The sequence below is a fragment of the Myxococcus sp. AM011 genome (genome assembly GCF_013372595.1).
Taxonomy (GTDB): Bacteria; Myxococcota; Myxococcia; order Myxococcales; family Myxococcaceae; genus Myxococcus; species Myxococcus eversor.
The window spans coordinates 1-57671 of the sequence record NZ_JABXEM010000009.1 but is presented as its reverse complement, the minus strand read 5'-3'; the positions used below and the strand labels follow the sequence as shown (position 1 = coordinate 57671).

Genomic DNA, 57671 nt, shown 5'->3' with positions numbered 1-57671 from the left:
CCGTGACCGCCGGTGGGGTGGCCGAGCCTCGCGAGGGCTCGCGTCCCGAGGAGACGCTCCCTCCGTAGGCGCTCACCTCGTTGCGCTCGCGCGGAGCCGGCGTGGGCGGCGGCGTGGGCACCGCGTCGGGAACGGTGTCGAGGGACAGGGGCGTACCGCCAGGGGCTTCGATTCGGGACATGGGGTGCTCTCCGGAAGGAACCGCCGGCCCCACTGCATCCGACACACCAACCCCACGCTCCGAGACACGAGGACTCGCGCTCCCTCACGGAGCATCGCGAGTCCGGGACGTGGAATCTCCCGAGGTGGACGTGCCTTGCTCGCTCCATCGCCTGGTCTTTCGTCGTTCCGCGTGCGGCCTCACGGGTGCGACCGACCCGCTGCACGGACTCCTGTTCCCTCCGCGGAATGAAGGCTCGCGGCTTCGCTTCGGGACAGGCCTGACAGGGCGATGACATGCCCGGAGGTTGAGCCGGTATGGTCTATCTTTTCTTCGCCTCACACTGGACGCTGAGCGTGCTCTTCCAGAGCCTGTTCCAGCACCGCTACGCCGCGCATCGCATGTACACGATGCGGCCTCGCACCGAGCGAGCCCTTCACCTGTGCACCGCGCTGGTGCAGGGCTCCAGCTACCTGGACCCGCGCGCCTACGCCATCCTGCACCGCGAGCACCACGCGTACGCCGACACCGAGAAGGACCCGCACTCGCCCGCGCACCAGAAGAATCCGGCGCGAATGATGCTCAACACGGCACGGCGCTACGAGGGACTGCTCGCACGGCGCATCCAGCCGGAAGCACGCTTCCTCGGGGGCTATCCGCAGTGGCCCGCGCTGGAGAAGTTCTTCAACAGCTGGCCTTCGCGCGTCACCTTCGGCGCGCTCTACACGCTGTTCTATCGGCGCTTCGCCACGCGCCCGTGGCACTGGGCGCTCCTGCCCGCGCACTTCGTGATGGGGCCGGTGCACGGCGCCATCGTCAACTGGTTCGGCCACCGCGCCGGCTATCGCAACTTCGCGACCCGGGACGCGTCACGCAACACGCTGCCCATGGACGTGGTCTGCATGGGCGAGCTGTTCCAGAACAACCATCACGCCCGGCCCGCGAGCCCCGACTTCGCCGCGCGACGCTTCGAGCTGGACCCCACGTGGCAGGTGATGCGGCTCTTGTCCCGACTGAAGCTCATCCGGCTCGCTCGCGAGCCCGTGGAAGAAGCGCACGTGACGCCCCTGGCCCCTCGGGCACGGCTCACTGAGTCGAGCCTCGCAGTCGGGACTTGAGCTCATCGGCCGCGTCCGTGTCTCGCAGCACGACGAGCGTCTGCACGTAGTACGCGAGCGCCCACAGGTTCTCCTCGGGGATGGCGCCCTTCCACGTGGGCATCGCCGCGCCTCCCACGCCCGAGGAGATGACTCGGTAGAGGTCCTCGCGCTGGCGCTCGGCTGTGTACGGGGTGCCGTCCACCGTCTCGCCCACCGGCCACACCGTGCGCAGTGGTTGGAAGAGGAAGTCCGGGGGCAGAACCTTCTCCGTCTTCGTGGGCTCGCCCTTCGCGTCCACCGCCACGGGGTGGTCCGACTCGCGGGCCAGGGCCGTGTACGGGTCCATCTTGGACAGGTCCACGTCGCGGCCGAGTGCCTTCTTCAGCAGCGCGGCCAGCTCCGCGCGCGGCAGGTACGCGACGTGGCAACTCGAGCACCCGGCGTTCCCCGCGCCCGAGACGTGGTAGGCGACACGGCCTCGCTCGATGGCCTCCGCGTCGCGCCCGCGCCACGGGTCGGGTGACAGGGCCAGGGGCTTGCCGGGGACTTCTTCCTTCCAGCGCGGGCTGAAGGTCTTCACGTACTGGAGCACCGCCTCCAGGTCCGCGTCGGGAACGTCCCACGCGAACATCGGCGTGCCGTGCAGGCCTCGACGCAGCGTGCGCTTCAAGGCCTCATCCGGGGGCAGCTCGCCGACGGCGACGCCTCCGAACTTGAAGAGGCCCTGACGGAAGCTGCGCGGCACGGGCCGCATCCCACGACCCGCGGGGCCCTGGCCGTCGCCCTGCTCGCCGTGACAGGACGCGCAGTAGTACGTGTACACCGAGTGCCCGCGCGTCAGCGTCTCCGCTGGGATGACACGGCCGTCCGCGAGCTTCAGGGGCTCGAAGGTGGGGGCGCTCTTCGAGCGACAGCCCGCGAACACGAGAGGCAACAGCACCATCAGTGCCCGCGTGGTGCTGACACGAGAGGTTCCGCGAGGATTCGTCATGGGAGGTACACCGCCACGAAGAGGAGCACCCACATCGCCGTCACGAAGTGCCAGCCGAGCACGTGACGTCGCAGTGAGGCTCGCACGTCCGCGCCGCGCGCGTGGCGCCAGCAGACGAGGAAGAGACCGAAAATCACCCCGAGCACATGCAGCGCATGCAGCACCGTGAGCCCGTGGAACGCCGAGGCTGAAACGCCGCCTTCGGGGATGCGCACGTGCTCGGTCCACCAGGCCTGGTGCGTCCACGTCGCCTGGAGCGCGAGGAAGCCCAGCCCCAGGACCAGGGCACATCGCGCGGGCCATGGTGACTCGCGCCGCTGAAGGCCGAGGTGGAGCACGGCGCTCCCCACGACGAGCAGGAGCCCGGTGAGGCCCAGGCCCAACAGGGACACGGGGAGCGGGGGCCACGGCTCGCGCATCCGATACCAGCCCACCGCGAAGACGAGCGAGGCGAAGAACATCGACCACGCGGCGAGCCCCAGCACCGTGCCGAGCCACAGCGTGCCCTCGACAGCGGACGACGTGCTCGCTCCGTGTGGAGAGGGCTCCGCGCTGGCGTCGCTCACGAAAGGCAGCGGCTTCATGCCGAGGGCGCGAGACATCGAGAGCGGATTGGAGTCGGTGCGCGTCTGCGACTCGTCCTCCACCGGGTTGCGCTCCACGCTCATGTGGCACACCTCGGGCCGCGCGCAGTGCTCGACATGCGTCCGTGCTCGCTCATGTCACGCTCCCCACGGTGGACACGGGGCCCTCGGATGCGGGCATCGCTTCGTCACCCGCGCCCTGTCGGGCCTCCCCTGGCAGCACCTCCGCCTGTCCAATCCAGTCGCGCCCCAGTCGCTCCAACACCTCCGGCTGTGACAGTGCATGCGGCCCGCGCAGCACCACGGGGATTTGCGTGAAGTTGCCTTCGCCGGGCGGGCTCGCCGCGCACGTCCACTCGAGCGTGCCCACCTGCCATGGGTTCGCTTCCGCGGCGCGCCCTCGCCGCAACGTCCACACCAGGTTCACCACGAACACCACTTGCGCGGCGCCCAGCAGGAACGCGCACACCGTCGTCCACTGGTTCAGCGGCAACAGGTGCTTCAGGTACGTGTACTGGTATGGGTCATACAGTCGCCGCAATTGCCCCGCGTAGCCCGCCGCGAGCTGTCCGCCGAACACGCCGAGGAACAGCACCGCGCTCGACAGCACGTGCACCTTCGCGAGTCCCTCGTGCAGCGCGCGCCCGAACATCTTCGGGAACCAGAAGTAGAGGCCCGCGAAGACACCGAGGAAGCTGGCGGCTCCCATCGTCAGGTGGAAGTGCCCCACCACCCACAGCGTCCCGTGCAGCGGCACGTCCGTGGCCACCGCGCCCAGCGCCAGGCCCGTGATTCCGCCCAGCCCGAAGACCACCATCGTCGCCAGCGCCGCGAGCATCGGCGACGTCAGCCGCACGCTGCCTCGCCACAGCGTCATCAGCCAGTTGAGGAACATCACCTCCGCGGGCAGGGAGATGAGCAGCGTCAGCACCATGAACGTGCGCCCGAGCAACGGCGACATGCCACTGGTGAAGAGGTGGTGCGCATAGACGAGCCCGCTCAGCGCGGACACCGTCCCCATGGCCCCCGCCGTCAGCCGATAGCCATGCGCGGGCTTGCGGCTGAAGAACGCCACCAGGTCCCCCACCATGCCCCACGCGGGCAGGATGAGGATGTAGACCTCCGGATGGCCGAAGAGCCAGAAGAGGTGCTGGTACACCACCGGGTCCCCACCACCGCCCACCGCCGCCGCGCCCGCGATGAAGAACTGAGTGCCCAGCAACCGGTCCATCAACAGCAACGCCGTTGCGGCGGCCAGCACCGGCACGAAGAGCACGTTCAACACCGAGGCGAAGAACAGGCCCCACACCGTCAGCGGCAGCCGTCCCCACGTCATCCCCGGGGCTCGACACCTCGCCACCGTGACAACGAAGTTCAGGCCATAGGTGAAGGCCGACGTGCCAGCGCACAGCACCGCCACCGTCACCAGCGTCTGTCCCAACCCGGGCGTGAAGGCCGACGTCGACAGCGGTGGATACGCCGTCCATCCCGCGCTCGCCGGCCCGAGCCGCACCGCGAACGAGGCCAGCACCAGCACGCCCCCCAGCGCGTACACCCAGTAGCCCAGCGCCGAGAGTCGCGGGAAGGCGAGCCCTCGCGCCCCGATGGCCAGCGGCAGCACGAAGTGCCCCAGTGCGCCGAAGAGCAGCGGCGTCACCGCGAAGAAAATCATGACCAGGCCGTGCATGGTGAAGACGGCCGTGTACGTGGGCGGAGTCAACGCGCCTCGGGACTCGGGCAGCGCCCAGGCGAGCCCTGGCACCGGCTGCCCCGGCCACGCCCACTGCCAGCGGATGGCCAGCGCGAGCAGCCCTCCCAGCAACAGGAAGCCCAGGCCGCTCCACAGGTAGCGCCGCGCCACGTCCTTGTGGTCGAGCGAGAGCAGGCTCACGGTGCCTTCCACTCCCAGCCCCAGTGGGCCGCGCTGTCATCCACGTCGTAGGCCTGCACGGCCTGCCGTCCTGCTTCGCGCAGCCACGCCGCATACGATTCCGCGGACAGGGCGCGCAGCTCGCCGCGCATCCGGTAGTGGCTGGTGCCGCAATGTTGATAGCAGGCCACTTCCCAGGTGCCCTCGCGCGCGGCTCGGAACCAGGTCTGATTCACGCGCCCCGGAATCGCATCCAGCTTCACTCGGAAGTTCGGCAGCGAGAAGCCGTGCACCACGTCCGTGGAGACCAACTGCACCCAGACGGGCACCCCCGCAGGCACGCGCAGGTCGTTCCACGTCACCACGTCGTCGGATGTATTGAAGCGGTTGTCTTCGCCCGCGTAGCGCGCCTCCCAGGACCACTGATGCGCGTTGATTTCGATGCGCACCGTGCGCGGGTCCGTCGCGGGGACCTGGAGGTTCCACAGCACATCCCGGAGGTAGCCCTCCGAGCCCACCAGCAGCGCTCCGTCCACCACGAGGAACGTGCTCAATGCGAGGCCGAACACCCACGCGCGCGAGCGCTTCGTGCCACCGTCAGACGCCGCTCGCTTCGCGTTCCGGAAGCGCCACACCGCGACCACCATCCACCCGAGCGCGAGCGCGGCCATCCCCGCCTCGAAGCGGTGACTCCAGCCCAGCAGCGCGTCGATGCGGTGCCCGTCGACACTCGCGTCCTCGGGGAGCGCCAGCGTCCTCGCGCTCGTGGCCGAGGGTGCGGTCGATGATGGCTGGGATTTTCCCTCGACGGACATGCTCACGCGCCATCCTCCCGAGAGGCCTCCCGGCCCGCGCGCCGCACCGCCCACAGCCCCACGCCCACCACCAGGAAAGGCGTGAGCATCAACCCGACAACCAGGAGCGCCGAGCGCACCGCCGACTCGGGCTCGCGCAGGGAGCACGTCGCACAGGCGAGCGCGTCCAGCGGCAGGAACACCATGAGGAGCCCGGCGAGAGGCATGCCCCCGAGCATCTTCCTTTCGGGAACGAGGGACATGGTTCGCTGTCCCTCGATGAAACGCACGTCGCGAGTCACCCTCGTGACGACCGCGCCTTCATCGAGTGGCAGGCGCTCGTCCATTCCTCGCTCTGGAAAGCCGAGTCCGCCTCCATCGGGAGACATGCACCAGCGAATCCCTCGCCCCGGAAGGCGGGACGCGGCTCGTCGACCCGCTATGGAGCGCTCGCCAGTCATCACCGCCTTCCCGGCTAGCACGCGGCCCTGGAGGCCTCAAGCCACGGGCCCCTCCCCGCTCTCTCAGGCCCGCCTGCCCTCGGGGCGACCTGATGCCCGCTACACCTCGCGAGTAGGCAGGTTGACCCTGGGCCGTCCGACGCGCTTGTGCCCTCCCGGGCCTTTCGTTAGGTCCGGGCCATGTCCGCCGACTCCCCTCTCGCGCTCCCCCCGGCTCGTCTCACGCAACGCCCTGGCTTCTGGGCTGGCATCGCCGTCGTCGCGCTGGGCCTCGCCGCGGTCGCAGCCGGCAACCTGAAGCGCGCGGGCAGCGAGCCCCTGCCCCAGCTCGGCGCCCTGCCGGACTTCACCTTCACCCGACATGACGGTCAGCCCTTCGGCAGCGCCCAGCTCCGAGGCCACCCCTTCATCGCCAACTTCATCTTCACCCGCTGCCCCACCGTGTGCCCGGCCTTCACCCGGAAGATGGCCCACGTGCAGACCAGCACCGACTCGTTCGGGACGAACCTCCAGCTCGTCTCCTTCTCCGTCGACCCGAAGTACGACACGCCCGCTCGCCTCACCGAGTACGGCCAGCTCCACGGCGCCAACTTCGCGCGCTGGAGCTTCCTCACCGGCGACTACGACGTGCTCAAGGACACCATCGTCCAGGGCTTCAAGGTCAGCATGGGCCGCGAGCCCGGCTCCGCCGAGGACGACCTGCTCTCCATCTTCCATGGCACCCACTTCGTCCTCGTGGACTCGCAGGGACAGATTCGCGGGTACTACGACAGCGCGGACAGCGACTCGACCGACCGGCTCCTGCGCGACGTGAAGCGGCTGGCCAGCGAAGAGGGCTGACCCGACCTGCCCTCCCCTGAATCCGGGCCGTGATGATCCATCCGGCCTGGCGCACCTTCTTGGGGAGGTGCTTCGTGGCATCGCGACACCGCTTCCCAACGGAGTGATCCACCACCTTGGGAGCTGAGAAAAGCAGCCCCAAATCCACACACTGAGTGCGGACCCAGTCTCAGGTCCTGAGGATCAGGACGGGTACCGGACCACCCAGGTCGGGTTTCTGACCGCCCCGAGCGGGGGCCTGCTTCGCCATGACCGGAGGCGCCGCTGGGTTGCTCCTCCTACGGAAGCCGGGCCTCGGGCATCGCGACAGTCCTCGCCTGAGTCGCGCTGCCCCCCGCTCTCACGGCACCCCAACGCCCGAGGGCCAGCCCCGCTCCTGCGGAAGACCGGCCCTCGGTGCCCATCCAACCCTGCCCCTCAAAGCCGAAGGGCCGACCCCGCTCTCGCGGAAGGCCGGCCCTCGATGCTCATCCACTCCCCTGCCCCTCAAAGCCGAAGGGCCAGCCCCGCTCCCACGGCAGGCCGGCCCTCGGTGCCCATCCAATCCTGCCCCTCGAGCCGATGGGCCAGCCCTGCTTCCACGGAAGGCCAGCCCCAAGTGCTCATCCACTCCCCTGCCCCGCAAAGCCGAAGGGCCGACCCCGCTCTCGCGGAAGGCCGGCCCTCGGGGGTGCGTCATCGCGCCAGGGGCGCGAGCCGCTTACTCGATGAAGGAAGCGTGACGCTGGGCGAAGATGTTCTGCAGGTTCTGCTGGCCCAGGAAGTTGTCCGCGAACGCGTCGACCTTGTCGGCGCCCTTGCGAACCGTCTCGGCGACCTTGACCACGTCCTCGATCTTCGAGGTGGCCTTCGCCAGCGCGCCGATGCCGCCGATGGGGCCCTCGCCGACCAGCGACGTGACGCCCTGCTTCATCAGGTTCTCCACCACCGGGGCCAGGAACTTGCCCAGGAAGGGGATCTTCTTGATCTGCTCGCTGATCTTGTCGGTGATGGGCGAAATCACCTCTTCAGCCGGCTTCTTCAGGAAGTCGAGGACCTTGCCACCGATGTTCGCCACACCGCCGGCGAGCTTGCTGACCGTCTCCGCCGCCTTGCCGAGCAGCTCCAGGGGCTTCTGAATCAACTTGAGGGGGTTGAAGCTGCCGAACAGGCCCATGGCGATACCTCGGGGTGACGAAAGGGGAGTGGAAGAAGGAAGTTTTTGCCGAAGCGAAGACTCAGAGTGATTCTCGGCGGAGCGGCTGATTTGTTTCCGCCAGAATTTCCGTCGGATTTTCTCCGACATTCCGCCCCGGGGTACGAACTCAGGCCCGGCCGCCACCGCGCTTGATTTGATCCAACATCGCCTGCCGCGCGGCCGCGTCCTGGGGACCCGCCGGAGCCGCCGGCTGCTGGGCCGCGGGAGTGGCCGGGTCCGGCGTCGTCAGCGCGGGCTTCCCGCCAGCCGCCTTCTGCTCGAACTTGGAGTTGTCGAAGTCGGGCGCGGAGCCGGGCAGCTCCCCCTTCATCCCTCGGATGATGATGTCGGCGGCCTCGTCGGACGTCACCGGGGTGATGCCGTTCTTCTTCAGCTCCTCGTCCGGGACGATGTTCAGCTCGGGCTGCAGGTCCTTGTCCTGGGCGTACTTCAGGACCAGCTCCACGTAGTCCTCGAGCTTCATGTTCACGGCCGCGGCGATCTTCTTGGTGTCCGAGTCGTTCAGAAGCTCGGCGCGGACCACCTCGATGGGCCGCTTGAGCCCGCGCTTTGGCTTACCAGCAGCGTTTTCCTGAGACATGTGATGCTCCACGAAGAAAGGACGTGGGCGAAACTGTAGCCCAGTTTTCCTCGTTCACACATTCTCGCCCCCAGGCGCCCCTTGGAGCCCCGCGAGCGCGCGCTGATACGTCTCCAAATCCGCCTCCGAGAAGAGGACCACTGTCACCTTCTCAAGGTGTGGCAGTCGCCCCAGCGCCGCCTGGATTTCCCGGAGGGCCATGGGCGCGGCCTTCTCAATCGGGAAGCCGTAGATGCCGGTGGAGATGGAGGGGAAGGCCACCGAGCGCAGCCCCAGCTCCGACACCCGGGCGAACACACTCTTGTAGCACCGGGCCAGCGTGGCCTCTTCGCCCTGGGTGCCGCCGCGCCAGACGGGGCCCACGGTGTGGATGACGTGACGGGCGGGCAGCCGGTAGCCGCGCGTCACCTTCGCCTGGCCGGTGGGGCAGCCATGCAGGAGCCGGCACTCGGCCACCAGCTCCGGGCCCGCAGCGCGGTGGATGGCGCCGTCCACGCCTCCGCCGCCCAACAGCGAGCTGTTCGCCGCGTTGACGATGGCGTCCGCGTCGACTCGGGTGATGTCTCCTCGGATGAGCTCCAGCGACATGGGGTCTCCTCGCGTCTTCGAGTGGGCCGGGCGCCGACGGGCCCTCGCTCCTCGACTGACGGCGCGAGGGGACAGTGCCCCTCGCGCGAAGAGCGCGCACTCGCAGACTTCAGCGAGGCGACAGGTTGCGGGCCGCCGGCTTGCGCGAGCTGGAGACGGACTTGCGCGCCTTGGGCAGCGTTCGAGTCACCGAGCCGGGGCGACGGGCCTCGGCGGCCTCGCGCTCCGACTCCGCGACGGCCTTGGCGGCGGCGGCCTTCAGCGCGAGCTGCTCCGCCTGGAGCGACCAGCGCCGGCGAAGGAGTTCCCGCAGGCCCTCCTTCTGGAGGTCCACCTGCGCCTGATGCAGCCGGTAGTGCAGGTCCTCCCGCAGCGTGCCGCGCGAGAGCGCCGCGTCCGCCGCGCCCGATACGCCCACCACCACCTTGGGACGCTCCTCCTGCATCTGGAGGCAGCGCAGGATGAGCCCCTGCGCCTCGCGCCCGAGCTTGGCGGCGTCGGGGATGAACAACACGCCGTTGCGCTGGCGAAGCGCCGCGGCCAGGTCCGTGGCCTGTTTCACCTCCACCAGCTCCACGTCGAAGTTGCGCGCGGCCTCCTGGGCCCAGCTGCGGCGCTCCTCCTCCGTGCCGCCATGGATGATGAGCGAGGCACGATTGCAGACGAGCTCTTCTTCTCGGTAACCACTGAGCGTCACCGGCAAACCCCCTGCTGTGATGCGTGGTGCCGGGATTCTAGCGCCCCATCGGGTCCCTCGTTCAACGGGCCGGGTGTCCTGGCAGGTGGGGACAGAATCGACCCACCTGAAAATCCTTTCATGTGTACCTGGATGACTGCTGTCTCAAGAGCGTCACGAGCCAGGCACCGCGTCACGAGCCGGGAACCTCATCAGGAGCCAGGAACATCGTCAGGAGCCAGGAACCACCATGACGGGCCGGCGGCAGCGCGCCACCAGCTCCCGAGTCACCGCGTCGGGCAGCGCGTCCGGCTCGCGCGCGGGCCCGTCCGAAGTCCCCAGGCAGACCAGGTCCACGCCCTCGCGCTCCGTCGCCTGGCAGATGGCCAGGGCGATGTCCTCGCCGGTGACACCCTCCACGCTCCAGCGCAGCGCCTGGGCGCCCTCGTCACGAGGCACCAGGTCCCACAGCCGCTTCAGCGTCACGTCCCGCGCGCGCGGAGGCTCGGGCAGCACGCCGTAGTGGTCGATGTAATCCCCCGCCTCGCCCAGGCGCTTGCGGTGCACGTGCAGCAGATGCACCCGGCCGCCCGGCCCCACCAGGGAGCGGGCCTGGGAGATGGCACGCGCGCTCGCCTCGGAGAAGTCCACCGGCACCAGCACGCTGCGCGGCGGATGCGCGTGCCGGGGCTCATGCAACGTGTCCGGCACGCACACCACGGCCTGCTCCGCGTGCCGCAGCACCCCGGCCGACACCGAGCCGTGCCACAGCCGCTTCATCGCCCCCCGCGAGCGCATGCCCACCACGACGAGGTCCGCGCCGCGCGAGAGCGCCACGTGCAGCAGGTGGTCCGCGGGCCGACCGAAGCCGGGCTCCAGCACCACCTCCACGCCGCCCTCGCCCAGGAGGTCCCCCACCTGCTCGCGCACCTCGCGCAACAGCACCGTCTCCACCGCGGGGTCCAACGCCTCCATGTCCCGGGCCCGAGGCTCCAGCAGGTCGACATGGACGGGAGTGTGGATGCCCAGCCGCTCCCGCTCCTCCAGCGGCGAGCACACGTAGGTGGCCAGCACGTCGCACGGCCCCACCCGGCGCAGCTCGCGCAGGAAGGCCACCGCGGCTTCGGCCGTGGGGGACAGCGGATCCACGCCCACCACGACGAGCAACCTGCGCCGCCCTCGCAGCCAGTCCACCAGCGCATCCGCGCGACGCACCGCCAACACCGGGCCGCAGCCCCGTCGGGCCAGCCGCTCCGGCAGCGAGGCACGCCTCCAGGCCGACGTCCGCCAGCCCTCCGCCGCGGCGACCACCCAGCGCGAGTGCCGGCACTCCTCGTCGGCGAGCACCTGGTCCGCGTCCGAGCGCACCCGACAGCTCACCCGCCCCGGGGGAAGCTCCAGCCGCTCCGCCAGGGCCTCCAGGTGCCCCTGGGCCTCCAGGCGCGAGGCCTCCGCCAGCGGCTCGCCGTCCATGACGCCCACGAGCAGGAGCGGCTCTCCCAGCCTGGCCGCCAGCGCCGCGGCGACCTCCACTTCCCGGGACTCCCGCGCCATCAGCGGGCTCGCACAGACGATGGCCATGGCCGCCCTCCTCGCGGGGATGGCCTGGACTCCATCCCTCCTCGGGACAGATGCGCACGATGCCACCGGGCGGGGGGCCCTCCTTCACATCAGCCTCGCGAAGAGCTCGGGCTCCGGGGCCCATCGCACGCCGGCCCCCGGGTCGGCCGAGGGCACGGCAGGACGGCTACTTCGCCTTCTCGGGCCGGGGGTGCCCGTCGTGGTTGGTGTGGTCCTGCTCCTCGCGGCTGCCGCCCCGGTCGTCGCTCAGGCCGAAGGTCGCGATGAAGACCTGGTCGCCGTTGCTGGTGTACCGGTAGTGCCGTCCCCAGGGGTCCAGCGGCAGCGCCGGCAGGTACTTGGGCACCAGCAGGGGCTCCAGGTCCGCCTCTTCCGGCAGCTCGTTGCCATCCGCGTGGAAGCGCGACAGCGCGTCCTCCAGCACGCCGATGTCCTGGTGGATCCGCTCCGAGTACACCGCCTTCGAGCGCGTCAGCGCCCCCACCAGCACCGCGCACATGAGGGCGAGGGCGAACACCAGCCCCACCCACAGCACGGGTGAGCGACGGGAGGGCGGAGGGCGGTCATCGGCGGACGGATTCATGCCCCCACCCTACCGCCAGAGGCGGCCCGGGGTGGGGAAGACTTCACGCGGGACTAAAGCGCGCGGAATAGCGGCACCGGCTGCTGCTTACCCTTCAAGCGCACGGGCGGCAGGTCCTCGAAGGCCGTCTCGTTGGCGTCCACCAGCTCCCGGGTGCGCTCGCCCACCAGGATTTCCCCCGGGCCCGCGAGCGCGCACAGCCGCGCGGCGACATTCACCGCGTCTCCGATGCAGGTGTACTCGGAGCGCACCGTGCTGCCGATGTTGCCGGCGACGACGACGCCCGAGTTGATGCCCACGCCCAGCTCCAGCACCAGCGGGTGGCCCTCGCGGCCGTTGGCGGCCCACTCGGCCTCCGCCTCCACGCGCAGGTCCGTCATCGCGTCCATCATCATCTTCGCGCACTGGAGCGCGCGCAGCGCGTCGTCCGTGCGCGCCACCGGGGCGCCGAACACCGCCATCAGCCCGTCGCCGAGGAACTTGTCCAGCGTCCCACCGCACGTGAGCACCGCGTCCGACAGCCGGCCCAGCACCTGGTTGAGCACCCCGACGACTTGCTCGGGAGGCAGGCTCTCCGCCAGGCCGGTGAAGTTGCGGATGTCCGCGAACAGCACCGTCACCTCGCGCTTCTCGCCGGTGAGCACCACCGCGTCCGCGCTCTTGAGGATTTCGTCCACCACCGCCGCGGAGGTGTAGCGGGCGAACAGCTTGCGCATCCGCTCCGTCTCGCCGGTGCGGCGCACCACGCTCTCGATTCGCGCCGCCAGCTCGTCCATGGACGCGGACTTGTTGACGTAGTCGTCGGCGCCCGCGCGCAGGCCCCGCACGCGCTCCGCCTCGCGGTCATTCGCGGTGAGGATGATGACGGGCAGTCCCCGCGTGGGGCCCTCCTTGAGCCGGCGGCACAGCTCCACGCCATCCAACCCGGGCATCTCCAAGTCACTCAGGACGATGGCGGGTTGAAGGCGGCTCATGCCCTCCAGCGCCTCGAACGGGTCCTGGAAGCAGAGGACCTCGTAGCCCAGGGCGACCAGTCCCTCCTGGACGAAGGCGCACGCCAGCGGGCTGTCATCCACGACGACGACGCGGCGGCGCCCGTCGATGAAGGGCCGGGGGTTCTCCTGCCGGCCGGCGATGCGGTTCTGCAGGCCGAGCGCCTCGTAGATCTGCTTGTACGTGCAGTGCCCCTGCTCCACGAGGATTTCGCCCAGCTTGCGACCGTCGCGGCGCTGACGCGCGAGCGCCTCCTCGAGCTGCGCGAGCGTCACGTATTTCAGCCCCACCAGCAGCTCGCCCAGGGCGGGCTGCGAGGGCCCCTTGTCGTGGTGCAGACCCAACGCCTCTCCCAGCGCGTCCTGAATCTGCTCCCGGGTGACGTAGCCGAGGGAGATGAGCGCCTCGCCCACGCGCTGGCCGGTGAGCGCCTGGAGGGCCAGGGCTTCCTGCACCTGCACGGGCGTGACGATACCCAGCTTGAGCAGCAGGTCACCAAAGAGGGGGGATGCGCTCATGGGGGTCACCTCGGCGTCCGGTGGAGCCCTGGACGCGGACGCCAGAGTATCCCACCTCCCGACACTCCGGGAGGACTCCACGGACCGGACAGGAGGAGGCGCCAACGACCCGCCCCCTCGGTGTGGCACCGCGTCATCGACGGGGTACGGGCCGGGAGGACTTCCGAGGAGGGGGCTGCGGGAAGGTGAACTCCACGCGGCGATTGGCCGTGCGGCCGAGCGACGTTCCGCTGGACTCCAATGGCTTGTCCGCCCCCAGCCCCTGCGCCTCCAGTCGCTCCGGCGGCACGCCCTGCCCCTCCAGGTAGGCGACCACCGCCTCCGCCCGCGCCTGCGTCAACGCGCGCCCCGTCGTCGCATCGTCCCAGGCATCGGTGTGTCCCTCGACGATGACGCGCTTCAGCTCCGGGTGCGCGAGCAGCACCCGGGCCACGTTGTCCAACAGCGCGTGGGAGCTGGCCTGGAGCTTCGCCGTCTGGCTCTCGAAGGCGATGCGCTCCAGCAGCTCCAGCTTGTCGCGCTGGAGGCTGACGCGCTGCTTGTCCTGGGCCGGGCAACCCTGGTTCGCAGCCAGGCCAGACGTCGTGGGGCAGTTGTCCCGGTGGTCCGCCTGGCCGTCGCCGTCCCTGTCCCGCTCGGGACACCCGCTCAGGTAGGGGACACCCTCGTCGCGCGGACAGGCGTCGTCCTCGTCCGGAACTCCGTCGCCGTCCTCGTCCTTCTCCGGGCAGCCCTGTCGCTCCACGGGGCCGGCCTCCTCGGGACACGCATCCGCATCTCCCTCCACGCCATCGCGGTCCGGGTCGATGATGGGGCAGCCCTTGCGCTCCAGCGGGCCGGACTCGCGGGGACAGGCGTCCTTGGCGTCCTCCACGCCGTCGTCGTCGAAGTCCCGGGCGGGACAGCCCTCCCGGAAGGCGGGGCCCGCGTGGCGCGGACACTTGTCCACGGAGTCATCCAGGCCATCGCCGTCGGTGTCCTTGATGGGACAGCCTCGCGTGGCGACGGGCCCCTGGATGAGCGGGCACGCGTCCTCCGCGTCGGGCACACCATCGCTGTCGCCGTCGGGAGCGGGCCGCGCCTGGGGCGAATGGCCACATCCCGGAGCGAGCGCTCCTCCCAACAAGAGGAGGAACAGGACTCCACCGCGCGAGACTCGCATCATCACCGCGTCACCAGAGCGCACGGGGCCAAGCGCTGTCCAGGTGATGTGTCACGCACGCTCACGTCGGCAGCGCGCCGGACAGGGGCAGCTCCACGGTGAAGGTGGAGCCCTTGCCGGGCTGGCTCTGCACGCGGATGCCGCCGCCGTGGGCCTCGACGATGCGCTTGGTAATCCAGAGCCCCAGGCCCAGGCCCTTGAAGTGCTGCGCGGACTCCGAGCGCTCGAAGCGCTCGAAGATGCGCTCCTGGTCCTCCAGCGCCACGCCGATGCCCTGGTCCTTCACGGCCAGCTCCGCCACCGGGCCGCGCTGCTCCACCTGCACCGTCACCGGACGCCCCGCGCCGTACTTCGCCGCGTTGGACAAGAGATTCACCAGCACCTGCTCCAGCCGCAGCTTGTCCCACTGCCCCACCACCTCCTCGTCCGCCAGCAGCAGCACCTCGCTGCCCGCGCGCACCAGCTCCTCGGACATACGGGACACCAGCTCGCGCGTCAGCGCCGCCAGGTCCAGCTCCTCGCGGTTGAGCGTCAGCCGGCCCGCGCTGATGCGCGACACGTCCAGCAGGTCATCGATGAGCAACCCCAGCCGCTGCCCCGCGCGCGCCGCCTTCTCCGCGCGTTCCGCGAGGCCACTGGCCGCCATCGCATCCTTCGCCATGCGCGCCAGCAGGTGAATCTGGAGCTGCAGGGCATTGAGCGGCGACTTCAACTCATGTCCCGCCACCGACAAGAGCTCGTCGCGCGCCTTCACCGCCTGCGTCGCCGCGCCGTACAGCCGCGCGTCCTCGATGGCCAAGGCGGCCCGCGCGGCCAGGCTCTCCAGGAGCGCGCGCTCCTCCGCCGTGTACTCGCGCCCGCGCGCCTCGCGGATGACGCCCAGCGTGCCCAGCACCCGGCCGCGCGCGCCCAGCGGGACGATGATGAGGCTCTGCGGCCCGTAGTGCTCCAGGAAGGTGACGCCCTCGGGTGACGGGTCCCCGAGCAGCTCCTCCGCGCTCAACCGGGGCACGAAGAGCGTCTGCCCCGTGGCCACCACGCGGCCCGACAGCCCCTCGCCCACGCGCGCGGGATTCATCCGCAGCGACGACTCCAGCACACCGCGAGCGACGGGGTCCGGATGGTGCGCCGCCACCAACTCCAAATGCTCCCGGTCCTCCGCGAGCAGTTGCAGCACGCACCCGCCGCCCAGCGCCTCGGACACCTTGCTCGCCAGTACGTCGAGCACGGTGGGCAGGTCCAACCCCGCCTCGGCGATGAGCTGGCTGACCTGCACCAGCACGTGCAGCCGCGCGGCGCCGCGTCGGCTCTCTTCCTCGGCCGCGCGCGCGGCGCGGAACAACCGCGCGTTGTCCATCGCCAGCGCCGCGCGCCGAGCCAGCTCCTCCGCCAGCGACAGGTCCGTCGCGTTGAAGGGGGCCCGCCCCGCGTCCCGCACGAAGGTCAGCGCGCCCAACGTCCGCTGGCGAGCGACGAGCGGCGTGAGCAGGAGCGTGCAGGCACTCCACGTCGGCTCGCCTCCCGTCGGGGAAGGCACGCGCGTCCTGCGGGTCTCCATGCGGGATTGCCCGCTGGCCAGCACCCGCGCCAGCGTGGAGGGCTGACCCGAGTCCAGCGGGAAGCTCGTCAACTCCAGCACCCGCTGCGCCTTCTCCGGGTCCGCGTGCAGCACCGCCAGCCGCCGCACCACGCCCTCGTCGTACGAGTCCACCGAGCACCCGTCCGCGAAGTGGCCCAGCGCCAGCCGCGCCACGCCGGACACCGTCTCCTCCCAGCCCAGCGAGCCCGACACCAGCGCGCTCGCGTCCGCCAGCAGGCTCAGCCGCGCGCCCAGCGCCTCCGCTTCCAGTCGCGCGGTGTGCTCCCGCTCGTATAGCCGCGCGCGCTCCAGCGCCTGGCCACACTGCCGCGCCAGTCCGACGATGGACGTGCGCTCCAGCGCGGTGAAGTCCTTCTCCCGCTCGAAGCCGAAGGCCAGCGTGCCGAACACCCGCCCCTCGACGAACAGCGGCGCCAGCGCCAACGCCCGCAGCGGCCCCTCCGCCATCAGCGCCGCGAGCCTCGGGTAGCGCGCCTGTATCGCCGCCAGCGTCTCCAGCCACACCGGCGCCTCCGCCAGCACCGCGTCTTGGCCCGGCAGGTCCTCGCCGGTGCGGGGCAGCACGCGCAGGGGCTCCAGCAGCCCCTCCGGCACCCCCACCGCCGCGATGAGCTCCGCGGACGCGCCGCCCTCCGGCGTCAGGTGCACCATGCCCGCCGTCGCGTCCACCGCCGGCAGCCCCAAATCCAGCACCACGTGGGCCACCTCCGCGCGGGTGAGCGTCTGGCCGAAGGCCTCCGTCACCGCCTGGAAGCGGCTCAGCCGCAGCACCTCCGACTGTTCGACTTCCGCGCGGGCCCGCGCCACTTCCAGGCGCACCCCCTCCACCGCCTGCTCCCGCTCCAGCGCCAGCCCCGCGAGGCGAGCGTAGAGGCCCAGGCGCTGGAGCTCCTCCTCCGACGGCACCCGCCCCTCGGCCAGCACGGCGCCCAGCACGCCGACGACACCCCGGGCCACGGAGGCGGACACCGGCAGCGAGACGAGCCCCACCGCGCCCAGCTTCCGCCGGGCCTCCGTCGCCCCCGAAAGCAGCGCGTCCCGCTCCAGGTCCACCGACAGGTACGGCAGGAGCGCCCCGTCGATGTCGCGCGTGCCCGCCAGCAGCCGCTGGCCACACGCTTCCACCGCGTCAGCCGGCATTCCGGGCGTGGCGAGCGTGTGCGGGACGCTTTCGTCCTCTCGCCAACAGAGGAAGACGTCGGACACGGCGAGGGCGGCCGCGACCTCGCGCAGCAACGCCTCCAGCACCGCCCGCACCGGCGGCGCCACCGCCAACCGCTCCAGGCTCCGCGTCACGCGGTCCGTCGCGGCCAGGTTGCCCTCGGGCACCTTCATGCCCACACGTCCCCCCGGTCCGGGCCCGCTGGGGCCCACCGCGAAGGGCCAGTGTCCCATGTCGGGCCGGGCCGCGAAACCCGCGGACCCCTGTCCCCAGGTACAGGTGGGGCCTCACCGTTCAGTGAGCGAACACATTGAAGAAGGCGAAGAAAATCTCGAGGACGATGAGCAGGATGATGACCGCCTCCAGCGTGTGGGAGCGGTCGATGTCCACGTCGCCCTTGAGCAGGCCATACGTCTGGGCGAGCAGCTGCTGCTTGCGCGTGACGGAGCCCTGCCAGGCGGAGATGCGCATGCGGCGCACCGCGCCCTCGTAGACCTTGGCCAGGTAGAAGTCGCCGATGATTTTCAGGCTGTTGTCCACGCGCTCGATGAACTCGTTGAGGTCCACCAGCGTGCTGAGCGTCTGCCGCGTCAGCGTGCGGTACGGACTGCGGAACAGCCGCGTCCACCCGTGGCGCTTGGCCTGCACCTCGCCGTGGATGCGGGCGATGTGCTCGTCCAGCCGCTCGTCGTAGTAACGGAATTCCAACAGTTGCGCGTTGGCGATTTCGAGCAGGTCCGGGATGTCCCCGGAGCCCGACGGCTCGTAGACGAAGGCGCTGTTCCAGTCGATGACGACCAGGTCATTCACCGTGTAGCTGAAGCGCATCTGCGTGACGGCCTCGCTCTCCCGGCGGGACAGCGGCGTCTGGCCGTTCTCGCCCAGGAGCAGCCGCGCCAGGTCCGCGCCCTCCAGCAGGTCCTCCGCGGACGGGTTGCCCTGGATGCTCTCCGCGAAGATGACGGTGTAGCTCTCGTTCTGGTCCCACAGGTGCGGCTCCTGCACCGCGGAGGCGATGGTGTGGCGCACGCCCTCCACCAAATCCAGCGCCAGGTCCTCCAGCGCCTGGCTGTCGTACAGCTCGTCCGCCACGCGGGTGAGGTGCTCCAGGGACGTGCCCGGCACCACCGGCACCCGCAGGATGATGGACGCGGCGCCATGGTCGAACAGGCGCGCGGTGGCATCCACCGTGATGGGCCCGTCCTTCAGCGCGAGCGGCCGTCGCCCCAGCTCATACGCCAGCGGCGGATTGGGGAGCTGGAGGTACTGGCCATTCTCGCGCGACAGCTTGAGGCGGCGGGTGTCCTCGGAGACGGCCTTGCGCGCGCGCTCCAGGTTGATCTCCTCCGCGATGTCGAAGGTGCGGTAGCAGAGGATGTGGGCCTTCTCGAAGAGCAGGGGAGCCGAGGCAGGCATGGTGCGCGCAAGCCTAGCGCGCGCCTCCCCCACGCCACGCCCGGCGCACGGGCCCTGTCGACGAGCCGTCAGTCGTGGCCCTCGGAGCCCAAGGCCTGGAGCCCTGGAGCCAGCCGCACCACCCGCTCGCCGCCCGGCCGCCTGGCGGACAGGGTGGCTTCCGACACCCGCCCATCCACCCCGTCACATTGTCGATGTTTCACTCGGGCGAAGCCTGTCACCGGCGGCCCCGCCATTCCTCTCAATTGGCCACACGTCAAGACTGGGGCGCAACGCCTGCCATGACGGCCCGGAGCGCGCTCACGGCGACGGTTTATGAGACCGGGCCGAGGGGGGTGCCAGCTCCGTGCGCACATCCCACAGCTCTGGGAAGAAGCGCAAATCCAAGGCCTTGCGAAGGAAGGACACCCCGGAGGAGCCCCCGGTGCCCTGCTTGAAGCCGATGATTCTCATCACCGTCATCATGTGACGGTAGCGCCACAACTGGAACCGCTCCTCGGTGTCCACCAGCTTCTCGCACATCTCGTACGCGTCCCAGTGCGCGTGGGGGTCCTCGTAGATGCGGCGGAACACCTCCACCACCGCCGGGCTCTTCACGTACGGCTGTCGCCAGTCGCGCTGGGCGTGGTCCTCCGGAATCGCATGCCCCGTGCGCGACAGATGGCGCAGGAACTCGTCATAGAGGCTGGGAGACTCCAACAGCCGCTCCAGCTCCCCATGCAGCTCCGGTTGGTGGCGGAAGGGACCCAGGGCATTGGAGTCCTTGTTGCCCAGGAGGAACTCCACCGCGCGGTACTGCCAGCTCTGGAAGCCAGACGCGGGCCCGAGCGCGTCACGGAACTCCAGGTACTCATTCGGCGTGAGCGTCTCCAGGACGCTCCACTGCTCGAAGAGCATCCGTTGGATGTTCCCCACGCGCGCGAAAATCTTGAACGAGGGCTCCAGCCGATCCGCCTGCACATAGCGGATACACGCGCTCAGCTCGTGGATGAGCAGCTTCATCCACAGCTCGCTCGTCTGGTGCTGGATGATGAAGAGCAGCTCGTCGTGATGGGGTGGCTGCGAGCGCGGAACCTGCGCCGTCAACAGCCTGTCGAGCTGTAGGTAATCACCGTACGTGGTCCTTCCGGCCAGGTCGGTGATGATTCCAGGCTCCAAGTCGCGTTTGTTCATGGGCCCGGGCATTCATGCCCCTGCAAGCCCCCGCGGGCAAGACTTCCCGTACGGGCTGCCCCCGAACCCTCTCCCTGCCAGGGAGCACGGTTGACGGAGGTGCGGTCACTGTCTGCCCGGGCCGGGGCCAAACGTGCCGCTGATTAACCGTTCGCTGCTTGGGCGGCGGCGGCCAGGGCCTTCGAAGCGGCGCGGCCACGGGGCAGCTTGATGTCCTCCACGCTGTTCGCGGGCGCGTAGTCGACCCACGCCGACGGGCGGCGGTTGGTCTTCTCCAGCATCCGCAGCTTCTGGTAGTGCGCCGCGCAGTAGCCCTTGGTCCGGCTGGGCTTGCCGCAGTCGACGATGGCGCACTCACGCGAGCCATCCGCCGAAGCCGACGGCTTGCGGCCACGGCGCTTGCCACCCGCCGACACCGACGCCGCCGCGCTCACCGCGCCACGCGCCGCCGCGGGAGGACGACCGACGGCCTTGCGGCCCGGCTTCGCCGCCGCGACCTGGGCGCCGAACAGCGGCCCCACGACCTCGGCCAGCGGGGCCAGCCGCTCCGCCACGTTGCGCAGTGCATCCAGATCCGCCGTCCCGGACTCCAGGCGGGAGACCACGTCGCGCAGCGGCTTGAGCTGGACCTCGATTTCGTTACGGATCATGTCCCGAAACGCTTTATCCACGGACATTCGTTCAATCCTCGTCTTGGCTAGTCTGGTTGTTGAAGGTCTGGAAGGGGGGAGTTGATTTGTGATGCTGCTCATACCCATACCTTCCAATTTGGGATTTGTCTAAAGGAAGCGATAAAAGGTGTGACTGAAGGACGTATCACCCCCCCTACCGTACCGGTCGGGGCCTCATTCCAGTGGGGCGGGAACGGCGCTCAGCCGTCCCAGCGGAGGTCTTCCAGCAGGGGGTGGACCCCGAGACAAAGGGCCCCGAGGCCAGGGTGCGTACTTCGTCGCGAGCCAGCATCAGCTCCGTGCGCAGCTGTTGCTGCTCGCGCGGGTCCAACGCGGTGGTGAGTCTGGGCAACAACGCGCTCTCTTCTTCTTGGAAATGCGCGACGGTCAGATCCTCGAGCGCGTACAGCCGGGCCTGCCATTCGGGGTCGCCCGGAGACAGCTCCTCCAACTCATCCATCAGCTCGCGCATGGCCAGATGATCCTCGGCCTGCAGCCGGGCACGAGCACGCCCTTCCACCCGGGCCACCAGCGGTTGCAGACAGCGCTCCTCCAGCCAGGTGTGCAGTCGCAACAGCTCCAGCAGTTCGTGCTGAGCGCTCAGGGGCTCCTCTTCCGCGCCGGAGACGAGCCGCTCGAAGCGCTCCTCCAGCTCACGGTGCTCCTCCACGAGGATGTCGAACGGGCCTCCCATGCCCTCAACCATCTGCATGGTTCAGCAGGCAGACAACCAAAGCTGCGCTTCACCCTCACATTATTGAAACTCAAACGACAGGTCGAGCGAACGTTCGGCGGGCTGAAACAACGACCGGCATCGTGCCTCGGCTGGCGACTGAAAGCCCATGGGGGGCGGGGGCGAAGCGTTGCCTACTCAAAGCAACCTCCGGGGTCGGCAGGGCGAGTCCCCCCAGGGACGGTGCGTGGGTTTGCGATGACCGAGGGTGCGGGAGCGGGGGCCCGGCCGGCTGCTCGGGTTGGATGGCGATGGGCGGGGGCGTCTCCATCATGACTCCTCGTGGAAGCTCCGCTCGCCACCGTGCGCAGGGCCGTGTTCCACCTCGCCGAGCGGGGCGCGGCGATGTCCGCGCTCTACCACCGGGCCCGACTGGTGGGCGCCGAGCATCTGCCGAGGAGCGGCCCGGTGTTGCTGGTGGGCAACCACGGCGTGTGGGGTTACGAAACGCCCGCCTTCTTCCACCTCCTGCACCAGGTCACCGGGCGTCCGGTGGTGGGATTGGCGGAGCGAGGCTTCTTCCGCATTCCGGTGGTCCGCACGGTGTTGCCCTGGCTGGGCGGTGTCGAAGGCACCCGGGACAACGCGCTGGAGGTGTTGCGCGCCGGGGCGCTGGTCGTCTGTTACCCCGGCGGCGCGCGCGAGGTCTTCAAGCGTCCGCGCGGGCGCTACCAGCTGCGGTGGGAGCATGCGCTGGGCTTCGCGCGGGTGGCCTCGCATGCGGGGGTGCCGGTGGTGCCCTTCGGGGGCTTTGGCGTGGACGACACGTTCCTCTTCCCACCGGGTGAGGCCCGGCTGGGGCTGCACCTCACGAATGGGGAGAAGTACCGCGTGCCGCTCTTGGTGGGGCTGGGGCCGCTGCCGTTTCCGGTGCGGCTCACCTTCGCGCTGGGCAGTCCCCACACCCCGCCGCCCGCGGGCGCCTCCGAGCCGCGCCTGCGCGCGTTCCGCGACAGGGTGGCCACCAGCGTGCACCGGCTGCTGGTGAGGGCCCGCCATGCTTGAGACGCCGCCGCGCGCCCTCGCGCCCGCGCGCGTCCCCAGGTTGGAGGACGTCCCCGACGGCTACGCGCACCTGCGCTGTGAGGAGCGCGAGGTGAAGGGCACCTCCGTGCGGCTGTTCACCTTCCCCGACGGCGACACCGACTTGGCCCGCACGGTGGTGTGTCTTCCGGGGCTGGGCGCCAGTGGCCGCTCCTTCGCGCCCATGGAGCCGCTGGCCGGGCGGCTGCGCCTGCTCTTGTGGACGCCGCCGTTGAGCACGCCCGCCACGCACACCCCGCTGGAGTGGAACCTGGCGGTGCTGAATCATCCCGAGGCGCGGCTGCCGGAGCGCTTCGCGCTGGTGGGGTCCTCCTACGGCAGTCTGCTGTCCATCGCCTTCGCGCTGGCGCATCCGGAGCGGGTGAAGGCGCTGGTGCTGGTGTCGCCAGTGGCCAGCGTGAGGCGGGTGAGGCGGCTGACGGTGACGCTGTCCACACTGGTGCGCACGCCGCGTCCGCTGGCGTATGTCTTCGCCCCCACGGTGGCGAGGGTGCTCGGAGGCGCGAGGCTGCCGCCCGAGGGCCGCGCGGAAATCGTGCGCGAGGCACGGCGGCTGGCCCCCGTGGAATTGCTGCGCCGGCTGCGCGACGTGCTGGCCGCGGACTTCACTTCTCGCCTCCATGAGCTTCGCGTGCCCACGCTCGTCGTTCAGGGCGGCAGGGACTTGCTGGTGCCGCCGCGCGCCGCGCGCGACGTGGCCGAACACATCCCAGGTGCCCGGCTGGAGCTGCTGCGCGATGCCAGCCACCTGCCGTACATGAGCCATCCAGAAGCCTTCAACGCGGCGGTCGGCGCGTTCCTCCGGGAGTACGTCGAGGACGCTTCGGGACTCACGCCATGAGCGCTGCCACCGCACGACGCTCAAGCTCCACCTGACTGTCGCTGTCGCGGCATGCGGTGAAGCGAGAGGCCGGGCATCGCCTTTCCAGACAACGCAGACGTGGATGCCCGCCTCGTGCGGTGCACGGAGGTGCTGCTCGACAGCGGCGTGTATCACCGCACCTCCGCGCACGATGGGCGGATGAGTTCGTCGCGCGCCACCTCGTGCGGTGAGTCGCGACCCTGGCGCGCCGGGCAACGTGAGCGTGGGTGAATGGACAAACGTCCCGTCCGCGAGTCCCGAGCGCTCAGGATTCCCCAGCGGCGCGCGTCTTTCCCTCTCAAGAATACCGAGTCGGCCCGCGTGTCCCGCGCGAGGCCAGACCGACCGGGCGGCGCTGTCGCTCGGAGGAGGAACCCATGTCCATGCTGCCCATTCACCGCGGACTCCGGGTGTGCGCTCGGACCGTGGCGCTCATCCTCATGTCGACGAATCTCGCGTGCCCCTCCGCGGGCACGAGCGGCGCGAATCGCCCCGAAACGCACGAGCCCTTCGAGCACGAGGAAGCCCGTCGTCAGGAAGCGCGCCAGGTGGCCCGGCAGGTGGCGGTGCTGGCCGGGAGCGTGCGTGACGTCGACTCGCGGCTGGAGCTCACTTTCTGGGCGGAGCGCGGGGCCCTCACGCTGGTGGGCTACCAGTCGCTGGAGCGCGGCGGACGGGCCGGACGCACCGTCGACCACGACGACCTCCAGCGAACAATCGCCCGCGCGCTGATGTCCACCACCCATCACTCCGGGGGCGAAGTCGTCCTGCGGATGCGGCGCGAGCCGGCCTCGTGGGCCCTGGAACCGGGCGCGTCCTTCTCCAGCGAGCGGCCTCTCCAGGCCCGTCAGGTCGCCGGACGACGCGAGGACGCGACGCCCGAGCCGTCCGCGCTGGCGACGGACCTGCGGCGACTGCTGGAGCCAGTGCGCGTGCCCGCGGATGGCACCGTCTGGGCGAACGTGTCCGTGCACCTGCGCGACGGCCGCGTGGTGGGCTGGGAGCTGGAGGACTGGCGCGTGGTGCGGGCAGGCCGGGGGAACAAGACGCCCAGGCCGGTGTCACGCCGGGTCGTCGAGGAGGCCACGTCCGTCGTGCGGCTCTACGCGCCGGGCACCGGCTCGCGCTCGCTGCACCTGGGCCTGCGCCTCATCCACGAGGGGAACGCACCGTCCGCGGAGGGCTGGGTGGAGGAGACCCGGATGCTGCCGCTGTCGCGTCCGAGCGGGGGCGTCAGCCGCCTCACCCTGCCCTGACGACGAAGCTCCGGCGCGCGGCGGACACACGGCCCGCCGCGCGCCAGGACAAACAGACTCTAGAAGTAACCGCCCACCGTGGTGCCGACGCTGAACGTCACATCCACGTCGTCACCCAGGCCAATGGCCAGGCGAGGACCGGCGCCCACGAAGAAGTGGGACGTCACGTGGTACAGCACGGGCGCGTAGCCCTCCAGGATGACGGTGGAAGCCGAACCGGTGCCGTCGGGCAGCGACAGGATGTTGTCGCCGACGAACAGCGTGACGATGGCCTTGGGCCAGAACGACAGCTTCTCCGAGAACGGGATGTTGTAGCCCACGCGCGCGTTGATGCCGAACGCCGCCAGCGAGTCCCCTTCACCAAACAGCACGGACAGGTTGATGCCGCTTCCGATGGAGAGGTTCTCCTTCAGGAAGTAGTCCACGCTCGGTGCCAGCCTGAAGAAGCCGTACCCCGCGCCCTCCGTCGTGTAGCCCAGGTCCGCCGACGCATCCGAGCTGACGACAATCTGCCCGACGCTGCCAAAAGCCCCACCCGTCGACTGCGCGAAAGCAGTCGTCGACACCATCAACCCGGCCGCTACGGCCATGGCCTGCCACTGATTTGCCTTCATGAAGCGTCCCTCCGTTGCGTGTGCCCGCGGTCATTCCCGGGCGCTCGGCGGCCTCTTCTAGTCAATGGAGGCGGGCGCGCATCCTTTTTTCGTCTCCCCTGTGTCCTCTACCGCATGAGCGCAACTTGAGAATTCTCGCCTCGAGCCGGCGCGTCACACGGGTTCTCATCGCCCGAAGACGCCGCGCGTGAGACATCGCTGAGACATGGACGGAAGGCCCCGACGCGGGCACGCGGGAGGCCTCGCGCGAGCCAGGGCTCACGGACGGGAGGGGCGGCCGGGGTGGAGGGGTCGAGGTCCCGGCCGGCCCTCCCATGCGCGAGGTACCGTGCCCCGAGCGGCCCTGAACCGCTCGGAAGGAGCGCACGGTACGAGGACACCGATAGCAAGCCCCACGCCAAACGAACTCCCGGTGAAATCAATCCCTTGTCAGCCGGAAAGCCCCGGAATGCCCTCCTGAGCGTCCGAAGTCGGGACGCGCACGTCCCAGAAGCGAACAGACTGGCAATGATTCGCATATCCCCATGTTGCCGTCTGTCCGTAGGATTCCAGCGAATCCCCTCATGCGGCGCCCCACGGAAGGATGGATGGGAGGACATGCCTCGTGTGCGTGCGCCCGCGGTGGCGGGCTCCTTCTACCCCTCCAGTCTCACCACGCTGGCCACGCAGGTGGACGCGTGGTTGGAGCAGGCCCGGGGGCCAGAGGGAGGGGTTGTCTCCGCGCTCATCGTTCCCCATGCCGGTTATGTCTATTCAGGGGCGGTGGCGGCGGCGGCGTACGCCGCGCTGGGGGCCCGGCGCGCGGAGCGCACGCGCGTGTTGCTCCTGGGGCCGTGTCACTTCCACTCGCTTCGAGGGCTGGCGTATCCGGCCGTGGACCTGCTGTGCACGCCGTTGGGTGACGTGCGGCTGGACGCGGACCTGTTGCGCCGGGCGACGGAGCTGGCACAGGTGAGTGCCTCCACGGAGGCGCATGAGTCGGAGCACTCGCTGGAGGTGCAGCTCCCGTTCCTCCAGAGGGCGATGGAGCACTTCACTGTCTTGCCTCTGGTGGTGGGCCGCGCGGACGAGGAGGCGGTGGCCCAGGTGCTGGAGGCGCTGTGGGACGAGGACGTGCTGCTCGTGGTGAGCTCGGACCTGTCGCACTACCTGCCCTATGAGGAGGCGCGGCGCGCGGACCAGGAGACGGGGGCGCGGGTGCTGGCGTTGGAGGGGCCGCTGGATGCGGGCAGCGCGTGTTGCACGGAGGCCATCAACGGCTTGCTGCGCGTGGCGAAGCGGCGGGGGCTGCGGCCCAGGCTGGTGGGGTTGCGCAACTCCGGGGACCTGGCCGGAGCGCGCGCCGAGGTCATCGGGTACGGCGCCCTCGTCTTCGAGTCGCCCGCGCGGGGCACGTCCCGGGAGTGCTCAGTCGTCCCAGGAGAGGGAGTACTCGCTGTCGAGCAGCGACGTCTGGCGGCCCTCGACGCGGATGTCCTGGGCGCCGACGGCCTGGAGGGCACCTTCGAGCATGCCTTCGTTGTAGGCGACGGGGGTGAAGATGCGGCGCATGTGGATGCGGCCGGCGCGGCTGGCGGTCCATTCGACTTGCAGCTCGCCGAAGTCGATGGCCATGCGGTAGGCCTCCGGGAGCATGTTGACGAGCTGCTTCGGGTCTCCGCCGACTTGCTGACGGACCTCGGTGCCGAACATGGAGCGGACGAAGGCGAGCGTGCCCTGGACGCCAATCTGGCGCATGGCCTCCTCGACGCCGCCGAGTTGGGGCGCGAGCAGGTTGGCGGCGGCGAAGAACAGCCGCATGAAGGGCGGGACGGGATAGAGCTCGGTGGGGTCCAGGTCGGCGGGGAAGTCACCGGCGTCGACGATGTGCTTCACGGCCTGCTCACCGCCGAGGAAGCGCACGGTGTCGAGCACGGCGGCGAAGTGCATGCCGCGAATGTGCTCGGAGGACTGAACGAGGGCGAGCCGTGAATCCAGCTCCCGCTGCACTGCCTCAGGCGTGTTCCACGTCCCGCGTTCCATGAGCCGACCTCCACCGCGAAAAAGCGCGCAATGCTCGCACAGCTTCCTCTCGCGCGCGAACTCCTGGAGGGTCAGCATCACCCTGGCGCGTTCCAATCCTGGGAACGCAGCCAATGCAGCACGTCGGGTGAAGCACCGCGCTGACTAGGCGCTCTCCTTGCGCAGCTTCGCGTCGAGCAGGAAGTTGCCGAAGGGCACCAGCGACGCGCCGAACGCCACCGCCACGCGCACGAAGGACCAGCGCAGCGCGATGGCCGCCTCCATCAACGCGAAGAGGTACAGCACGAACAACAACCCGTGCGCCATGCCCGTGAAGCGCACCGCCAGGGGCATGTCCGCCGCGTACTTCAGCGGCATCGCGATGAACAACAGACACACGAACGACAGGCCCTCCAACAGGGCCACCGCGCGGAACCGTCCAAGGGGGGTCTTCAACATGGCGCTCTCCCCCTCCTGTCTCCCATCCCCTGCTCCCGCCGTCCATGCGTCACTGTGACGCACCCGGTCGCCCGCCCGCCTGGCTTCATTCCGTGTCTCCCCTCCCACTAGAATGAACCGCGTGAGGCTGGGAAAGCCCGGCACCACGAACCGAGGGGGGAGAGCACCATGTCAGGCAGCGACAAGCTGGAGTCCACCATCCAGGTGCCACGCGAGGACCGCAAGGGCGCGAAGCTGGTGCTGGAGCGGCCCACCGGAACCCTCAACACCGTCGCCATGCGACTGGTCATCAGCGGGAAGATGCAGGGACAGGACCGCCGCCAGCTCCACGCGGACGTCTTCCCCGGCGCCGTCACCGTTCCCCTGCCCGATGACTTCCTTCCCACCGCCGCCCAGGGTTGGGTGCGCGCGGTGCTCACCGTGGCGGACCCCGTGGGCATGGGCGCCCAGTTCCTCCAGCGGGCGACGCTCGTCTTCGAGAAGGGCCAGAAGGAAGCCCTCTGGGACGACTTCTCCCTCCAGAAGGGCGCTGGCGCTGACTTCATCACCCTCACCTGGACGGTGGTGGAATGAGGGCGCTCCTCGCGCTGCTCCTCCTCTGCGCCTCCACCGCCAGCGCCCAGGACGGCGGCACCCCGGACTCGGGGACCGTGGAGCTGGACTTCCCCAGCATCCTCCGAGGGGGCTCGGAGACCGCCGCGGGCCTGGACATCGCCACCGCGGGCGAAGTCGTCCACCCCTCCAACCCCTCCGCCCTCGTCGTCAGCCTGCGCGGCGTGGGAGCGGTGCTCGACGGCACCCAGGCGTCCTTCGCCCTCCAGCTCAACCCCTACCTGCTCACCGACGGCTTCGAGAAGCTCTACTCAGAGGCCGTCGCCGCGCGCAACGCGTCCGTCATCACCCGCCTGCTCCAGGACACCGCCATCACCCTCGGCATCGGCCAGGACACGCCCTACCCCGACGGCGTCCCGGAGAAGGGCCGCTTCGCCACGGTGATGGCGGGCCTGTCCGTGGATGTCCTCGGCGAGCGCGGCATCTACGGCGCCGCCTACAACGCGTGCATCCAGCGCGTCCTCACCGACCCCAGCCTCTACGAGTTCCCCGACAAGCCCCTGCCCGGCGACTTCGTGGACCCGGCCGACTTCGAGAAGGCGCTCGGCGACTACCGCCTCGCCATGGAGGCCACGCGCCAGGCGGGCATCGCGAAGATTCGCCAAGGCCTCCCCGCCTGCACCCGCGAGACGCGCCAGGCGTCCACCGCGCTCTTCGTCTCCGTGGGAGGCCGCTGGGTGACACCCGGGCTCAAGTCCCACGACGGCGACGGTGTCGCCATCCAACGCGGCTTCGGCGCGGCCACGGTGGAGCTGTTGAGCAGCGCGGACTCCAACCTGGAGGCCGCCATTCAAGTGCGCGTGCTCCAGGAGCGGCAGCGCCCGGAGCTGTCCATGGACAAGTGGGTGGACGTCGGCCTGTCCTTCGGCGTCGCCTCCCAACGCTTCCAGCTCAAGCTCGAAGCCACCCAGTCACTGTTGAAACTGGGAAACACGGACCAGAGGCGCGCCAGCGTCGTGGCCACCACCCGCGTCACCGTGGCCGAGCGCTTCACCGTGGGCCTGGGCGTGCAGGGCCAGGGGGAGGACATGGCGGACGCCGTCGGCCAGATTCGCCCCAGCCTCGTGCTCGACCTGGCGGAGCTGCCCACGCTGCTGCAACCACTCCCGGCGCCTCGCTCCTGACGGCGCCGGGATGCACCGCGGGGTCCGCTAGTTGAGGACCTCGTAGTACAGCGACAGGTACCTGGTGACCTGCTCCGCTTGCGGCAGCAGCTCCGGCAGGTAGCGCTGGAGCGCCTGCCGCGTCGCTTCCGCGAGCCTCGCCTGACTGCCCAGGTGCTCGCGGACGTAGGGCTCCAGCCGCTGGATGAGCTCGTAGTTGCTGGAGATGTTCTCCGCCCGCATCGCCTTCTCCAACGGAAGCTCGTTGCGAAGCGGAACCGCGGGCAGCAGGCGACTGATGAACGTCACGCGGTGGAGGATGCGCCAGCACGGCGGCGCCTTCTCCGACTGCCTCGCCTGCCTCAGCGCCAGCGCGTTGGGCTCGCTGGACTGCTCCAGCCAGATGGGGTCGATGACCTTGCGGAACAGGTCATCGAAGTTCCGCCGGTCCGTGTCCAGGTAGAAGCTCATGAAGCGGTACGCATCCACCTTGCCCGGCACCAGCACCGGCTGGTTGTTGCCGTCGTAGACGGGCCCGTTGTCGTCGTACTCCTGGATGTTCGCCGGCAGGCCCAGCGACAGGTTCAACCCGAAGGAGCGGCTGGCCTCGCTGCTCTTCGCGCGGGTGAAGGTCTGCCCTCCCCCGAAGGCCGCATCCACCTGCCCTCCCACGGTGATGCCAAAGAGCTCCACGTTCAATCCAACATGGAGCTCGCCCGACACGTTGAAGGAGAAGTGTCCATTGTGGCTCTCCGTCACCACGTCCGTCGTCTCCGTGGTCTCCGCGAAGAAGCCGCCCTGCACCGTCCACACGTACGTGTTGCACAGGTTGCGCTTGGCGAAGGCGCGCGCCGTCGCCTCCGTGTCTCCCGAGGGCATCGCCGGCTCCGGCACCTCGCCAATCACGCTCGCCAGCACCCGCGAGGCATTGTCGACCACCTCGTTCACTCCGGCCTGCACCAGGTTGCTGCCCGTGGAGAAGGCCCGGTAGCGGTGCAGCTCCCGCTGCTCCTCCTGGAGGATGCGGCGCTTGAGGGCGTAGGCCTCGCGCGGCTTGTAGTAGGAGTACTCGCCGTAGCCGGCGGCCATGGAGTAGTCGGGGTCCATCACCTTGCCCGTCGATGAGAAGCCGATGCAACCGTCGAGCGTGCCCTGCTTGGTGTAGAGCGGATTGATGGGGAAGGTGAGCAGGTTCCAATCCCTCGGGATGTCGGGGTTGGGCACCATGCGGTAGCCCACCAGCGCGCGGTTGTGCTCCAGGCGCAGTGAGTACACGTCCGCCGTCTCCGACTGCACCAGCGCGAAGCCCACGTTGGAGGGGACGATGCGCCGCTCCATCTCCGGGCCCCGGGGCGTCTTCGTGGACTCCCAGTTCCCCACCAGCGACACGGCCATGTTCCGCGACATGCGCTGGCCCCTGCCCTGGCTGCCCTCGTTCACCCAGCCGCCGGACAGCTCCGTGCGCAAGGAGAGCCCCGCCTCCACATTCACCTTCGCCATCGGCGCGGACGTGCCGATGCCCATCGGCGCGGTGATGAGCTTCACCTCCAGCTCGGCGGCGAGGAGCGAGCTGAGCGTGAGGCTGCCCATCATGCTCGACTCCGCCGAGGCGGAGACGGTCGTCATCACATCATCGGCCTGGACGAACTCCACGCGGGACAGGTCCGCGGGCACCTCGCCGGTGTACTCAATCACGCCCGCCGTCAGGTTCTCCGAGGGCACGGGCGGCGCCCCCTCCACGTAGCCGATGACCTGCGGCGCGAACTGCGCCTGACTCACCCACTCCGTGACGAGGTTGCCCACCTTGTAGCCCGTCACCAGGTACCACCCGCCGGAGTAGATGAAGGAGTACGCGCGCTTCATCGTCCCGCGCATGCCTCCCGTCGCGTCCCGCTGCAGGTCTCCATACTCGGCGACGCCGGGCATGCCCTGGATGGGCGCGTGGAACGGCGTGCGCACGCTCGCCAGCGCCGAGCGCACCCGGGCCGTGTCGTTGGACACCGGCGCGGTGCTCAACTGGGGGACGGGGCGGTTGACCGCCCGAGGCAGCTCCAGGTGGTTGCCGCGCAGGCCATTGTCGTTGATGCGCGAGGAGTCCGGCCGCGTCGAGTCCAGGTCGAACGTGTAGTACGCGACCAGGTCCGCCTTCTCACCCTTGAGCCGGGTGAAGAGGTTGTCGAGCACCTGCTCCTCGCTGCGCAGCGTGTCCCAGATGCGCACCTCCTCCAGCTCGCCCTTGTAGGGCGCCTGGACCTTTTCGCCGTTCCACACACCGCCCAGGCTCAAGCCCGCGCCCACGCGGGGGAGGCTCGCGACCTCCGTGCTGGTGGAGGAGAGCGACTGGAGCGCGATGCCCTTGCCATTCACATACATCCAGACCTGACTGCCCGCGGGGTTGGGGGACTTCACCCGGGTGGCGCCGCGCAGGCGCGCTGGATACGACTCGCTGTCGTCCAGGGTGACGTTGCCCTCCCGTTCCGGGAAGCGCCACCGCGCCACCAGCCCGGAGTCCCGAGGCTTGAGGGCGACACCGAGCTGCGCGGGGTCCAGCGCCCGGCTCCACACGCGCACCTCGGCCAGCGTGCCGGTGAGGCCGTAGGTGTCCGTGCCCTCCGTCATCTTCCCGATGAGGAACGGGCCCGCGTGGCCACGAGGGTCCGCGTCCGTGTACTGCGAGCCGCCCTCGTCCCGTCCATCGATGTAGAAGCGCAGGTCGTCCCACTCCTTCACCTCGATGCTGTCCAGCACCTCGAAGGACTGCCCCGCGATTTCCCGCGTCACCTTCTTCTCGGTGTGGCTGGTGCCGGCCTTGCGCACCACCGCGACGCGGTGGAACGTGTTCTCCTTCACCTTGCCCGTGGAGAAGACCTCACGGCGCGAGCCCTTCGACTCGAAGGTGAAGGACAGCCGCCCGTCCTCGGTGATGCTCAGCAGATACGGCACCTCCTGCCCGCTGCCGTCTCCGACACCGCCCTTGCCCACCAGGGGCTGGCGCCGGCCCAGCGGCCCCACGGCGAGGAACACCTCCAGCGTCAGGTCCCCGGTGAGCTGCAAGGCATCCGCGTGGGCCACCTCCAGCCACGCCCCCGGGCGGAGCTGGACGCCCCAGGACTGCTGGAAGGCGAACGCGACATGACGCCAGCTCCCCACGGGGAAGGACTCCTGGCTGATGACGTAGGAGTCGCCGACGCCCGCGAGCAGCCTGAAGCCCGCGTCGATGGGCGACTTCACGAAGGTCGGAGTCCCGCTGACGTCGCAGTGGAACTGGCGTCCCGTCACGTCGCGCACCCGCGTGTCGTTGAAGCCCCAGCACGCCAGGAGCCCCGCCTCGCTGCCCTGCATGCGCAGGCCCTTCTTCTGCTCGATGACCGTCGCGGCCAGCGCGCTGTTCCAGACCCGCACCTCGTCCAGCGCGCACGTCGCGGGAGTCGCCAGGGCCTCGTCCTCGACCTCGTCGCCCAGCCCCCCCAGGCCCCACGCGCCTTCGCCCGTGTAGTCCTTCCCACGCGTGGAGCGGCGCACCTCCTTGCCGTCGCGGTAGAGGATGACGAGGCCCGTCAGCGCCTTGAACGTGAAGGCGTAGTGGTGCCACTCCATGTCGGCGACGGAGGTCTCCACCAGCGCCACGCCGTTCTGCATGGACAGCACCAGGCTGTTCTGCGCGTTGAGGACGAGTGACAGCCGGTCCCCGTCATCCGAGTGGGTGGACCCATGGAACAGCACGCACCCGGGCACGTTGTTCTTCGTGCGCTTGAGCCACAGCTCCACGGAGAAGTCCTTCTTCGCCAGCGGCAGCCCGTCCCCGCAGCGCACGTACGTCTCGCCATCCAGCGACAGCGCGGAGCGCACCTCCTTGTCCTTCCCCTTCACGAGCGAGAGCTGGTACTCCAGCGGCGCCGACGGACTGACCAGGGAGTCCAAAGGCGACGTCTCGAAGGTCGGCGTGCCGACGTACGTCCCGCCCGACTGGCCCCCTTCGAGCGCGATGTCCCGGGCCTCCTCCTCCACGAAGTGCCAGCAGGCCAGGAGCCCCGACGCGTCCCCCTCCACCCGGAGCGCCTGGTCGGCGACGATGGACTGGACGTCGCGGGCATGGTCCCACACGCGCACCTCGTCCACGAGGCACGTGGACGCGGTGGTGATTTCCCCGTCGAGCACCTCCGCGCCCAGAATCAGCTCGCCCTCTCCCGAGTAGGCCTCCGACAGCGTCTTGCCCGCCACCTTCTTGCCATCCAGATACAGGACGGCCTCCCGGCTGTCGGCATCGTGGGTGAGGGCGACGTGGTGCCACGTCGTGTCCTTCACCGCCGTCGACGAGGTGAGGGTGTCCTTGCCGAAGCGGCAGACCAGCTTCCCGCTCGCGTCGAAGGAGAGCAGCAGGCGCTGGTTCACCGTCGTGGACGGGACGCCTTGGGCGAGCAGCGTCTCCGCCACGGTGGTCTTCTTGCGCATCAACCGCGCCTCGAGCGTGAAGTCGACGCCGGCCAGCACCAGCTCGTCCCCGAAGCGCACGTACGTCTTTCCATCCAGCACGAGCGCCAGGTTGCTGGACTCCGACGTGCGCGCCGCCGGGGCACACGCGAGCACCACCGCCGACGCGTCCACCGACTTCGGCATGAGCCAGGCCTCCAGCGTCACGTCGCCCTGGAGGGCCAGGGGCGTCGTGTCCAGTCCGGCCGGCGAGGCCACGTAGTGTTGGAGCCCATCGAAGGAGAGGTCTCGCCCCGGGACGTCGCCGTGCCAGCGACCCGACGAGGTGCCCAGCACCTGCTTCGCGGCGCCGTTGACCAGCGGCTGCGTGGAGAGCGTGGGCACCGGACGCAGCCACAGCGAGCCCTTCGAGAGCAGCGCGCCCGGCAGGTCCGACGTCGCCCGCGAGTAGTCATAGGGCAGGAAGCGCACGCGCTGGCCAGCGGTGAGCGGGCCCTGGGGCGCGACCTTCACGGTGAGCTGCGTGGACTTGGGGGGAATGGCCTTGTTCACCTGGAGCACCTCCGAGCCCACCTCGATGCGGTCTCCGTTCGCCAGGGAGCGCTGGGTGCCTTTCGCGAGCGTGAGCGTGGTGCCGCTGTGTGAGGCCACGGTGCCCAGGAACTCGGGGTGGGCCTGTCCGGAGAGCACCTCCGCGAGCAGCTTCGGCGCGCGGGGCGCCTCGGGCCAGACCTCCGTGTATCCGCCGGCCTTCAAGGTCAACGCGCAGCGGTCGTTGCTGGAGCCGTTGGCGAGCGTGACGTCCACGGCGCCCAGGTCCGTGCCCGCGCTGGTGGCGACGAGCGTGAGCCCCTGCGTCGCATCCCCGAGCCGCACCACCTCGCGGGTGACGGAGGGCTCGTAGTAGGCGGCCAGGAATTCTCCGTCGACCGAGCCACGGAAGTAGAGGATGACCTGGCCGGTGGAGCTGTCGAGGAGGAAGGGCGTGGAGGACGTCTCCGCGAAGGCCAGCAGCGCGCCCGCCACGGGGAGCCCCCGGCTGTCCACGGACAAGAGCTTCATGCGCAGGGACACCTCGCTGCCCTTCGCGCCCAGCGTCAGTCGCGCCAGCTCCATGCGCGCCTCGGCCTGGGTCTGCTCGGCGGCGGTCCGTTGCAGCTCCAGGTCCGCCAGCTCCGTGCGCGTCTTGGCGCGCAGCGCGGCCAGGTTCTCGCACGGCTCGACGGACACGATGCGGCAGGCGGAAGCGGACGACCCCAAGGCCTTGGTGAAGCCCAGCGTTCCATTGGATGAGCGCTGGAGGTACTCGTCCTTGTGGGCCGGGTGACCACTGCCCGCGTTGACCACGCGGAGCGCCTGGTAGTGCTCCGTCGCGCCCGTGCGCATCCAGGTCCAGTTCGTCTTCGTGGTTTTCTGGACGAAGCCCGTGGACTGCCACTCCAGGTACATCTGGCTCTTTCGGTTCTGGAGGAGGTAGCCGCCCTTGTCCGGAGAGGGCACGAAGCGCCACTGACGAAACTCGGTGGCCATGGCGGCGTTCTGCGCGGCCGCGGTGACGGGGGAGCCGTCGCGGACCTCGGTGACGCCGATGTAGTAGTCGTCGCTCTGGATGTGGAGGTGGAACCAGTACAGGTGAATCAGGAGGTTCCCATCGGGCGTGGGTTTCTCCAGGGCGGCCAGCAGCTTCCGAGCGGCGATGAGCTGGGCGTCGAGGTCCCGCACTGAAGTTTCCGCATTGGAGAGGTTGGTCTCGGCCTTCTTTATCTCCTTGTCCGTTCCATTCTTCTCGGGGGCCGCGAGCCACGGCAGCATGGCGACGTCCTGCATCTGCGCGAGGTGGCCGTCCTGGGACACGGCGAAGTCGAGCACCGCGGCGTACTCCTGGCGCGTGGGGCTGCCCTTGGGCGAAGCCCCCCCTGTCGCGAAGGAGAGCATCACCCGGGCCTGTCGCTTCTGCGGCTCCCCGCTCCGACTGTCGCCGCTGCCCGTCGTCTCCTGCTGGTAGTAGAGCAGCGCCGCCATGCCGGAGGTGACCTTGCGCCCCTTGAGGGCGAAGCTGTCCCGACGCAGCGAGGGCCGCTCACCCACCGGCGCGCCCGACGTCACCCAGGTGGGCCCGCCCGTGGCCGTGCCGTGCTGGAGGTTGTCGGTCTGGTCATACAGCGTGACGCCCCTGCCTTCGTCGAAGCGGTAGTAGGCGACGAGCCCCGGCTCCTGGCCCACCAGCCGGAAGCCCTTGTCCCGCGACAGCTCCGCCGCGTCGCGCACGCGCTCCCAGAGGCGCACCTCGTCAATCACGCCCGCGAAGCACTCCGAGACCGTGTCCTTCGTGAGGGCGACGCCGATGAGGAGCGCCTGCGTCGTGTCGGCCTCGAAGGTCAGCGCCGTGGAGCCGGAGGGCGCGCCGTTCAGATAGAAGCGGGCCGTCGCACCGTCATAGGTGACGGCGATGTGGTGGAACCTGCCCGCGGTGACGGCGTCCGTGGACGTGGCGGTGACCGTCGTCCCAGAGACCTCATGGCGCAGGCGCAGCTTCCCATTCGTGAGGATGGCCAACTCGTAGCTGCCCGCCCCCGTGTCGGATTGTTTGCGCAGCAGCGTCAACGGCGTGGCCCGTCCAATCGCCGTCGGCTGGACCCAGAGCTCCAGCGTGTACTTCCTGCCCTTGAAGGCGAGCGCCGGTGAGGCGGGGATGCGCACGAAGTCGTCCGTGCCGTCGAACGACAGCGCTGCCTCGGCGAAGTCGCGCTCCGGCAGGAGCGGCACCAGCTCCTCGTCCGTGAAGGGGCAGGTCCCTGGGGTGCGCTCCAGGACGGCGCCCTGATATCTCGGGTCGGGACTGGTGTAGAGCAGCGAGCCCTGCGTGTTGAACAGCCCGTCCTCGGCCTGCTCCACGTTGAAGGTGTCGATGCGCTTGGACACGTCGTTGAGGCAGAAGAACTGCCAGCGGCACAGGCCGGCGATTTGCGTGGGCAGCAGGGTGACGGCGAAGCGCCCCTTCGTGGCATTGCGGATGAACGACAGCTCCTGGGTCGGCTCATGGAAGGGTCTGCCATCCATGTCCTCGGTGCCCAGGGTGTCCGTCTGGCTGGCGGGGAGCGTCCTGTGCCGGCTGCGGCGATAACGGACCTCCATGCAGGGCCGGAGCTCCGAGCCGGACAGCACGAAGCGGTCGCACAGCACGGTATCGCGCGTCAGCGGAACCTTGGAGCCGTCCTCCGCGCGCACGTAGTCCACGCGAGAGCGGTCCGCCGAGGACCCACCCTCGCTGAGCGCGAACACCGCGTCCGGGTGCACCTCATGGATGGCCTGACGGAAGAGGAAGATGTGCTTGCCATCCGAGAGGACCTGGAACGGAACGGCCCCCGTGGTGAGTCGGGCGGTGGTGGAGAGGAAGGTGTCCATCTCCTCGGCGGACAGGTCCTCGGAGGTCTCCTCGCGTCCTCCCTTCTTGACGACGGGCATGCGCGTGGCGCCCGCCGTCGCGAAGCCGACCTCTTCGATTTCAGAGGGGAAGCGAAGGACGGAGGGCTCCTCGCTCCAGTAGTTGACGTCGAGTTCGCCTCGGGCCTCGTCGGGAGTGTCGAGCGCGAGCACGGAATAGTGGATGACCCGTTGCGCATCGAGGGCGAAGGAGACCACGGTGCCGTTATGCCGGACCATGGTGGTGAAGTAATAGGTTTGGTCGACATACGTCTTCATCAAACGTTGGTCTGGCATGAGCTGGGTTCCTGAAGACGCGCGTCCGCGAGCGTCGGCGCGCGCTCCTGATGTGATGGCGGATGTGGGGTGCTGAAGTCAGCGCATGAGCACGCATCGTGCCGACGTCCGCCGCGCGGTATCCGTGCCAATCAATTGCGCGCGAACACGGTACGACGAAGCGCTGACACGTCAGCGTGAGCGGCGTGTTCGTGTTCGCGAATCACTGACACGTCAGCGTGAATGACGTGACGCGAGCGCCGTCGATGCGCGTTGCCCCGGGTCTGGAAAGGCCCTCCAGGCGAGGCAATGACACCCATGGATGGAGCGTGTCTGTCTCAGGCGAGGACTACTCGCCAGGCAGAGTCACCGCGTACCGCGTGAGGTCCTGCGGCGTGTTCACGTTCACCAGCGAGCGCAGCGACGGGTCCACTGCGCGCAGCGTGGACTCGGGCAGCAGTCGCGCGCGGAAGCGTGAGAGGAGCTGACGCAGGGACGGGTCTTCGGACAACGTGGCGCGCCAGACCCGCGCGAGCGCGGCGCGGTACACGGCCAGAAGGGGCTCCACGCGTCCGCCCGCCTCGAAGCACACCGCGTCCACGTCGTCACCGCGCGCGTCGAGCAACACGCGCAGGACATCGGGCGAGATGAACGGCATGTCACACGCCACCGCCACCACCCAGGGAGTCCGCGCCGCGGACAGCGCCGCGTGGACTCCACCGGGTGCGCCCTTGTCCGGCACCACATCCGCCACGGTGCGCAGCGCATAACGCGCGTAGGGTTCCGGCGAGTTGGCGACGAGGAGCACCTCTCCGAAGAGGGGCGTCAGCGCGAGCATGCGCGCCAGCACGGTGCGGCCTTCGACTTCCAGCAGGCCCTTGGGCACGCCGGAGAGGCGACGCCCCTGGCCTCCCGCGATGATGGCGAGCGTCACGTCCGGATACGCGGTGTCCATGGCTCGTGTCTCGCTCTCCCCTGGAACGTCGGCACTTGCCCCCGGCCGCGTGCGACGCCACACGTTCCATCCCGAGTGCCGTGAAACACGCACTCACGAGAGCCTTCACGGGAGAATGCCACACCTCGCGCGGAGAGGTGAGCGAGGCCCCACACTTCGAGCCCACCGCGGGAGTAACGCGGCGAGTCCACGTGGTGCATCCGCGCACGGGGGCCTGTGCATCGGGGACAGGTCGCGGGTCCGCATCAAGCGCGTTCATGAAGTGGATCCACGTGACGGGGTTCGCGGCGGGGCGGCCAGCAAGCGCGTTCATGAAGCGGACCACGTGACGGGGTTCGCGGCGGGGGCGGCCACTCGCCGCTCCAGGCCCCGGCCCACCACCCAGGACAGCAGCCGAACAGACGGCCTCCGGTCCCATGGACAACCGCCAGGGCGCACAGCGTAGTCTGCGCGCTCCCGATGCCGCTCACGTCCCTCTCCGCCGCCCGGCAGGCCGCGCTTGAAGCCCTCGCTCCGGCGGCTTCCGAGCCCGTGCCCCTGCTCGACGCCCATGGCCGCTTCCTCGCCACGGACGTCCGGGCGTCGCGCGCGCTGCCGGGCTGCGACAACTCCGCCATGGATGGCTGGGCCGTGCGCGCGGAGGAGACTCGCGGTGCCAATCGTGACCACCCCGCTCGGCTGCGCGTCATCGACACCATCTACGCGGGGGCCCTGCCCGCTCGCGCGCTCCAGCCAGGAGAGGCCGCGCGCATCTTCACTGGTGCCCCCATTCCCTCGGGTGCCGATGCCGTCGTGCGCCAGGAGGCGGCGCGCGCGGCGGATGACGGCCTCACGGTGGACCTCTTCATCAGCGTGCCTCCCGGAAACGACATCCGGCGCACGGGCGAGGAGGTCCTCGCGGGCGCGCCGCTGTTTCGCGCGGGCCAGTGCGTGAATGCCTCGGTGCTCGGCATGCTCGCATCCCAGGGGGAGACCACCGTCAGCGTGCGCCCGGCGCCGCGGGTGGCGGTGCTCGCCACGGGCGATGAGCTCGTGCGTCCTGGTGAGCTCGCGCTCGCGCATCAAGTCTATGAGAGCAACCTGGTCCTGGTCGCGGCGCTCGCGCGTGAAGCTGGCGCCCGGGTGCTCCACATGGACCGGGCCCGTGATGACGAGGAGGCCTTGCGCGAGGCATTGACGCGGCTCGCGCCCCAGGTCGACGTGCTCATCACCACGGGCGGTGCCTCGGTGGGAGACAAGGACCATGTGAAGCGCGTGCTCGTCGCGATGGGCGCGCGCTTCTTCGTCGACGGTGTGGCCTTGAAGCCAGGCAAGCCCGTGGCGGTCGCGCGCCTGGGCACCACCGCCATCGTCGTGTTGCCGGGCAACCCGGGTGCGGCCACGGTCGCCTTCGACCAGCTCGCGAGGCCGCTGTTGCTCAAGCATCAGGGCGTGCTCGAAACGCGTCGCCGCGTCCGTGCGCGCCTGTCGGAGGCTCGCCACAAGCAGGCCGGGCTCACCTATCTCATCACCGCCACGCTGGAGTACGGCGACGACGGCCTCCGCGCGCTGCTGCGTCCCCAAGGCGCCGGACAGATTCTCCAGAACGTCCAGGCAGACGGCTGGGCCGTCCTCCCTCCGGGCCGCGCCGACTTCAACGAGAACGACCTCGTCGAGGTGGAACTGTTCGACCGTCCCCACCACCATGCGGTGGACGCAGCCTCGGACATCACGCCATGAGCCGTGTGCCCGCCCTCAGCGCCGTCGAGATGTTCGGCTGCCTCGGACGCCGCGCAATGAGCGACGTGCCCGCCCTCAGCGCCGTCGAGCCATTCGACCGCCACCACCACACGGTGGACGCCGCGCCATGAGCCGCGTGCCTGCTCTCAGCATCGTCGGCTGGTCCGGCGCGGGGAAGACGACCCTCCTCACGCGCCTGCTCCCACTGCTCGCCGCTCGCGGCCTGCGCGTCGCCGCCGTGAAGCACTCCTCGGACGCGCACGCGCTCCACCGCGCCGGCAGCGACACCGCCCGCTTCCAGGAGTCCGGCGCGCACCTCACCGGCTTCGCCACCCCCTCGGGCGTGCAGCTCACCACCGCCGCCGTCCCCACGGAGGCCCTGCCCGAGCTCCTCACCCGCCTCGCGGGCACGCTGGACCTCGTCCTCGTGGAAGGTTGGAAGGACGGCCCTCTCCCCAAGCTGGAGGTGTGGCGCGAGGGACTCGGCCCGCCGCTCGCCACCTCCCGACCGGACGTCTTCGCGCTCGTCACCGACGCACTCTCATCCAGCCCCTCCGCCGCGCGCCTGCTCTCCCCGCTCGACACGGACACCATCGCGGACGCCCTCCTCGAACACCTGCGCCCTCCCCGCCGCGCGCCCCTGCCTCCCGTGGATGCACGAGGTGTAGGCACCCGCCCCGTGCAACGGTGGAACGGCGCCACCCTCCTGCCCGCCGAGGACGACTCCGTCGCCGTCGAGGAGCCGCTTGAGCTGCGCATCAACGGCGATGCCCTGGCCACCACCATGCGGACCCCCGGACACGACCGCGAGCTGGCCGTGGGCTTCCTCCTGGCCGAAGGCCTCATCCGAAGCGCGGAGGACCTGGGCACCCTCGCCCACTGCGGCCGGCCAGGCGAAGAAGGCTGGGGCAATGTGCTCGAAGTCACTCCCGCCCCTGGAGTCATCATTGACTCCGAACCCATCCGAGCCACCCGCCGAGGCACGCTCACCACCTCGGCCTGTGGCGTCTGCGGGCGGCGCAGCGTGGACGACCTGCTCTCCCGCTGTGTCACCCTCGCCCCAGGCCCCAGGCTCCCACCGGATGTCGTCGCCCGCGCCACCGAGCGCCTCCGTGACGTCCAGCGCAACTTCGCCCGAACCGGAGGAGTCCACGCCGCCGCCGCCCTCGATGCGGAGGGCCAACTGCTCGCCTCCTTCGAGGACGTGGGCCGCCACAACGCCGTCGACAAGGTGGTGGGCGCCCTCGTGCTGTCCCGGGCCATCCGCGCGGGCCTCGCGCCCCCTACTGCCTTGACGCGTCAGCCCACGGTGCTCGCGGTCAGCGGACGCGTCAGCTTCGAAATCGTCCAGAAGGCCGTCATGGCCAGAATCCCAATCGTTGCGGGCGTTTCCGCGGCCAGCACGCTAGCCATCGACCTGGCCCTGCGTTCCAACGTGACGCTCGCCACGTTCGTCCGGAACGGCCGCTTCAACGTCTACACCCACCCGGAACGGCTGGAAATCGGCTAACCCCTTGAAACTCCTGACTCGCACAGCCATGCATCCACCCCTGTCATCAGCGCCGTACTCTCCGCGTCAGACCGGCACCGTAGATGCAAAGTCTCCAGGGCCGCGCTTTCCGGCGGGGGAAGCGAAGGGGTGGCTTCCGGTGTTCGCTGGGACCCCATCAGGTACGACGCGAGTCGCATGATCCAAAGATTTCACACGACTTCACGTCTTACTGACCGTGCGGGGGGTTGCAACGCGCCGCACAAGCATGGCAAAAAGCAGTTCTTTCCGACTTGAAGATTTTCAGCCTCAACGGCATCCTCTACCGGAACTGAACACTCAGCGAGCGGTAGAGGGGGGTGGACACGATGAGCAGCGCAAGTACTGGTGCGGCGGTCGGTGCTCCTGGGTCGGCATCCGCTCAGGGCAACATCATGGGGGTCGCGGAGGAGCTGGTTCCCGGGCCGAAGCTGGCGCCCGGCTTCGCGGCGAAGCTCAACCTCACGGTAGACCTGGTCCTGATGTCGGTGGTGCTGGCTGCCTCCGCGTGGATGGACGGCCTGCTGATGGCGCAGCCCGGCTGGCTGTTGCCCGCCCTGGTCTTCACCTCCCTCATCGTGTGGATCATCACCGGCACCGCGCTGTGTTTGTACGACTCGCGCTTCGCCGAGCGCAGCAAGCTGGACCACGTGGCCCTGGTGTCGGTGACGACGCTGGCCGTCGTCACGGTGCTGGCCGTGGTGCACCTGTCCCTGCCGGAGACGATGAAGGTCCCCGGCCTCGCCCCCCTGCTCATCGTGTTCTGGCCGGTGGCGCTGCTGCTCCGGCTGTTCGTCTTCCGCTCGGTGGCCTCGCAGGAGCGCCCCACGGACACCGTGGTCATCGTCGGCACGGGCGCCATGGGCCGCTACTCCGGCGAGGACCTGGCGCGCCGCGGTCGCCGCCAGCTCATCGGCTTCGTGCGCTTCCACGACGATACGGGCTCCATCGGTGAGCTGCCCGCCAAGGTGCTCGGCACGGTGGATGACCTGGAGCACATCCTGCGCAACACCGCCGTGGACGAAGTCTACATCGCCGGCAACACGCTCAAGCAGGGCGAGGCGATGCAGGCGTCCATCAAGCTGGCCGAGCGCTTCGGCGTCCCCTTCGCGCTGCCCGCGCACAGCTTCCGTCTGGACCGCGCGCGTCCGGTGGACAGCCGCGCCGTGGCGGACGGCTTCCTGCACTTCGCGGCGGTGAGCCCCAAGCCGCACCAGATGGCGATGAAGCGCCTGTTCGACATCTGCGTGTCCGCCGTCGCGCTGTGGATGCTCCTGCCGCTCTTGGGCTTCGTGGCGCTCGTGGTGAAGCTCACGTCGAAGGGCCCCATCTTCTTCAAGCAGTACCGCGTCGGGCAGAACGGCAAGCCGTTCTACATGCTCAAGTTCCGCTCCATGGTGGTGAACGCGGAGGAGCTGAAGGAGAAGCTGGCCGCGCAGAACGAGCAGTCCGGCCCCGTCTTCAAGATGAAGAACGACCCGCGAATCACGGGCATCGGCCGCTTCATCCGCAAGTTCTCCATCGACGAGCTGCCCCAGTTCATCAACGTGCTGCGCGGCGAGATGAGCATCGTCGGCCCGCGCCCGCCCGTGCCCAACGAGGTGGCCAAGTACGAGACGTGGCAGCGCCGCCGGCTGTCGGTGCGCCCGGGCCTCACCTGCATCTGGCAGGTCTCCGGTCGCAACCAGATTTCGTTCGAGGAGTGGATGTACCTGGACATGCAGTACATCGACCACTGGACCCTCACGAGCGACCTGCGCCTCTTGCTCCAGACGGTGCCCGTGGTGATTACGGGGCGCGGGGCCAGCTAGGCTTCCAGGCGGCCTGACTTCCTCGGGGGCGGCATTGACGTGCCGCCCCCGCTCGTCTTCTATGCACTCGGGCTGTCCGGCCAATTGCCGGGAGGCCCGCTCCCACCGTGACGACCCACAGCGAATCCAATCAGCATGACGCCCAGGAGCGTGAGCGCTCCCACGAGGCGATGGGCGCGGTGCGCAACGGCCTTCAGCTCGGCGGTTCGCTGCTGGTGACGTACGCCATCGCCTTCGGCATCCGGCCCCTGCTGACGCACTACATGTCCCCGGAGGCCTTCGGGCGCTTCAACTGGGCGGACAGCTTCTCGGCCATCTTCTTCATCGCCACCAATCTCGGCCTGGAGATGTACATCCGCAAGGAGGTGTCGCGCCGGCCCGAGCACGCCAGCGACTTCTTCGGCGCCTCCATGCTGGTGCGGCTGGTGCTCACCGGTGTCCTCATGGGCGCGCTCGCGCTCGTCATGGGCTACCGGGACGACCCGCCGGAGATGCGCGCGCTCGTCTACGTCTTCGGCGTCGCGCAGCTGCTCGTCATGTGCAACGCGTCCATGGCGGCGCTGCTGCACGCCAAGGGCAAGGTCGCGGGGCTGTCCATCTCCAACGTCGTCACCAAGGTGGTGTGGGGCGGCGGACTGCTCGCGGTCGGCGTGCTGGGTCTGCCCCTGCCGTGGCTCGCGGTGCCGGTCGTCGCGTCGGAGGCCATCAAGCTGGCCATCGGCTGGCACCTGGCGCGCCAGCACATGGGCCTGGTGTTCCGCGTCGACTTCCCCGCCACGTGGCGGGTGTTCAAGGCGGGCCTGCCCTACTTCCTCACCGCCGCGGCGCTCGCGACGAACGGGCGGCTGGACATCATGATTCTGGGGATGCTCGGCAACCACGAGGAGGTCGGCTGGTACAGCGCCGCGTGGAGCATCTCCAACGTCACCTTCGCCCTCAACCCCGTCATGGGCTGGGTGCTGCTGCCGCTGATGTCCCGCGCCGCCGCGCGCTCCGAGGACGAGGTCAGCGCCATCGCCCGCCGCGCGCTGGAGGGCACGCTCGCCGTCACCGTCCCCATGATGATGCTCATCGTCATGGGCGCGCCCCTGTGGATTGGCCTGCTGGGCAAGGACTACTCGCTGGCGGTGAACCTCCTGCGGCTCCAGTCGCCCCTGTTCGTCCTGGCCTTCGTGACGATGACGTGCGGCGCCTGGCTCACCATGACGAACCGCGAGTGGTGGGTGACGGGCACCAGCATCTTCGGAAGCCTGCTGCTCAACCCGCTGCTCAACCTGATGCTGGTGCCCCGCCTGCACGCGGCCTACGGCGACGGCGGCGGCGCGGCGGGCACGGCCATCTCCCTGCTGCTCATGGAGGTGGTCATCACCATCATCATGCTCGGCCGCATGGGCCGCTCCGCGGTGGACCGCCGACTGCTCGTCATGGTGGCCAAGACGGCGGTGGTCTGCGTGGTCGTCGTCGCGTTGGACCGGACGGTGCTCTACTCGCTTGCGGACTGGCCCCGGCTGGGCGTGGAGGCCGCGCTGTACGTCTTCGGCGTGCTGGCGCTCGGCGCGATACGGCCGGGTGAAGTCCTGGCGGTGGTGAAGCTGGCGCGCCGCCGTGGCAACCCCGAACCGGAGCCGGCCGTCATCGCCGTCGTCCCCACCCCGTAGAGGAAACCGTCAGAGCCCATGTCGTCCCTGCCCCGCACCCATCGCCCCGCGCTCCACCTCCCGCCGCGCGTCCTCGCGTGCGCCGTGCTGCTGCTCGTGGCCTCCGCGTGCAGCGGGCTGGGCAAGTACACCTGGGTGGACGAGTACCAGGAGAAGCCGCCCCCGCTCGACGCGAGCTACCGCATCGCCGCCGGGGACCTGCTCAACATCCGCGTGTGGAACCAGGAGTCGCTCACCACGCAGGCGCGCGTGCGAGACGACGGGCGCATCAGCCTGCTCTTCCTGGACGACGTGGAGGCCGCGGGCCACAGCCCGGCCATGCTGTCGCAGCAAATCCAGACGCGGCTGAAGGACTACATCAACCACCCCGTCGTCACCGTGGCGCTGGAGATGGCGCGCCCCATCAAGGTGACCATGGTGGGGGAAATCAACCGCATCGGCCCGCTGGAAATCGACGTGGGCGCAAGCCTCCTGCAGGCCCTGGCCGGCGCGGGCGGCTTCACCGAGTACGCGCACCAGGACCGCATCTTCGTCATGCGTCACGAGGACGGACAGGGCCCGCTGCGCATCCGCTTCCGCTACCAGGACCTCATCCACGCCGAGGGGCGCGCGCCGACATTCCGGCTGCGTCCTGGTGACGTGGTGGTGGTGGAGTAGGTCGTGCTGGGGGCGGCGCTCACCGCGATGTGGCTGGAGGTCTCCTCCACCGCCATCACCTACACCGCGTCCATGCGGGTGGACTCGCGCGTGCGCTCCAACGAGGACGTCGCCCAGGACGCGCCCTCCATCGCCGGTGACACCGACTTCACGCCCATCATCGGACTGGAGCGGCGCGAGGGGAACACCACCCTCCAGTTGGACTACGCCCCGCGCATCAGCCTGCGCGAGGTCACCGCCGAGGCGCGCACCGAAGTGCAGCACGTGGGCCGCTTCGCCGCCCTCTGGCGTCCCGAGCGCGGCCTGTCCTTCCGGCTGAGCGAGGAGCTGGTGGTGGGCAGCGTCAACCTGCTCACCACGGACGCGCTGCCCATCTTCGAGCCGGACCCGATAGACCCGGACGGCCCGCTGCGCCCGCCCGTGGGCGGCGGTCCGCTCCAGCCGCTCCCGGAAGCCGACACCGTCCACTTCCTCTCGTCCGCCACCTCGCTCACCGGCGAGACGAGCTGGCTGGGACGGCGCTGGCAGTTGTCCGCCACCACCGGCTTCTCCGTCAGCGGCGGCCTGGACGGCCCGGCCCGCGAAGCGGTGCCCCTGCAGTACGGCCCGCGCCTGGACACGTCGCTGAGCCACGCGCTGTCCTCGCTCAGCGCGCTGACGACGTCCGCCGCCGTCACGCACGCGCGCTTCTCCACCGGCGCCAACAACACCGTCGTGACGCTGACGGAGAGCTGGACGCGGCGGATGACGCGCAGGACGTCCCTGGAGGCCGGCGCCGGGGCCAGCATCGTCCGCTCCCTGACAGCGGCCGGAGTCGACCCGGACCCGGAGCCCGGGGGCGAGACGCCCGACACCGGTCCCCGCACGGAGCTGTTGCCCAACCTCACCCTCGCGGTGGGCCACCGCATCCCCTCGCGCACCGCGGACTTCGACGGGCGGGTGGGCGTGCGGGTGTCGCCCTTCACGGACCGGCTGACGGCGCGCGTGTACCCGCGAGCGGACCTCACCGTGACGGGGACGTGGGCCCTGGGACCTCGCGTGCGAGTGTCCACCACGGGCGGCACCGCCTTCGCGGTGGGCGGCGCGACAGGCGACCGGCTGGTGTCCGGCGGCGTCACGGCATCCTGGATTCTCAACAGTTGGATGTCGGTGGATGCCGACACACGAGGGACGTGGAGCCGCTCGCCCGAGCTACCGGCGGCCCGTTTCCAGTGGGCGGCGGCGCTGGGCCTGTCGCTGCGTCAAACTGGTATCCTCTGAGGCTGGACCCATGGCGAAGCTCATCCTGATGTCAGTCCTCTTCCTCACCATCACCCTGCCGGCAATCGCGGCGAGGGATGAGAATCCGATGAGGGGACTGAAGAAGGCCATCCTGTGGGTGATCCTCTTCAACGCGGCATACACCTACGGCGTCATCGTCTGGGTGCCACGGCTCGGCTTCGACTGAGCGTGACTGAGAAGAAAGGCTGACGACGGATGGAGCCCCAACTGCACACGGTTCTCCTGGTGGAGGACGCGCCCTTCTTTCGGAAGATGTTGGGCGACTACCTGCGTGCCATGGGATTCAAGGACGTGGTGGAGCTGCCCAATGGCCAGGCCGCGCTCAAGCACCTGGCGGGCGCATCGCGTCCGGACCTCGTGTGTCTGGACCTGACGCTGCCGGATATCTCCGGCTATGACTTGTGCGAGCACATCCGCCGCACGCCGGGCATGGCGGACGTGCCGGTGCTGGTGGTGAGCGCGCGGGACCTGCCGGAGGACAAGGCGCACGCCGAGGAGGCGGGCGCCAACAGCTACCTGGGCAAGCCCTTCACGCAGGACGAGTTCTCCCGTCGGGTGGGCCAGCTCCTCAAGAGCGCCGCTGCGAGGAGGACGTCGTGACGATGCCGGCCCCCGGGCCTCGGGGTCCGCAGGCCGTTGCTCCCCGCCCGGCGTACACGCCGGAGCGCGTGGAGACGAACGCGCCCTCGGACCTCATTGACTGGGGCTTCGCGATTGACGCGGTCTTCTTCGTGAAGAACGCGGTGCTGCGTCATTGGTTCCTGGCGCTGGTGGTGATGGCGGCGGTGTCGGGGCTGGCGGCGGGCGTCAGCAAAATCATGCCGCGCAAGTACCACGTCGAAACGCGGATGCTGACGCAACGCAACTTCATCATCGCCTCGCTGGCGAACCCGGGCCGCTCCATTCCGGTGGACGCGGACCAGCCCACGCGCGCGGCGTGGGAGATGGTGATGAAGACGGACAACATCAAGGCCGTCGTCCGGGACGCGAAGCTGGTGGAGTACTGGGAGCTGCAGCGCTCGCCCATCAGCAAGCTGAAGGAGACGCTCACGCGCAAGCCGCCGCCGCCCATGTCGGAGGACGACAAGCGCGACGCGCTCACCGCCATGCTGGAGCAGGCCATGCTCGTCATGGTGGAGGGTGGCACGGGCACCGTCACCATCGGCGTGGACTGGAGCGACCCGCAGCTGGCGCTCGACATCGTGATAGCGGCGCAGAAGAACTTCCTGGAGATGCGCCAGGCGGCGGAGATGGGTGCGGTGTCGGAGGCCATCACCATCCTCGACAAGCAGGTGATTGACGAGGCCGAGGGCATCAAACAGGCGATTGCGACGCTGGACGCCACGGTGAAGCGCGTGGAGGCCAAGCGCAAGCGCGACGAGGCCAAGGCGGCGACGCGTGGAGGCCGGAACGCGCAGGCCCAGGCGCAGGCGGGGCTGGGCATCAACACCAACCACCTGCTCGCGCAGATGCGGTTCATGGTGCAGACCAAGCGCCGGGCCATCTCCGACGTGGAGGAGTTCCGCGCGCGGCGGCTGACGGAGCTGCGCAACCAGTTGGCGGAGCAGCGGGTCATCTACTCGCCGCAGCACCCGCTCATCACGGATTTGGAGCAGCGCATCGTCGCGCTGACGGAGGACTCGCCGCAGTTGGTGGCGCTGCGCTCGGAGCTCAACGAGCTCATCAACGAGTACATGCGCAGCGGTGGAGACCCGGGCGAATTGGAGCAGGGGACGACGGGGCCGCTGCTCGGCGCGGGGACGTTCGGCGGGCCGACGACGGCGGACAACCCGGAGGTGTCGGTGGCGGCGGACCGGGTGCGCATGCTGGTGATGCGGCACCAGGAGAAGATGCGGCGGTTGGACCAGGCGAAGACGGAGCTGGAGATTTCGCGCGCGTCGATGAAGCACCGCTTCAGCGTGCTGGCGCCGCCGCAGTTTCCGGAGAAGCCGTCCAAGCCGAAGGTGGAGCTCATCATCGCCGCGGGCGTGGTGGGTGGCATCGGCCTGGGCATCTTCGCGGCGGTGGCGCTGGACATCATCCGTCGGCGCATCCTGGAGAAGTGGCAGGTGGAGCGAATCCTGAAGCTCCCGGTGCTGGCGGAGCTGGAGCGGCGCTGAGGCGCGCTCGGGGGAGAGACTCGTGACGGTGTGGACCTGGGTGGACCTGGCGCTGTGCGTGGCGCTGTTGCCGGTGGCGGTGGCGTGCGGCTACCTGCTGCTGTTGACGCTGCTGTCGTGGCGGCGCGCGGCGCCGGTGCCTCCCGCGCCCACGCGCAAGTTCGACGTGGTGATTCCCTCGCACAACGAGGAGCTGGGCATCGCCCGCACCGTGGCGAACCTGTCCGCGGTGGACTACCCCGCGTCGCTGCGGCGCATCCTCGTCATCGCGGACAACTGCTCGGACGCCACGGCCCAGAAGGCGCGCGAGGCGGGCGCCACGGTGCTGGAGCGGCACGACACGGAGAAGCGCGGCAAGGGCTATGCGCTCGCGCACGCCTTCGAGTTCAGCCAGAAGGACGGCTTCGCGGACGCTGTCGTCGTGGTGGACGCGGACACGGTGGTGTCCCCCAACCTGCTGCACGCGTACGCGCGGCGGCTGGATGACGGCGCTCATGCGGCACAGGCGCACTACGGGGTGATGAACCCGACGGCGTCGTGGCGCACGCGGCTGATGACGATTGCGCTGGGCATGTTCCACAAGGTGCGCTCGTCGGGGCGCGAGGCGATGGGCGTCTCCTGCGGCCTGCGCGGCAACGGCATGTGCTTCACGCACGCGGTGCTGCGCGAGGTGCCGCATGACGCCTTCAGCGTGGTGGAGGATTTGGAGTACGGCATCCGCCTGGGCCGCAAGGGCCACCGCGTGCACTACGCCTGGGAGGCGGAGGTGCAAGGCGAGATGGTCTCCGCGGAGAAGCAGAGCCGCTCGCAGCGCCAGCGCTGGGAGGGTGGGCGCAGCCAGATGCGCAAGCTGCACGGCTGGCCGCTCCTGAAGGACGCGCTGAAGCAGAGGAGCGGGCTGCTGCTCGACTTGTCCATGGACGTGCTGGTGCCGCCCTTGAGCCAGTTGGTGCTCGCGGCGGTGGGCAGCGCGGTGGCGGCGGCGGTGCTGGTGTGGCTGTCGGGTGGCACGGCGGTGTGGGCTTCGGCGCTGGCGGGCTTCGCGTTGATGAGCCTGGGCGCGTACGTGCTGCGCGGCTGGTGGGTGTCCGGCGTGGGGCCTCGCGGCCTGTTGGACCTGGCGTGGGCGCCCGTGTACGTGGTGTGGAAGGTGGGGCTGATGTTGCGCGGCCCCGGCGCGGAGAAGCGCGGCGAGTGGGTGCGCACCTCGCGCGAAGCCGAGCGCCCCTGAGTTGCTGTGGATGCGCCGGGCTCTTTCGGGCCCGGTTCATGCGGAAACCATGATGGAGCCCGGAGCCTCGCGTGCGATGCGAGGCGGGGGTCCTCTGGATGATGGCCACCTCTCGAAACACAGAGGTGGGCCTCGTGAACGCTGTGATTCCTCGGCTGCTGTGTGGACTGCTGGCGCTGTTCGCCTCGCGGGCGCTGGCCCAGAGCAGCACCATCATCGGCACGGTCATCGACGCGCGGAGCCGTCAGCCGGTGCCCGACGTGTTCATCACCGCGACGTCGCCCAATCTCCAAGGCGAACAGACGGTGGTCTCAGATGCCGAGGGCCACTATCGAATCCCTCGGCTTCCTCCGGGTGTGTACCTCCTGCGGTTCGAGCAGGAGGTGTACAAGTCCTTCGCGCGGACCGACGTGCAACTGCGGCTGAACCGAACCATCCGCCTCAACGTCGAGCTGATGCCCAAGTCCCCGGACGAGATGGTGGAGATGCTCAACGCCCCGTGCGAGGTGTACTGCTGCCTGCCCACGGCTGTCGACGTGGACCCGGAGTTCATCAAGCGAATCACCGTCCGCCCGGCCGGGGAGGACGATGCAACGCGCTCTGCTCAGAGAGAGGCGGGCACCGTGACGCAGGAGCCCTCCGTCAAGCGCGCGCCACCCCAGTACAACTTCTCCCCCGCGATGCCCGGTATGTCGATGACACTGCGGCTCCATCCTGTCCCCAGCACCGACACGCCCAGAAGCCCCCGGCGCGGCGAGCCGCTGCCCCGTGCGCGCCCCCTTCGTCATGCACTTCCCAGGGCGTCCGCGAGCCGGGCTGCCACCTCCGTGAAGCAGCCTCACACGACCTGCGCCAGGACCGCTTCGAGTCGTTCGCTCCGGTGAAGGCCGTGCCGAACCCCCTGTCGAAACACCGAGGTGGACCTCCGTGAACTCCGTCACGTCTCGGCTGCTGTGTGGCCTCCTGGGGCTGTTCGCCTCGCAGGCGCTCGCCCAGAGCAGCGCATTGGTCGGCACGGTCGTCAACGCACAGAGCCTTCAGCCCATGGCCGATGTGGTGGTCACCGTGACGTCTCCTGAGTTCCCGGGTGACCTGGTCGTGCGCACCGACGCCCAAGGCACCTATCGCGTCCCCGAGCTCTCGCCCGGCGTTTACACCCTGGTGTTCGAGAAGGAGCCGTACCAGCCCTTCATGCGCGACGACGTGCGACTGCGACTGAACCGCACCCTCCGCGTCAACGTCGCGCTGCCGCTCGTACGCATCGACGAACCGGTGGAGGTCATCGGCAAACCACCCCTCATCGACGATGGAGCAGGGAACACGTGCCTCACCATCAACGAGGAGTTCGTCAAGTGCGGCACCGCACTCCGCCCGGTCGCGAGAGGCAAGAGCAAGGATTCCGACGCATCCAGGTCCGAGCCCGAAGCCGTGACAGTGGAGCCCTCCGTCAGGCGCGCGTCACCCCGGTACAACCTCTCCCCCACCATGCCCGGCATGTCGATGACGCTCCGGCTCCATCCCGTCCCCTCGGAAGAAGCTCTCGGGAGCCCCCGGCGCGGCGCGCCGCCGAGCCGCGCTTCTCCCAGCTCGGGCTCAGAGGCGCCTGTTCCGGAGTCGAGCCTGGATACAGCCCCTGTCGACCTGGAGTTCATCCGGCGGATTGCCGTCACTCACACACGAGCCCAGCAAGAACAAGGCGCACGGTTCATCGGCACCACCCCAGAGGCGATTCCCTGCCCACCGGCCTCCGCCAACGTGCCGAACCTGCACTACGGAATGACTCGTGACGGCATGGTCCTTACCCACCACACGAGGTGGATGTGTCTGGAGCAGGGGCGCCGCGGTGGCAGAACCTATGAGAGCGTGGCCCGTTGCTGTTGAGGGCCACGTAACGCCCGGATACACGTGCGACCGACGGCAATCCATCCCGCCTACACCGGCCAGCAGCCTCGCTAGTTCGGCTTGTCGCTCACGCGGAGGAGCGACACGCGACCATCCGGGATGAGCGACACCGAGAAGACATGGGTGTCAGCGCCGAAGCGCACCAGGTACGTGTAGACGCGGTCATCCCCCACCACCTCGCGCTGGGCCAGCACCAGCGGCCCCGCGGGCCCCAGGCGCTTGAGCAGCTCCTTGAAGTGCGGCAGCGCCTGGTCGACGAGCCACTTCGGGGCATACGCGAAGCGGGCGCGGTCCACCGTCCCTGCGCGCACCTCCTCGAGCAACGTCGTGAGCTGGGCGGTGACCTGGGGCTCACCGTCCTCGATGGGCGCGAGCTTCGGCACGGCGAGCGCGGGGTTGACGAGGGCGGCGATGCCCTCCGCGAACTTCGCGGGGCTGGCCCGGTCCGTGTTGGCCAGCACGATGATGGACAGCGAGTCTCCGAGGAAGCGGGAGTAGATGGCACGGAAGCCCTGCCATGCACCGCCATGCTGATGCAGGGGCTTGCCGTTGCGCTCCAGCACCTGCCAGCCAAAACCATACGGCTGGGCGGCACCGCTGTTGAGCCGTGTGGGGGACAGGATTTCGCGCCAGCTCTCCTCGCTCAACAGGGAGCGTTTCTGCACGGCGGCGTCCCACGCAATCAGGTCCTTCACGGTGAAATAGAGCGCCCCATCTCCGGTGGTGTTGAGGGACTGGGAGACCCAGGTCTGGTGCTTCGGCTCGCCGCCCACCAGTCGATAGCCGGAGGAGCGATTGGGGATGACATCGTCCTCGCTGATGCCACGCGCCGTCTTCATACCCGCGGGCTTGAAGACCTTCTCTCCGAGGACATCAACATAGGGCTTCCCCGCGACGCGATTCACCAGGATGCCCAAGAGGACATAGCCGGAGTTGCTGTAGCTCCACCGCACGCCGGCCGGGAAGTCGAGGGGCAGCGCGTAGATGAACCGGGCGAACTCCTCGTCCGTGTAGTCCTTCCGCTCGTCGATTTGTCCCTCCAGGTCCTGGATGCCAGAGGTGTGATTCAGCAGGTGACGCACGGTGATGGGCGCCCAGGTGGCGGGAGCATCCGGGAAGTACTTCGTGATGGGGTCCGACAGCGAAATCTTGCCCGCCTCCACCTGGGCCATCACCGCCATCGCGGTGAACATCTTCCCCACGGAGCCCGACTGGAAGAGCGTGTCCGGCCCCACGGGGACGCGGTGCTCCAGGTTCGCGGAGCCATAGCCCTTCGCCAGCACGACGCGCCCATGCTGCACGACGCCCACCGCGAGCCCCACCACGCCCTGCCGCTTCTGCTCCGCGCGGACGAACGCGTCGATGCGCTCACGCAGCGAGCCCTGGGCCACCGCGGGCCCCGCTGTGAGCAGGCCACAGAGGAAGACGACGAACGCCGACAAGGACCGTGGACGACTCCGCATGAGAGCTCCCGTCACCGAAAGGACACCGCAAGAGAGCATCCACGGCATCACCCGTGAAGCCTCGATGCGGACACCCAGACAGGTCCTTGCCGCGTGAGGGTTGTTCGGAATGACCCATGACCCAAAGATGATGAAGCCACGAGGCGCGCGTGCGATTCGCCAGGCGCGGTTCTCGGACGATGGCCGCCTCTCGAAGCGCCGAGGTGGACATCATGAAGCTCTTCAATCGCGGTGTGCTGTGTGGCCTGCTGCTGCTGTTCGCCCTGCCCGCGGTGGCACAGGTGGCCACGGGCACCCTCATCGGCACGGTCATCGATTCACGGAGCCATAAGCCCGTCGTCGACGTGAAGGTGACCGGGACCTCGCCACAGCAGCCGGGGTCTTGGGTTGCGGTGACCGACACCTGGGGCAGCTACCGGATGACGACGCTGCCTCCGGGCGTCTACACGCTGCGCTTCGCGGGCAAGCAGTTTCATCCCGGCATCCGACACCAGGTTCGCGTCAAGGCAGGGCGCATCCAACGTGCCGACGCGAGCCTGCTCCCCGAGGACTCTCGCGGCGAGGGTGTGGAGGTCGTCAGCACGGCACCTCCCAGCACGCGGCAAATCATCGACGTGGGAAGCACGATGACGGGCGTCAGCATGAGCGAGGAGTTCGTCAAGCGCATCGCCGTCGCTCGACCCGGAGCACGGGGCGGCCCCTCTCGTTCCCATGCGTCGAACACGAGCAACGAGGAGTACGGCGTCCCCGTCGCCAACCCCGGCCCCATCTCTCCCAACATCCCGAACACGAGCTACGGCATCGGCCCCGCTGGCCTCGTCGAGTCCCGTCGCGCCTACGGCGTCAACGGCCCACCTCCGGCCACGCGCGTCGGCCACGCATCTGTCCCCACGCCTCCAGCGGCCACGCCCGTCGGCCCTGCCTCCGTCCCCACGCCTCCGGTGGCTACGACCGTCACCCTTGCCGTTCCGGTGAGCCCGGCACCCGAGGCCCCCGCGACCCTCATCCCGCCCAACGGCGCCCGATTCCTCGACATGTACTTCAAGGGCCACGGGGTGAACCCCACGGTGAACACGGAGGAGGAGCGCTTCTCCACCTTCTCCGTGGACACGGACACGGCCTCGTACACGCTGACTCGCGCGTACCTGGAGCGCCAGGCCCTGCCGGACGAACAGGGCGTGCGCGTGGAGGAGTTCGTCAACACCTTCGACTATGGCTACGCGGACGCGAAGGACGCGCCGTTCGGCATCCACGTGGAGGGCTTTCCCTCTCCCGTGCGCAAGGGCTACCAGGTGGTACGCATCGGCGTGAAGGCACGCGAGGTCAGCGACGCGCAGCGCATGCCGAGCCACCTCGTCTTCGTCATCGACGTGTCCGGCTCGATGGACCTGGAGAACCGGCTCGGGCTGGTGAAGCGCGCGCTGCGGATGCTGGTGGAGGAACTGGATGAGCGCGACTTCGTGTCCATCGTCGTCTACGGCTCACAGGCGCGTCAGGTGCTCGCGCCCACGAGCGCGACGCAGCAGGACCGACTGCTCGCGGCCATCGACGGGCTCTACAGCGAGGGCTCCACCAACGCCCAGGAGGGGCTGGAGCTGGGCTATCGAATCGCCTCGGAGCACCGCCTGAAGGGAGGCATCAACCGCGTCATCCTCTGCTCGGACGGCGTGGCCAACGTCGGCGTCTCCGACGCGGACGGCCTCTGGGCGAAGGTGAAGGACTTCGCCGCGCAGGGCATCACCCTGTCCACCGTGGGCTTCGGCATGGGCAACTACAACGACGCGCTGATGGAGCGCCTGTCCCACGTCGGCGAGGGCAACTACGCCTACGTGGATGGCCTGAAGGAGGCGCACCGCATATTCGTGCAGAACCTCACCGGCACGCTCCAGGTGGTGGCCAAGGACGTGAAGCTCCAGGTGGAGTTCGACCCGAAGGACGTGTCCCTCTACCGACTGCTCGGGTACGAGAACCGGATGCTGACGAAGCAGGCGTTCCGCGATGACCGCGTGGACGCGGGCGAAGTGGGCGCGGGCCACTCCGTCACCGCGCTCTACGAGGTGAAGCCGCGCGAGGGCGCGTCGAACCTGGGCACGCTGCGCATCCGCTACAAGGCGCCGGAGGGTGGGGACTCGAAGGAGCTGGAGACGAAGCTGCCCGTCACCGCGCTGCGGTCCTCCTTCGCCAGGGCCGAACCGACGACGCGACTGGCTTATGTGGCCGCGGCCTTCGCGGAGAAGCTCCGAGGCTCCTACTGGACGCGCCCTCTGACATACGACGCGCTGCTGGAGCTATGGCAAGGCGTGGGCGTGGCCCTGAAGGAGCGAGAGGACGTGAGCGAGCTGGGTGACCTCATCCGCAAGGCCTCCGCGCTGGACCAGCGAGAGGACCGCTTCGAGTCACTCGCCCCCTTGAAGAGCATGGACTACGACCAGGCGCCCTCAGTGCTCTAACGCTCCCGTGCGCGCAACTCCAGGTAGCGACGGATGAGCTTGAGACGGGCGCGCTCGAACAGCGCCCCGTCGTCGGGGATGGCCCACGCGTGGGGGATGAGCTGCTCGGCGACCCGCCTCGCGAACGCGGGGTCTCCCGCGTCACTCACCCGCTTCAGCCACTCGGAGTCCTGGAGTCCCTGGCGGATGAGCTTCAGCCGGATGGAGGGCAACGGCACGTCCGTGGTGCCTCCGATGATGGACGTCAGCCCTGGATAGAAGAGCGTGCCGTCCCCATTGCCGTTGAAGCGGAACTGCGTGGTCCATGCCGTCGAGAGCAGTCCCACCGTCTGGTAGTACAGCTCGCCGGTGGCTCCCATGCGGAAGGTCAGCCACTGCATGCCCCGCGCCTTCGCCGCTGAGCGGTCCACCATGTACGAGGGCCAACCCTGCCCCGGCTGGTTCTCCGGGGGCGGCGGCTCACCCTCCACACATCCGTGGCTCATGCAACTCTGATACAACCACAGCTCGCGATTCGGCCGGGCCAGGAAGGCGTCGTACTTCGGCCGCTGGTTGCCCTCGTACGGGGGCTGAGTCCCGTCGATGAAGTTCACCAGGACGCTGAGGATGTCGATGTCCTCGAGGAGCCCGTGTGACTCCGTCTCCGTCACGGTGGCGGTGAGGAACGTGCGCAGGTCCGGGGCCGCTGAGCGCGCGAGTCGGGCCCGCTCCGCGACGGCCTCCCACGTCGTTCCATAGGGCGGCTCGTCGCCCACGTAATCAAAGGAGCGGCGCAGCCAGCCTCGGGCGCGGGCTTCGTCCTGGAAGTCCGCGAGGTCCGGCGCGGTGGCGGGCCCGAGGTACTGGAGGCTCGTCATGCGCGCACCGGGCAGCGGGTTGGGCGCCGAGCCATCGAGGAACGGGCCCCAGCGCGCGTCGAAGGTGTCGTAGTCCGGCAGGTCCCACGTGGGCTGCTCGGGGAGGCGGGGGAACGCGCTCGCCAGGGTGAACCGGTGGGACAGTGCGAGCCGGTGGAACTGCTTGAGCAGGTGCACCTGCGTGTCCACGGGACAGCTCGGGTTGCCGGTGAAGGCGCGGCAGACGTGGGGTGGCCACAAGAGGAAGGCCGTGCGCAGGGGAGACGTGCTGGCCAGGGTGGCGTCCACCACGGTGACGCGGACCTTCAGGGACTCGCGGAAGCCGTGGCCCGTCACCTCGACGAGGCCCAGGTAGTGCCCGGGGCGGGCGTTCTCGGGCACGCGCACATCCACCCAGACGGCTCGAGCCTCCTGGGCGGGGACGTCGAACGGGAAGGCCGAGCGCTGCTCACCGACGACCTCGTCCACGTCGGGAATCAGCCCGTCCGGCCAGCGCCCCGGGCACTACCTGGGCCTCGTCGAGG

47 protein-coding genes and 1 pseudogene (1 of these 48 running past the window's edge) are annotated in these 57671 nt (G+C 69.5%); 22 read left to right on the top strand and 26 right to left on the bottom strand.

What is annotated here, in order from left to right:
* Window positions 1–181: the beginning of a hypothetical protein gene (locus tag HUW62_RS03495; protein WP_176433546.1), read on the bottom strand. Its footprint begins 1253 nt before the window's first position; only the first 181 of its 1434 coding nucleotides appear in the window; the start codon lies at window positions 179–181; the stop codon falls past the left edge of the window.
* A 296-nt stretch (window positions 182–477) separates the two neighbouring features.
* On the opposite strand from HUW62_RS03495, the gene HUW62_RS03490 reads away from it, so the two are divergent.
* On the top strand, window positions 478–1278 hold the full coding sequence (locus HUW62_RS03490; protein WP_163868531.1) for an acyl-CoA desaturase: 801 nt from the start codon (window positions 478–480) through the stop codon (window positions 1276–1278).
* Here the strand turns inward: HUW62_RS03490 and HUW62_RS03485 are convergent.
* Genes HUW62_RS03485 through HUW62_RS03465 form a run of 5 tightly spaced genes read right to left on the bottom strand, consistent with a single transcriptional unit; the run spans window position 1247 to window position 5762 of the window.
* Complete coding sequence (locus tag HUW62_RS03485; protein WP_163868532.1) at window positions 1247–2251, bottom strand: cytochrome c; 1005 nt, start codon at window positions 2249–2251, stop codon at window positions 1247–1249. The genes HUW62_RS03490 and HUW62_RS03485 overlap by 32 nt on opposite strands.
* The gene (locus tag HUW62_RS03480; protein ID WP_176433545.1) at window positions 2248–2919 is read right to left on the bottom strand and encodes a cytochrome C oxidase subunit III; all 672 of its coding nucleotides are present in this window, start codon (window positions 2917–2919) and stop codon (window positions 2248–2250) included. Before HUW62_RS03480 ends, HUW62_RS03485 begins: the two co-directional genes overlap by 4 nt.
* A gap of 49 nt (window positions 2920–2968) precedes the next feature.
* The gene (locus tag HUW62_RS03475; RefSeq protein WP_163868534.1) at window positions 2969–4726 is read right to left on the bottom strand and encodes a cbb3-type cytochrome c oxidase subunit I; all 1758 of its coding nucleotides are present in this window, start codon (window positions 4724–4726) and stop codon (window positions 2969–2971) included.
* Window positions 4723–5520, bottom strand: coding sequence for a cytochrome c oxidase subunit II (locus tag HUW62_RS03470; protein ID WP_176433557.1), 798 nt, complete (start codon window positions 5518–5520; stop codon window positions 4723–4725). The genes HUW62_RS03475 and HUW62_RS03470 overlap by 4 nt, the downstream gene beginning before the upstream one ends.
* 2 nt (window positions 5521–5522) lie before the next feature.
* On the bottom strand, window positions 5523–5762 hold the full coding sequence (locus HUW62_RS03465; protein WP_176433544.1) for a hypothetical protein: 240 nt from the start codon (window positions 5760–5762) through the stop codon (window positions 5523–5525).
* Window positions 5763–6140: 378 nt separating this feature from the next.
* Here HUW62_RS03465 and HUW62_RS03460 point away from each other — a divergent pair, with 378 nt between their 5' ends.
* A complete protein-coding gene (locus tag HUW62_RS03460) occupies window positions 6141–6800 on the top strand; it encodes an SCO family protein (RefSeq protein WP_176433543.1) in 660 nt (219 codons plus the stop codon).
* Between the two features lie 700 nt (window positions 6801–7500).
* Here HUW62_RS03460 and HUW62_RS03455 read toward each other — a convergent pair.
* The 13 genes from HUW62_RS03455 to HUW62_RS03395 form a co-directional block, all read right to left on the bottom strand.
* A complete protein-coding gene (locus HUW62_RS03455) occupies window positions 7501–7956 on the bottom strand; it encodes a hypothetical protein (RefSeq protein ID WP_176433542.1) in 456 nt (151 codons plus the stop codon).
* Between the two features lie 148 nt (window positions 7957–8104).
* Window positions 8105–8578 carry a hypothetical protein gene (locus HUW62_RS03450; RefSeq protein WP_163868537.1) on the bottom strand — a complete coding sequence of 158 codons (474 nt, stop codon included), beginning with the start codon at window positions 8576–8578 and terminating at the stop codon, window positions 8105–8107.
* Between the two features lie 54 nt (window positions 8579–8632).
* Window positions 8633–9166, bottom strand: a complete 534-nt coding sequence (locus HUW62_RS03445) for an O-acetyl-ADP-ribose deacetylase (RefSeq protein WP_163868538.1) — start codon at window positions 9164–9166, stop codon at window positions 8633–8635.
* Window positions 9167–9275: 109 nt separating this feature from the next.
* Window positions 9276–9863 (bottom strand): Fis family transcriptional regulator, encoded by a 588-nt coding sequence (locus tag HUW62_RS03440; RefSeq protein ID WP_163868539.1) that lies wholly within the window; start codon window positions 9861–9863, stop codon window positions 9276–9278.
* A gap of 210 nt (window positions 9864–10073) precedes the next feature.
* Window positions 10074–11423 (bottom strand): universal stress protein, encoded by a 1350-nt coding sequence (locus HUW62_RS03435; protein WP_163868540.1) that lies wholly within the window; start codon window positions 11421–11423, stop codon window positions 10074–10076.
* 166 nt (window positions 11424–11589) lie between these two features.
* Complete coding sequence (locus tag HUW62_RS03430) at window positions 11590–12006, bottom strand: type II secretion system protein GspG (protein ID WP_163868541.1); 417 nt, start codon at window positions 12004–12006, stop codon at window positions 11590–11592.
* A 53-nt stretch (window positions 12007–12059) separates the two neighbouring features.
* Window positions 12060–13517, bottom strand: a complete 1458-nt coding sequence (locus HUW62_RS03425) for an adenylate/guanylate cyclase domain-containing protein (RefSeq protein ID WP_163868542.1) — start codon at window positions 13515–13517, stop codon at window positions 12060–12062.
* Between the two features lie 133 nt (window positions 13518–13650).
* The gene (locus HUW62_RS03420) at window positions 13651–14703 is read right to left on the bottom strand and encodes an OmpA family protein (RefSeq protein ID WP_368670329.1); all 1053 of its coding nucleotides are present in this window, start codon (window positions 14701–14703) and stop codon (window positions 13651–13653) included.
* Between the two features lie 37 nt (window positions 14704–14740).
* Window positions 14741–17614 (bottom strand): GAF domain-containing protein, encoded by a 2874-nt coding sequence (locus HUW62_RS49605; RefSeq protein WP_176433541.1) that lies wholly within the window; start codon window positions 17612–17614, stop codon window positions 14741–14743.
* Window positions 17615–17735: 121 nt separating this feature from the next.
* Window positions 17736–18857 (bottom strand): hypothetical protein, encoded by a 1122-nt coding sequence (locus HUW62_RS03410; RefSeq protein WP_163868544.1) that lies wholly within the window; start codon window positions 18855–18857, stop codon window positions 17736–17738.
* A 300-nt stretch (window positions 18858–19157) separates the two neighbouring features.
* Window positions 19158–20042 carry a tryptophan 2,3-dioxygenase gene (locus HUW62_RS03405; RefSeq protein WP_163868545.1) on the bottom strand — a complete coding sequence of 295 codons (885 nt, stop codon included), beginning with the start codon at window positions 20040–20042 and terminating at the stop codon, window positions 19158–19160.
* A 131-nt stretch (window positions 20043–20173) separates the two neighbouring features.
* Entirely contained in the window at window positions 20174–20707 is a 534-nt protein-coding gene (locus HUW62_RS03400; RefSeq protein ID WP_163868546.1) for a cell wall protein, read from the bottom strand.
* Window positions 20708–20855: 148 nt separating this feature from the next.
* Window positions 20856–21413: a hemerythrin domain-containing protein gene (locus HUW62_RS03395; protein WP_255203199.1), complete on the bottom strand. Its 558-nt coding sequence runs from the start codon at window positions 21411–21413 to the stop codon at window positions 20856–20858.
* A 303-nt stretch (window positions 21414–21716) separates the two neighbouring features.
* Here HUW62_RS03395 and HUW62_RS03390 point away from each other — a divergent pair, with 303 nt between their 5' ends.
* The 3 genes from HUW62_RS03390 (at window position 21717) to HUW62_RS03380 (ending at window position 24596) form a co-directional block, all read left to right on the top strand.
* Window positions 21717–22439, top strand: a complete 723-nt coding sequence (locus HUW62_RS03390) for a lysophospholipid acyltransferase family protein (protein WP_163868547.1) — start codon at window positions 21717–21719, stop codon at window positions 22437–22439.
* The gene (locus tag HUW62_RS03385; RefSeq protein ID WP_176433540.1) at window positions 22432–23319 is read left to right on the top strand and encodes an alpha/beta fold hydrolase; all 888 of its coding nucleotides are present in this window, start codon (window positions 22432–22434) and stop codon (window positions 23317–23319) included. Before HUW62_RS03390 ends, HUW62_RS03385 begins: the two co-directional genes overlap by 8 nt.
* Before the next feature lie 398 nt (window positions 23320–23717).
* On the top strand, window positions 23718–24596 hold the full coding sequence (locus tag HUW62_RS03380) for a hypothetical protein (protein WP_176433539.1): 879 nt from the start codon (window positions 23718–23720) through the stop codon (window positions 24594–24596).
* 59 nt (window positions 24597–24655) lie between these two features.
* Here the strand turns inward: HUW62_RS03380 and HUW62_RS03375 are convergent, their stop codons facing one another.
* A complete protein-coding gene (locus HUW62_RS03375; RefSeq protein ID WP_163868550.1) occupies window positions 24656–25210 on the bottom strand; it encodes a hypothetical protein in 555 nt (184 codons plus the stop codon).
* Window positions 25211–25717: 507 nt separating this feature from the next.
* Between HUW62_RS03375 and amrB the strand changes: the two are divergent.
* Window positions 25718–26572, top strand: a pseudogene (amrB, locus tag HUW62_RS48445) (AmmeMemoRadiSam system protein B); the annotation flags it as partial.
* A gap of 45 nt (window positions 26573–26617) precedes the next feature.
* Here the strand turns inward: amrB and HUW62_RS03365 are convergent.
* Both HUW62_RS03365 and HUW62_RS03360 read right to left on the bottom strand, forming a co-directional pair.
* On the bottom strand, window positions 26618–27139 hold the full coding sequence (locus HUW62_RS03365) for a TIGR02265 family protein (protein ID WP_255203205.1): 522 nt from the start codon (window positions 27137–27139) through the stop codon (window positions 26618–26620).
* A gap of 237 nt (window positions 27140–27376) precedes the next feature.
* The gene (locus HUW62_RS03360) at window positions 27377–27670 is read right to left on the bottom strand and encodes a DUF3817 domain-containing protein (RefSeq protein WP_176433538.1); all 294 of its coding nucleotides are present in this window, start codon (window positions 27668–27670) and stop codon (window positions 27377–27379) included.
* A 168-nt stretch (window positions 27671–27838) separates the two neighbouring features.
* Between HUW62_RS03360 and HUW62_RS03355 the strand changes: the two genes are divergently transcribed.
* On the top strand, window positions 27839–28243 hold the full coding sequence (locus HUW62_RS03355; protein WP_163868555.1) for a hypothetical protein: 405 nt from the start codon (window positions 27839–27841) through the stop codon (window positions 28241–28243).
* On the top strand, window positions 28240–29406 hold the full coding sequence (locus HUW62_RS03350; protein ID WP_163868556.1) for a hypothetical protein: 1167 nt from the start codon (window positions 28240–28242) through the stop codon (window positions 29404–29406). The genes HUW62_RS03355 and HUW62_RS03350 overlap by 4 nt, the downstream gene beginning before the upstream one ends.
* 27 nt (window positions 29407–29433) lie before the next feature.
* Here the strand turns inward: HUW62_RS03350 and HUW62_RS03345 are convergent, their stop codons facing one another.
* Entirely contained in the window at window positions 29434–37536 is an 8103-nt protein-coding gene (locus tag HUW62_RS03345) for a LamG domain-containing protein (RefSeq protein ID WP_176433537.1), read from the bottom strand.
* A gap of 328 nt (window positions 37537–37864) precedes the next feature.
* Window positions 37865–38470: a molybdenum cofactor guanylyltransferase gene (locus HUW62_RS03340; RefSeq protein WP_163868558.1), complete on the bottom strand. Its 606-nt coding sequence runs from the start codon at window positions 38468–38470 to the stop codon at window positions 37865–37867.
* A gap of 459 nt (window positions 38471–38929) precedes the next feature.
* On the opposite strand from HUW62_RS03340, the gene glp reads away from it, so the two are divergent.
* From glp to HUW62_RS03280, 13 genes are all read left to right on the top strand, one after another.
* Window positions 38930–40189 (top strand): gephyrin-like molybdotransferase Glp, encoded by a 1260-nt coding sequence (gene glp / locus HUW62_RS03335; RefSeq protein WP_176433536.1) that lies wholly within the window; start codon window positions 38930–38932, stop codon window positions 40187–40189.
* Window positions 40186–40320 (top strand): hypothetical protein, encoded by a 135-nt coding sequence (locus tag HUW62_RS48440; RefSeq protein WP_255203198.1) that lies wholly within the window; start codon window positions 40186–40188, stop codon window positions 40318–40320. Before glp ends, HUW62_RS48440 begins: the two co-directional genes overlap by 4 nt.
* Complete coding sequence (gene fdhD, locus HUW62_RS03330; RefSeq protein WP_176433535.1) at window positions 40317–41699, top strand: formate dehydrogenase accessory sulfurtransferase FdhD; 1383 nt, start codon at window positions 40317–40319, stop codon at window positions 41697–41699. Before HUW62_RS48440 ends, fdhD begins: the two co-directional genes overlap by 4 nt.
* A gap of 338 nt (window positions 41700–42037) precedes the next feature.
* On the top strand, window positions 42038–43528 hold the full coding sequence (gene epsZ, locus HUW62_RS03325; RefSeq protein WP_163868561.1) for an exopolysaccharide biosynthesis polyisoprenyl-phosphate hexose-1-phosphate transferase EpsZ: 1491 nt from the start codon (window positions 42038–42040) through the stop codon (window positions 43526–43528).
* Between the two features lie 107 nt (window positions 43529–43635).
* Window positions 43636–45186 (top strand): exopolysaccharide biosynthesis flippase, encoded by a 1551-nt coding sequence (gene wzx / locus HUW62_RS03320; protein ID WP_368670328.1) that lies wholly within the window; start codon window positions 43636–43638, stop codon window positions 45184–45186.
* Window positions 45187–45204: 18 nt separating this feature from the next.
* Window positions 45205–45843 carry an exopolysaccharide export protein EpsY gene (gene epsY, locus HUW62_RS03315; protein WP_163868562.1) on the top strand — a complete coding sequence of 213 codons (639 nt, stop codon included), beginning with the start codon at window positions 45205–45207 and terminating at the stop codon, window positions 45841–45843.
* Between the two features lie 3 nt (window positions 45844–45846).
* Window positions 45847–47103, top strand: a complete 1257-nt coding sequence (epsX, locus tag HUW62_RS03310; RefSeq protein WP_163868563.1) for an exopolysaccharide export protein EpsX — start codon at window positions 45847–45849, stop codon at window positions 47101–47103.
* Between the two features lie 10 nt (window positions 47104–47113).
* Window positions 47114–47290 (top strand): hypothetical protein, encoded by a 177-nt coding sequence (locus HUW62_RS03305; protein WP_176433534.1) that lies wholly within the window; start codon window positions 47114–47116, stop codon window positions 47288–47290.
* 29 nt (window positions 47291–47319) lie between these two features.
* Window positions 47320–47724 carry an exopolysaccharide biosynthesis response regulator EpsW gene (gene epsW, locus HUW62_RS03300; protein ID WP_163868564.1) on the top strand — a complete coding sequence of 135 codons (405 nt, stop codon included), beginning with the start codon at window positions 47320–47322 and terminating at the stop codon, window positions 47722–47724.
* A 2-nt stretch (window positions 47725–47726) separates the two neighbouring features.
* Entirely contained in the window at window positions 47727–49244 is a 1518-nt protein-coding gene (gene epsV, locus HUW62_RS03295; RefSeq protein WP_217911094.1) for a PCP family exopolysaccharide biosynthesis protein EpsV, read from the top strand.
* 22 nt (window positions 49245–49266) lie between these two features.
* Window positions 49267–50475: an exopolysaccharide biosynthesis GT2 family glycosyltransferase EpsU gene (gene epsU / locus HUW62_RS03290; RefSeq protein WP_176433532.1), complete on the top strand. Its 1209-nt coding sequence runs from the start codon at window positions 49267–49269 to the stop codon at window positions 50473–50475.
* 134 nt (window positions 50476–50609) lie between these two features.
* Window positions 50610–51359 (top strand): carboxypeptidase-like regulatory domain-containing protein, encoded by a 750-nt coding sequence (locus tag HUW62_RS03285; RefSeq protein ID WP_368670327.1) that lies wholly within the window; start codon window positions 50610–50612, stop codon window positions 51357–51359.
* A 43-nt stretch (window positions 51360–51402) separates the two neighbouring features.
* The gene (locus HUW62_RS03280; RefSeq protein WP_176433530.1) at window positions 51403–52356 is read left to right on the top strand and encodes a carboxypeptidase-like regulatory domain-containing protein; all 954 of its coding nucleotides are present in this window, start codon (window positions 51403–51405) and stop codon (window positions 52354–52356) included.
* Between the two features lie 71 nt (window positions 52357–52427).
* Here the strand turns inward: HUW62_RS03280 and HUW62_RS03275 are convergent, their stop codons facing one another.
* Window positions 52428–53840, bottom strand: coding sequence for a serine hydrolase (locus tag HUW62_RS03275; protein WP_176433529.1), 1413 nt, complete (start codon window positions 53838–53840; stop codon window positions 52428–52430).
* Window positions 53841–54052: 212 nt separating this feature from the next.
* Between HUW62_RS03275 and HUW62_RS03270 the strand changes: the two genes are divergently transcribed.
* Window positions 54053–56290, top strand: a complete 2238-nt coding sequence (locus tag HUW62_RS03270) for a von Willebrand factor type A domain-containing protein (RefSeq protein WP_176433528.1) — start codon at window positions 54053–54055, stop codon at window positions 56288–56290.
* On the opposite strand, the gene HUW62_RS49835 is transcribed toward HUW62_RS03270, so the two are convergent.
* On the bottom strand, window positions 56287–57615 hold the full coding sequence (locus HUW62_RS49835; protein ID WP_368670326.1) for a hypothetical protein: 1329 nt from the start codon (window positions 57613–57615) through the stop codon (window positions 56287–56289). The genes HUW62_RS03270 and HUW62_RS49835 overlap by 4 nt on opposite strands.
* Window positions 57616–57671 lie beyond the last annotated feature (56 nt).

Coding starts and splice junctions, on each gene's coding strand:
- HUW62_RS03490 (WP_163868531.1), top strand. CDS start 478: ATGGTCTATCTTTTCTTCGCCTCACACTGGACGCTGAGCGTGCTCTTC.
- HUW62_RS03485 (WP_163868532.1), bottom strand. CDS start 2,251: ATGACGAATCCTCGCGGAACCTCTCGTGTCAGCACCACGCGGGCACTG.
- HUW62_RS03480 (WP_176433545.1), bottom strand. CDS start 2,919: ATGAGCGTGGAGCGCAACCCGGTGGAGGACGAGTCGCAGACGCGCACC.
- HUW62_RS03470 (WP_176433557.1), bottom strand. CDS start 5,520: ATGTCCGTCGAGGGAAAATCCCAGCCATCATCGACCGCACCCTCGGCC.
- HUW62_RS03465 (WP_176433544.1), bottom strand. CDS start 5,762: ATGTCCCTCGTTCCCGAAAGGAAGATGCTCGGGGGCATGCCTCTCGCC.
- HUW62_RS03460 (WP_176433543.1), top strand. CDS start 6,141: ATGTCCGCCGACTCCCCTCTCGCGCTCCCCCCGGCTCGTCTCACGCAA.
- HUW62_RS03455 (WP_176433542.1), bottom strand. CDS start 7,956: ATGGGCCTGTTCGGCAGCTTCAACCCCCTCAAGTTGATTCAGAAGCCC.
- HUW62_RS03450 (WP_163868537.1), bottom strand. CDS start 8,578: ATGTCTCAGGAAAACGCTGCTGGTAAGCCAAAGCGCGGGCTCAAGCGG.
- HUW62_RS03445 (WP_163868538.1), bottom strand. CDS start 9,166: ATGTCGCTGGAGCTCATCCGAGGAGACATCACCCGAGTCGACGCGGAC.
- HUW62_RS03435 (WP_163868540.1), bottom strand. CDS start 11,423: ATGGCCATCGTCTGTGCGAGCCCGCTGATGGCGCGGGAGTCCCGGGAA.
- HUW62_RS03430 (WP_163868541.1), bottom strand. CDS start 12,006: ATGAATCCGTCCGCCGATGACCGCCCTCCGCCCTCCCGTCGCTCACCC.
- HUW62_RS03425 (WP_163868542.1), bottom strand. CDS start 13,517: ATGAGCGCATCCCCCCTCTTTGGTGACCTGCTGCTCAAGCTGGGTATC.
- HUW62_RS49605 (WP_176433541.1), bottom strand. CDS start 17,614: ATGAAGGTGCCCGAGGGCAACCTGGCCGCGACGGACCGCGTGACGCGG.
- HUW62_RS03410 (WP_163868544.1), bottom strand. CDS start 18,857: ATGCCTGCCTCGGCTCCCCTGCTCTTCGAGAAGGCCCACATCCTCTGC.
- HUW62_RS03405 (WP_163868545.1), bottom strand. CDS start 20,042: ATGCCCGGGCCCATGAACAAACGCGACTTGGAGCCTGGAATCATCACC.
- HUW62_RS03400 (WP_163868546.1), bottom strand. CDS start 20,707: ATGTCCGTGGATAAAGCGTTTCGGGACATGATCCGTAACGAAATCGAG.
- HUW62_RS03395 (WP_255203199.1), bottom strand. CDS start 21,413: ATGCAGATGGTTGAGGGCATGGGAGGCCCGTTCGACATCCTCGTGGAG.
- HUW62_RS03385 (WP_176433540.1), top strand. CDS start 22,432: ATGCTTGAGACGCCGCCGCGCGCCCTCGCGCCCGCGCGCGTCCCCAGG.
- HUW62_RS03380 (WP_176433539.1), top strand. CDS start 23,718: ATGTCCATGCTGCCCATTCACCGCGGACTCCGGGTGTGCGCTCGGACC.
- HUW62_RS03375 (WP_163868550.1), bottom strand. CDS start 25,210: ATGAAGGCAAATCAGTGGCAGGCCATGGCCGTAGCGGCCGGGTTGATG.
- HUW62_RS03365 (WP_255203205.1), bottom strand. CDS start 27,139: ATGCACTTCGCCGCCGTGCTCGACACCGTGCGCTTCCTCGGCGGTGAG.
- HUW62_RS03360 (WP_176433538.1), bottom strand. CDS start 27,670: ATGTTGAAGACCCCCCTTGGACGGTTCCGCGCGGTGGCCCTGTTGGAG.
- HUW62_RS03355 (WP_163868555.1), top strand. CDS start 27,839: ATGTCAGGCAGCGACAAGCTGGAGTCCACCATCCAGGTGCCACGCGAG.
- HUW62_RS03350 (WP_163868556.1), top strand. CDS start 28,240: ATGAGGGCGCTCCTCGCGCTGCTCCTCCTCTGCGCCTCCACCGCCAGC.
- HUW62_RS03345 (WP_176433537.1), bottom strand. CDS start 37,536: ATGCCAGACCAACGTTTGATGAAGACGTATGTCGACCAAACCTATTAC.
- HUW62_RS03340 (WP_163868558.1), bottom strand. CDS start 38,470: ATGGACACCGCGTATCCGGACGTGACGCTCGCCATCATCGCGGGAGGC.
- glp (WP_176433536.1), top strand. CDS start 38,930: ATGCCGCTCACGTCCCTCTCCGCCGCCCGGCAGGCCGCGCTTGAAGCC.
- HUW62_RS48440 (WP_255203198.1), top strand. CDS start 40,186: ATGAGCCGTGTGCCCGCCCTCAGCGCCGTCGAGATGTTCGGCTGCCTC.
- fdhD (WP_176433535.1), top strand. CDS start 40,317: ATGAGCCGCGTGCCTGCTCTCAGCATCGTCGGCTGGTCCGGCGCGGGG.
- epsY (WP_163868562.1), top strand. CDS start 45,205: ATGTCGTCCCTGCCCCGCACCCATCGCCCCGCGCTCCACCTCCCGCCG.
- HUW62_RS03305 (WP_176433534.1), top strand. CDS start 47,114: ATGGCGAAGCTCATCCTGATGTCAGTCCTCTTCCTCACCATCACCCTG.
- epsW (WP_163868564.1), top strand. CDS start 47,320: ATGGAGCCCCAACTGCACACGGTTCTCCTGGTGGAGGACGCGCCCTTC.
- epsV (WP_217911094.1), top strand. CDS start 47,727: ATGCCGGCCCCCGGGCCTCGGGGTCCGCAGGCCGTTGCTCCCCGCCCG.
- HUW62_RS03275 (WP_176433529.1), bottom strand. CDS start 53,840: ATGCGGAGTCGTCCACGGTCCTTGTCGGCGTTCGTCGTCTTCCTCTGT.
- HUW62_RS03270 (WP_176433528.1), top strand. CDS start 54,053: ATGAAGCTCTTCAATCGCGGTGTGCTGTGTGGCCTGCTGCTGCTGTTC.